Origin of the sequence: Oceanospirillum sanctuarii, assembly GCF_002150805.1 — a bacterium.
In the GTDB taxonomy this organism is placed as follows: Bacteria; Pseudomonadota; Gammaproteobacteria; order Pseudomonadales; family Halomonadaceae; genus Oceanospirillum; species Oceanospirillum sanctuarii.
In genome coordinates, this window is sequence record NZ_MTBA01000001.1 from 1 (window position 1) to 56,886 (window position 56,886).

Consider the following 56,886-nt stretch of genomic DNA (forward strand, 5'->3'; position numbering starts at 1 on the left):
TCCGGTGTGTAGAGCCTTGGCTTGGCGAGTTCCTTTTTCAGGTTATCCGGCAGTACCGCTTCGATCTTATCCAGTGCGTTTTCGGTGGAGCGGGCGAGCTTGGTGCCTGCCCAGGTTTTCGCCATGCGTGCGGCGATCACCAAGGCTTCAATCTCATCCTTGGTGAACATGATGGGCGGGATATCAAACCCCCGCCGCAACACGTAGCCGACTCCGGCTTCCCCTTCGATGGGTACGCCGGAGAGCATCAGATCCTGAATATCCCGATAGATGGTGCGCTCGGAGACTTCGAGCTTTTCCGCCAGCCATTTCGCCGTGGTCAGGCGGCGGTTACGCAGGTATTGGATGATCTGAAAAAGTCGGTCAGCCCGGCGCACGGGGATCTCCCTGATTGGATGCTGTTTTTTGGCTCATCATCAGCCGCAGTCTTTATCGGCCAAATTTATCGGCTAAATGTATCGGCTAAAGTGCTTAGCCCATTGAGTGGATGCCGATGCGATTGCCCTCGGTATCCATAAAGTGTGCGATGTTGCCAATCTCGTCACTAAGATGAATTTTAGGCCGCAGCACTTTACCACCGGCAGCTTCCACTTTCGACAGAACCACGGCCAGATCTTCACCGCCATTCAGATAGACCACGCAGCCATCGGGGGAGGGTTTAAAGCCTTCGCCGCACACCACAGCACCGGAGACATGGGCTTTGTTACCGTGGGGGAATAACGCCTGTCGCAGACCGTCCATCTCAAAGTCTTCAAGCTGTACATCCAGAATGGTCTGGTAAAAAGTGACGGCGCGCTCGTAGTGAGTTGCCGGGATTTCAAACCAAACCGCGATATTGATGTTGTTGTCCATGGTGACTCTCCTTGCCGTTGTAATTTGATTAGGTGGTTCGTGCCGACTGTGTTGTCAGCCACGGGAGAGAGTCTAAAGCAGGGCTACTGACAGCATTCTGTCAGTAGTGTTTGGCGGGTTTGCATTTTATTCATGCTGGGCGATGCCTTGAGCAGGCAGAAATTACTCCTGTGACGATTTATTTTCAGCCATCTATACCTGTTTACGCCAAGGGTTTGCAGGTAGCTTGTGACCGTCTGAGGCCAGAGTTCCAAAGTCAGAGCCTCCCTATATTTGAGAAAGGGCTGAATAACCATGTTTACCGAGTTTGCCTCGTGGTCAGGTTTGATTGCATCGTTATGGATTGTGCTGGGTGTTGCTATCGCGGGTAAGTTGTACGGCAGTTATAGCCATATCAACCAGCTGTGCAGTGAGTTAGGTGCAGCGGGGAGCCGAACCGAGAAGATCTCTCCGGTGATAAATAACTATCCGCTAGCGGTGCTGTTCTGCATTTTTGGCTGGTTTGTGCTTGAGAGCAGTAGCAACCTGATGGAATCCTCCATCGGCTGGCTGATCATCGCCCATGGTGTGGGTACTTTGATTGCGGGTTTCTTCCCGATGGATGCCGATCCTTATACCGAGACCCCGACCACAAGCTGTAATATTCACACCGCCGCAGGGGTTGTGATGCTGCTGTCACTGATTCTTGCCCCTGTGTTTTCTCTCTTTACTGAGGTGCCGGATGCTTTTAAATACTTCACCGGAGCCTGCCTGTTTTTCTTCTTTGTCTTTACGTTGTTTATGGCGAGTGAGTACAAAACACGGGGCAAGATCGGCCTCTATCAGCGCCTTAGCTATGGTGCGCAGCTGGTATGGCTGGCGGGGTATTCTGTTATCCTGAGCGGTTTTTAGGGTGAAGCGGCTTGTAGTGCGAGATGGCTTTTAGATGAAAGTGTCGTTTTGGGGATGAGTGATCATGCGTAAATCCGATAAGAAAACCGATAACCAGATCCGTCTTTTTCTGACGGACATCTGCGAAGACTTTATGAAGGCGTTCGACGGTTTTCTCTGGCTCACACATGAGGCAGATTACGATAACTTCCCGCAATCGCTGCGAATGACTTTTGTCTTTGCCAGTCAGGCAAGTCTGGATAGCTTTGTGGCCTCTGACGGTTATCCGCAGCTGATCGCAAAGCTCGAAAAACAGCTGAGCCAAATGAAGATCCGCTTTAAACGGATTCAGGATCAGATGGTGTTTACGGTTGAGCAGTAAAAAGCCATTTCTCTGAAATGGCTCGCAACTGAAAATCCATACAGTATTCTGCTGTGGTTTTTGCTACCATCCCTTCCTCATTCTTCACCTGATATTGCCCTTGCTATGACCACGCCTTTCACCCTGCGCCCATACCAGCAGGAAGCCGTTGATGCCACGATCAAACACTTCCGCAAGTCCAATGAGGCGGCGGTGATCGTGCTGCCTACCGGTGCCGGTAAAAGTCTGGTCATTGCGGAGTTGGCGCGGCTGGCGCGGCGTAAAATTCTGGTGCTGACCCACGTTAAAGAACTGGTGGAACAGAACCACGCCAAGTATCAGAGTTACGGTCTGACTGGCGGCATCTTTTCAGCGGGTTTAAAGCGGCGGGAGAGCGAGCATCAGGTGACCTTTGCCAGTGTGCAATCGGTGTCGGCCAATCTGGATCAGTTTCAGCATGAATACTCCCTGATCATTATCGACGAGTGCCATCGTGTCAGTGGTGAGGATACCAGTCAGTATCAGCGCATTATCGAACAGCTGCGGGAGAAGAATCCGGCGTTAAAGGTGCTGGGTTTGACCGCAACTCCATACCGGCTGGGCATGGGCTGGATCTACAAGTATCACTATCGCGGTTTTGTCCGTAGTGAGGACGATAAGCCCTTCCTGCACTGCATCTACGAGCTGCCGTTAAGCTATATGATCAGCCGGGGTTACTTAACCAAGCCGGATCTGGTGGATGCTGCCGTGGCGCAGTATGACTTCTCAGCGCTGGCCCAGAACAGCTTTGGTGAATACGCTGAGAAGGACGTCAACCAGCTGTTAAGCAAACATCAGCGCGTAACCCGATCCATTATTGAACAGGTGATGGCGCTGGCGGCCAAACGCAAAGCGGTGATGATTTTTGCCGCCACTGTGGATCACGCCAAAGAGATCACCGGTTATCTGCCTGCTTCCCAGACTGCACTGATTACCGGTGCCACCGACCTCAAAACCCGCGATGATCTGATTAGCCGCTTCAAACAACGTCAGCTGAAATATCTGGTCAATGTTTCCGTGCTGACCACAGGCTTTGATGCGCCCCATGTGGATTTTATCGCCATTCTGCGCCCCACTCAGTCGGTGAGCCTTTATCAGCAGATCGTTGGCCGTGGCCTGCGGCTGGATGAGGGTAAAGCCGATTGTCTGGTGATCGATTACGCTGGGAATAACGTCAATCTGCATCATCCGGAAGTGGGGGAGAAGAAGCCTAATTCCGACAGCGAACCGGTGCAGGTGTTCTGCCCCGGTTGCGGTTTTGCCAATATTTTCTGGGGCAAAAAGGATTCCCAGGGCCAGGTGATAGAGCACTACGGCCGTCGTTGTCAGGGGCTGCTTGGACTGAATGATGATGGTGAACCGTTGGATGCTGATCAGCCGCCGGTGCAGTGCGATTACCGTTTCCGCTTTAAAGAGTGCCAGCACTGTGGTGCGGAAAACGATATCGCTGCCCGTAAATGTCATCAGTGTCAGACCGCGATCATCGACCCGGACGACAAACTGAAAGACGCCCTAAAACTGAAAGATGCCATGGTGATCCGTTGCTCTGGTATCAGCCTGTCGGCCAATGCCGGAAAGCTGAAAATCATCTACCACGGTGAAGAGGGTGAAGAGCTGAGCGAATCTTTCGATTTTGCCAAGCTCGCACAACGGGCGGTGTTTAACCGCTTATTTGGTCGTCGACTGGCGAACAGTCAGGCTCCGGTGAGTTTTGAGAAGATCGACGAGGTGATGCAGATTCAGCATCTGATCAGCGCACCGGATTTTGTTATCGGCCGCAAACAGAAACACTGGTGGCAGGTGCAGGAACGCATCTTTGATTATCAGGGAGCCTATCGAAAGGCGAATGAGCTAAGATAATCGAGCCAAAGACAAACTAAAAAGCCCGTTGCAGTCTGACTCTGTAGGTCATGCTGCAACGGGCTTTATTCTTCAGGCAGTAGCCTAACGCTTAGATACCCAGATCCTTCATCAGATCATCGTGTTCGGTATTGGCGTGAGCTTCGCTGTTACGGCTCTTGCCGCTTTGCATTGGGGTATCCGCCAGAATATCATCCGGGCTTTCCAGCTCGTCCTCATCAAAGTCATGCAGTTTGATGAACTCGGTTTTATCCATGGACAGCTCCAGATAGAAGATATTGTTATCTTCCGTATTGAAGGTCACACGGCGGGACTGCGGCTGATCCAGTGCGGTATTTACTGAGATCTGAACCTGCTTGTTGATCGCCATCATCTTCGGCTGACTCTGGGTGATGGAGGTACGCAGCTGGTGGCGAACCTTGTTGGTGAAGTCGCCCACGATCTGGTTCATGATCTCACCCATCACGTTACCCACCTCATCAGAGGTGTGGAACTGCGCCAGTTCATTTTCCGGCATACCCATGCTCAGCAGGTATTTGCGGTAGATCTCCATGGCGGATTCTGCGGTGAAGTTGATGATCACCAGACCCGAGAAGCCACCGTCGAACAGTACAAAGCAACCGATATCCGGTCGCAGACAGGTTTTGCTGATTTTCTGCACCATAGGTGAGTAATCAACTTTTTCGTTCCCTGTATTGCCCAGCACTTCAGTCACCGAGTGGCAGAGGATCAGCAGAACTTCTTCTGTGGTGATGGCGCGGGAGCGTTTGGCAGTGGCAAGCTTATTCACGGTAAACCCCTTGTTTGATCCTGTCTTTTAAATCCTGTCCTCGGATCTTACTCATTTTTAGCCATAAATTACATGAATCTTTCGTGTGGCTTCCGCCTGCATTGAGAGATGTCAGGAGATGGCTTTCCGCTATGCTGTAATCAGTTGGATGATTGCGGACGGCAGTTATCCTGATGCTGTAAATAGCCTGCACTTAAAGGCGGGTTTGATTGTTTTTCCGCATTCTTTTTATCGGATGTTCCCTGATAAAATGTCGGTTTTGTTTAGCGTCATCATTTGGAGAGGTTAGCGTGCAGCGCACTCATATCACGTTGTTACTGTCGGTTCTGGCAGGTTTGGGGATTTTCTACGGTACAGATCTGGATCTGCAGCTGCGAATCGGTCTGGCTATTCTGGCATCGGTAGCTCTGCTCTGGATGACAGAGACATTCCATATAACGGTTACCGCACTTCTGGTGCCGATTCTGGCGGTGGTGACCGGTGTCTTCTCCGTTGCTGATGCGATGAAGAACTTCGCTAACCCTATTATCTTTCTTTTTCTGGGTGGTTTTGCGTTGGCCTCCGCGCTGCATAAACAGCGGCTGGATGAGCGTATCGCAGGTCTTGTGATACGTGCGGCTCAGGGCAAGATGCTGGTGGCGAGCATCCTGCTGTTTTTCACCGCAGCTTTTGTCTCCATGTGGATCTCGAACACGGCGACTACCGCCATGATGCTGCCACTGGCGCTGGGTATGCTCAGCCGTCTGCCTTATGAGCAGAACCGCAACACCTACTGGTTTGTACTGTTAGGGGTGGCTTACTCCGCCAATATCGGGGGTATCGGTACCTTAGTGGGCAGCCCGCCCAATGCGATTGCCGCTGCTGCTGTGGGCATCAGTTTCGCCCAGTGGATGAAGATAGGTATTCCGGCTGTGCTGGTGATGTTCCCGGCGATGTTACTGCTGCTGTGGGTGGTGTTTCGTCCGGATCTGTCCCGTAAGTTTGAGATGGATGACGACGCCAAGCCTATGGGGGCAGAGCAGTGGCTTACCCTGGGCGTTTTTGTGATTACGGTTGCCCTCTGGCTGTTCAGCAAGCCGGTTTCTCAGTTTATCGGCGTCAACAAAGGTTTTGATGCCATGGTGGCGCTGCTTGCTATTGTGCTGCTGTGTGCTCTGAAACTGGTGAACTGGAAGGATATTGAACAGTCGGCAGACTGGGGCGTATTGCTGCTGTTTGGTGGCGGTTTGACCTTGTCTGCAGTTCTGAAATCCACCGGCACCAGTGTCTTTCTGGCGGAGTCGATCAGCCATGTACTGGAAGGCGCGCCTCTGATCATCTTTATGTTGGTGATCACCGCCTTTGTGGTGATGCTGACGGAGATCGCCAGTAATACCGCCAGTAGTGCGCTGTTGGTGCCGATTTTTGTCTCTATCGCTCAGGCGATGGGGCTGTCGCCGGTTGTACTGGCAGCTGTGATCGCGGTATCGGCATCCTGTGCCTTTATGCTGCCGGTAGCGACACCTCCGAATGCGATTGTCTTTGGCTCAGGCTATGTACCTCAAGCTCAGATGATGCGCGCCGGTGCCTTACTCAACGTGACCATGATTCTGCTGATCGGCATTGCCAGCTGGGCAATGCTGTAACGAATTGATCAGCTCTGGTTCAAAAGCGACCAATAAAAAAACGGAGCGCCAACTAGCCATATCGGTTAAGTCGGCGCTCCGTTTTTATGTGGGGGCGTTTTAGCAAGTGGCTCTGGCTTTCACTAAAGCACGCTCACTAAAACTGGCCGGCAATCCAGACCGAAGGCTGCTTACAGCTCTTCAATCTGACGACGGATATCGGAAATCTTGCGCTGAACCACTTTTTCCAGATGCTCGATCTCTTCCAGCAGCAGCGCTTTTTTGTCTTCTGCTTTCTGTTCGGTCGATACCAGACGCTCCAGTTCATCAACAGCGTGCAGGTAGATCGGAGAAGGTTCAGTGGTCGGGCGATAGGTCACCAGACCTTCGTTCACGCGGCGGTCTTTATGAACGCGCGGGAACTTGAATTTTTTGCTTTTAGCAAACCAGTCGCCGTGGTGGCGCTGAAAATAGATCTTCAGAATGTCGTGGTCACCCTCAGTGCGTGAGGTGAATTTTTCGATATCACGGACATTCTCGATACCCATTTTTTTCAGGGTTTCAAAGCTGTCTTCCATACTCATGGCAACTTCCTTTAAGTCGGCAGGAAAAACAAAAGAAACACCTGATTAAGCATGGCCCCTATATGGTTGGTTGAAGGTCACAGCGTTAATCAGCAGTGTTTGGGAGGTAAACTTTAGTCTAGGGTGGGATTCTAGCTCAGGAAGGCGCAGCTTTCTAATGAATAGGCGACATTTTCTTTTAAGGAAATGACATTTGGTGTTTTTGACTGAAGCCCCCGTCATTATTGGTCTTAGAGGCTTGTTTGAGGCTGTCGAAATAGTGGATATTCTTATCGAAAATTACCTCCGTTACTTAGCTTCAACCTAAGGTAACGGAGGTTACATTTTTCAGTGCTTCAGGCGAGATTTTTTCTGATGGCTTCGGCAAGAGCCGGTGCCATATCGATATCATTACTCGGATGATGCACGGTATTGCAGGTGACGATCTTTTCCACGTGGGCTGACAACATTTGCTGGTAAGCCTCATCGGCAAACAAGCCATGAGTGCCGATACAGATCACCTTGTGCATACCGGCATTTTGCAGATGCTGAATGGTTTCTATCATGGTGCGTCCGCTGGAGATGATGTCATCCACCAGTACCGGCGTATGCTCGCCATAGCGTTCCACATGGGGCAGGGAAACCGTCACATCCCGGTCGCCGTGACGTTCTTTCAGCAGCACCTCAAAAGGAGCTTCTGCCAGTCGGGCCACTTCGGCTACCCACTGTTCACTTTCGATATCCGGGCCGATCAGAAGCGGCTGTTTCACATTCTGGCTGATCCAGTGAGCCACGGATTCTGCGGAAGCGACCACCTGACTGCTGATGCTGTAGATCTCATCCAGGGAATCGTAGCGGTGCAGGTGCGGGTCAACGGTGATCAGATGATCAAAGCTCTGGCTGAGCAGGCGGGCAAAGTAGATGGAGGTGACGCATTCGCCCTCGTGGAAGCGTTTATCCTGACGCATATAGGCCAGATAAGGGGCGATCAGCACCACCTTTTGCGCACCCATCTCTTTCAGGGTTTCTGCCAGATAGATCAGCGGCAGGAACTTCTCATCCGGTTGATAAAGCGTGCACAAAACCAGTGCTACCCGGTCTTTTACTGGCGTCTGTACCTGCAGATAGCTTTCTCCATCCGGAAAGCGGCGCTGGTTCAGCTGTCCCTCTTCAGCGTTCAGTTGCTGGATCAGCCCCTCTTTTAGGCTGCTGGCGTCGTTCAGGTCAAATAAAATCGGAGTCATAAATCAGCGCTTTTTGGTTGTTGCTGCCTGACTGGTGGGGACTGTCGGGCAGGTATTGCTCATTATTGGTTTTATTGGCATTACTGAATACGGATCATCTCTTTATGATCCTGCAGAAACTCAATGGCGTAGTTCAGCGCCCCGGGGCTTTCGGCATGAATCATCAGCAGGGTGTCGCCTGTGGCAACCTGATGGCCCAGTTTCACATCCAGTGTGACACCGGCTGCAAGATCTTCCGGAGCACCGGCCAGTTTTGCCAGTTTGGCCAGATCCCGGTTGTCGATCTCTGTCACGGTGCCGGTTCGTTCACTGCTCCAGTTGTACTGGTAGTGTGCAACGGCAGGCTGTTTAAATCCGCCCTGTACTTCACAGATTCGGAAGAATTTCTCCCAGGCGGCTCCCTGTTCCAGGGTTTCGGTAGCTTTGGTCAGCCCCTGACCGGTTTCGGCAAGGCCTGCCATCTCCAGAATACGACCCGCCAGCAGCAGAGCGCGGTCTTTCAGATCCTGTGGCGCATCAGCTTCATTTTTCAGCACCTTAATAATATCCAGCGCTTCCAGCGCCGGACCTATGCCGCGACCCACGGGCTGAGTGCCATCGGTACAGATCACCTCAACGATGAGTCCCAGTGCTTTACCGGTATTGATCAGGAGTTCTGCCAATTGCTGAGCGGCGTTGTCGGAGCGCACTTTAGCGGTAGGTCCCACAGGGATATCGATCAGTACATGACTGGAACCCGCTGCGATCTTTTTCGACAGTACCGAGGCCACCATCTGGCCTTCGCTGTCCAGATCCAGCTCACGCTCGGCGCGGATCAGAATGTCGTCTGCAGGGCTCAGGTGCACAGAGCCGCCCCAGGCAAGGCAGCCGCCTTCCTGATTGACCACCTGTCGCAGTACATCCAGATCCAGCTCCACATCGGTCATGGTGCTCATGGTGTCGGCGGTTCCGGCGGGGGAGGTGATCGCCCGGGAGGAGGTTTTGGGCATCACACCACCGCAGGCGGTGACAATGCTGACCACAATTGGTGTGGTGCGGTTACCGGGCAGCCCACCCACGCAGTGTTTGTCCACGACAAGGGATTGCTGCCAGTCGAGGCTATCACCAGCATCCAGCATGGCGCGGGTCAGGCTGATAATCTCATCCTGATTCAGGTTGTCTCCGGCACAGGCGGTGATAAAGGTGGCCAGATGTACATCGGCATAAAGACCGGCGACGATATCCCGAATGATGCCGCTCATCTGATCATCGTTGAGTCGGTGGCCGTAGACCTTGTGTCTCAGGTCGCTCAGTGAGCGGATCGGTTTGGGGTGACAAACATGCACAATGCTGCCATCCGGTGCGTTCAGAGCTTTTGCCGCAGAGTTCGATAAACCGATTTCACCAGCGGCCAGCAGCCTGTCGCTATCGACGATATGCAAGGTAGCGATAATGGTGGAGTGTTCGTTGTTGATCTGAACCCGGGAGGCGGTGGTAAAGCCTTCTGCCCGACAAACATGGCTGTTGCGGCGCAGATAAACCGTGGGTTCCTGATGGGTGTCGATGCCCAGCTGGCGGATCACCAGAGGAAAGGGTTGGTTTTCGGTATCGATTACAGCGGTCATAAGATCCCTTCTGGTTAGTCCCTTGTCGGTGCTGCTCAACGGGCAGGGTATCAGGGCATATTAGACTCTTGCGGTTTGGGAGACAATGGAGCAGAACAGGGAGGGATAGCCCGAACGCTTTGATTCAGCAGGAACTTTTTTATGTCTGCGTTTGGATCCGAAATACCCGGAGCCGGTTGGGGGCAGTGAGAGAAAACTTATGATCAGAGCGGTTGAGTAATCATCTGTCCCTGTTGCAGCAGATTACCGGCAGCATCGATATAGCGGGAGTCCACATCACAGCAGAGTACATAGAGCTTGTTATGGCGGTTAAAAGCCATGGCAAAGGTCACATCGATGCTGGCATCCGGCAGGGCCAGATAGGGTCGCGAGATATAAACCCGGTTGGGTGATTCAATTGCTCTTTGGAAATACTTACGACGGGCCCAGTTCGCGCCTTGTGCCTGTTTTAGCGGGTGGTAGTGGCTGTCGCTTTCAGTATGGGATGGGGCTATGGTTCGGGTGATCTGATAACCCTGCTCATCCAAAAGGAAGATGCGGCGGCAGCCCTCCTGTTCCAGCAGTACTTTACTGCTCTCTTCGAAGCTGTGATCCAGACGGATCAGATCTGCGCAGGCGGTTATCATGCTTTCAAAGGTCACCAGCTGGGACTGGAAGGTAAGGCGACCCTGTCGCTGATGATTGGCGTACTCTTTGTGCAGCTGGCCTATGTTTTCTGAGAGATTGTCGTGACTGCGTCCATCAGCGGTTGGTCGGGCGAAGTAATAACCCTGCACCATATCGGCATCGGTATCCATCGCCAGCAGAGCTTCATCCTGATTCTCGATCCCTTCGATCAGCACCAGAGATTCGGTTTCCCGCAACAGGCTGACCAGACGCGGGAAGATGCGACGGGCACGGGGCTGCTGGTGAGCATTACGGATCATGGAGCGATCCAGCTTGACGATATTGGGATTGATCTTCCAGATGCGGTCGAAGTTGGACTGACCGGTGCCGAAGTCATCAATCGCCACCAGAAAACCGGCATTACGGAACTCCTGAACGAACTCAGCGAGTAACAGTTCGTCGTGAACCGCGTCCTCCAGAATCTCTAGTACGATCTGTTCCGGCTGAAAGCCAAACTCTGCCAGGGTATGGCGGATACCGGCGGCATCCATATTGCTCTGGCGGATCTCTTCACCACGAATATTCAGGAATAGCCAGCCATCACGATGACCCAGCATACGGAAGTTCATCAGATGCAGGGCACGACTGACACGGTCAAGATGGCTGATCTGAAAAGGTGTGCGGCACTGAGCAAACAGCGCCAGAGGTGATTCTGCCTCTCCATCGAGATGAGGGCGCATCAGGGCTTCATAGCCCACCGTTCTCTGGTGAGTCAGGGAGATAATCGGCTGGTAATGGCTATGCAGCTCGTATCCGGCAAAGTGTCCGATAAAGCGATCCTGTTGCTTTTCGATGCGGTTGGGGTGAATGCCTAACCGGCGGATTCCATCGGGTGTCAGTTGACCCAAATCGGACAATTGCTGTTCTGTAACCATAATGCTCTATCTGATGATGTGGTTTTAGAACTAATGCACAAAACAGGCCAGAAATGGCTGAAGTAAACTCTGAAGAAAAGCCTTTAGATTCAGTGCTGTTATTGAAATTTGATCAATGCAGGGAAATTATCGTGAGCTAATATGGTGCAATATTTCTGAGGAAGATTTTAGATGCACACTTTGAGTGCGGCGTGGAGTGTTGGGTGCAGAAGTTGTGCACCATTAACAGGCGGCAGCAGATGGAGGGGGATGAAAAAGGAATTAAAGCGATTTCTTTCACCGTGCCTTCATCGGCGGCCGCCAACTAATGTGACGTTCAGATTAAATCTCGAAGCGTTGTACCAGACGCTGCAGCTGACCGGAGGTATGGTTCAGGGTTTGGCTGGCAGCGACCGTCTCCTGCACCGCTTTAACGCTCTCATCGGCAACCTGTCGAACCTTATCAACGCTGACTGCGATCTCTTCCGATACCCGGCTCTGTTCTTCCGTTGAACTTGCGATCTGCAGAGTGCTGTCGTTGATCTGGGCGGCGCTTTGGGTGATGTTGCTCAGCGCATCACGAACCCGACCGGTGAGTTCAACGCTGGTGTCCGTCATCGCTCTGCCCCGTTGCATCTCTTCCACAACTTCACCTGTGCTCTGTTGCAGTCGGTCAATCAGCTGGTGAATCTCGCCGGTGGACTCCTGGGTACGTTGCGCCAGAGAGCGCACCTCATCGGCGACAACCGCAAAGCCGCGACCCTGTTCGCCAGCTCGGGCGGCTTCAATAGCAGCATTCAGAGCCAGCAGGTTGGTCTGTTCGGCAATGGACTGAATCACTTCCAGAATGGTGCCGATATTTTGGGTTTCCTGTTGAACCTGTCCCAGACGATCTTCTGTCTCGGTCACGCTGTACTGCAGTTGCTGAATCTGTCGCAGGGCATCGGCCATCAGCTGATAGCTGTCATCGGCATCCTTGCGGGCAGATTCGGTAGCTGCTGCTGTGTTGTGAGTGTTTTCAGCAACTTCTACTGCGCTTGCGGTCAGCTCGGTGATTGCAGAGGAGAGCAGGTCGGTTTCTTGCAGTTGGTCTTTGGCTCCCCGTTCAGCCTGTTCGGTCATAGCGGCCAGTTGAACCGACGTTGCGCTCATCTCATGGCTGGCGCGGGCGATATTCTGCAGCATGGAGCGAAGGCTTTTACCGGTCTGATAGATGGCTTCTTCCAGTTGGCCGATCTCATCCTGATGTTCTTCCGGACGGCTCAGGCGCAGATCACCCTTGGCGATCAGATGCGCATTATGAACCGCAAGCTGCAGACGCTGGCTGATATTGCGGGAGATGCCAAAGGCAGAAAGACTACCCAGCAACATAGCGCCCAGAGCCAATGCCATAACCCAGAAGATGGCGCGGTGGTTTTTATCCTGCAGAATCGGGCCCAGAGAGCGTTGCTCATCTGCCAGTGACTGAATCAGCTGATCCAATGTGCGTGCGATATTAGGGCCGATCTGCTCCAGTCCATTGATCAGAAGTTCGCTGTCTCTGGCCTGAAGCTCTGCAATAGTGCTTGCTGCACCTGTGTAGCGAGATTTAGCCATCACCAATTGATTCAGGGTACCGGTTTCTTCTGAATTAAGAGGCAGGTTTTTCAGTTGAGAGATCAATTGGTCAGCCTGAGTTACCAGATAGCTATTGGCCTTCTCAAAGGCCCAGCTTTTCTGCTCGTTCTCAAACAGCAGCAGGAAGAAGCGACCTTCCATAATCACTTTATAAAGCTGTTGCGTCAGGCTGATTTTTTCACTGTTGGCAGTGTTGGATCGGCTGATGTCACTCAGTGTTACCTGTTGCAGGGTTTCGATGGCGGTCAGCATTTGGGGGCCGAACTGACTGAGTGTGTCGCTGGCGCTCTTTTCCTGACGGTGTCCCTGCATGATCTCTTTCAGGGTGGTATCCCGCTGATCAAGCATTTGTCTGATCTGGCTGATCAGATCCTGACGATCTGCCTGTGGCAGGGTGTTGTGAACCCGGGTGAGTTGATCCTGCAGCTGTTTGCTCAGTTGGCTATGGGCATCCAGCAGGCTTTCATTGCGGGTCAGCAGATAGCTTTGGAAGGTGGCTTCCATCTTCAGATGCAGTGACTGGGTTTCACCCACCATGGTGGTGTGACCGGAAAGGGTCTGGTAGTGGTCAAAACCCTGGTTGGACTTGGTGAGTGCTTCATAGCTGGCGATGGCCATAACCACCAGAAGCAGGATAAGAAAACCAAAACTCAGGATCAGCTTCTGGCTGATTTTAAGGCGGGAGAGGGATCCCATGTTGTGAACTCCTGAAGGCAAAAATATAGGGTGATAAGGCCGTTAGCATTGCTTGCTTGGGTGTTTCAGGAGGCGGATTTCACCACACTTCAGAAGGCTTGTGATTTCAAAGTCGCATAATTTTCATAACTTTACGTTTCTTAAGATAAAGTTTTGGTTTTTGCTGCCGGGGCAGGGTGTTTTCCCGATTTGTAAAGCGGTCGGGAGCCTTATTCAGGGTTGCTGAATTCAACCTTTAAGGTTGTCTTTGTTAACCTGTTGTCTTGTATAAGGGCTGTTGTTTTGTCTGAGGGTTGTTGTCTTGTCTAAGGGGCAGTTGTTGTTGGCAGGCAGACAGAAAAAAGCCCATGACGCGGTATTAAAGAACCGTTTCATGGGCTAAATGGACGTTACTGTTTAATAGGTAGGGTGTCCCTGGTTTTTGGTGGCTCGGGTTGGTCTAACCCGATCACTGAAGGGGTTACACCTCAAACCGTTCAACCAGACGTTGCAGCTGCGCGGAAGAATGATTCAGGGTTTGGCTTGCGGCCACGGTTTCCTGAACCGCTTTCACGCTTTCATCCGCAACCTGACGCACCTTATCTACGCTTACCGCGATCTCTTCGGATACACGACTCTGTTCTTCGGTAGAGCTTGCGATCTGCAGGGTGCTGTCATTGATCTGAGCTGCGCTGCTGGTGATGCTATTCAGGGCATCGCGCACATCTTCGGTCAGTTTTACGCTGGTATCTGTCATGGTTTTACCGCGCTGCATCTCTTCCACTACTTCGATAGTGCTTTGCTGCAGGCGGGCGATAAGCTGATGGATCTCGCCGGTGGATTCCTGAGTACGTTGTGCCAGAGAGCGAACTTCATCTGCAACAACCGCAAATCCCCGGCCCTGCTCGCCAGCTCGGGCAGCTTCAATTGCAGCATTCAGAGCCAGCAGGTTGGTCTGTTCCGCAATAGACTGAATCACTTCGATAATGGTGCCGATGTTCTGGGTTTCGTGCTGAACCTGATCCAGACGGCCTTCTGTTTCGGTCACGCTGACCTGCAGTTGGCGGATCTGATCCAGTGCGTCCGCCATCAGCTGATAGCTGTTGTCTGCATCTTTTCGGGCGGATTCTGTGGCGGCTGCGGTGTGGTGAGTGTTCTCAGCGACCTCAGTTGCACTCGCGGTCATCTCGGTGATTGCGGAGGACAGCAAGTCCGTTTCCTGCAGCTGATCTTTAGCCCCACGTTCTGCCTGCTCTGTCATGGCTGCCAGCTGAACAGAGGCACTGCTCATATCGCTGCTGGCGCTACCGATCGCCTGAACCATCTCTCTCAGGCTCTCTGATGTCTGATACAGGGTTTGTTGCAGCTGTCCGATCTCATCTTTAGCTTCAACCGGCTTACGGGCTTTCAGATTGCCAGCGGCGATCTGTTTTGCAGCAGCAACGACCTCCTCAAGGCGCTGGCTGATCATACGGGCAAACAGAACTGCAGATGTGGTGCCCAGCAGGATGGCAAACACTGCCAGAGCCGACATCCAGTTAACTGCTTTTTCATTGTTCTCCTGAAGCACCGGGCCAAGTTCGTCCTGATCCTTGATTACGGAAAGCTTAACCTGCTCGATCTTATCAGCGATCTCTGGTCCCACCTTTTCAAGCTTGGTGTTCATCAGTTCAAGCTCGCGCTCCATGGCGTTAAAAGTGCCTTCCATCGCATCAACGTACTCGGACTTGATACCCTCGAAGTAAGTCAGTGCCTGTTCCTGATCGGCGGTCAGGCTGAGATCGCGAACGGCTTTCAGATCTTTGCTGATCACCTGCACTAGTTGGTTGCGGGCTGCACGGTAATCTTCGGAATTTTTGCTGTCGATATACTTCAGCAGGAAGAAACGTCCCAGAATCAGGCTCTCCTGCAGGTTGCCGGTATAGTGGGACAGGCGAGGACGATTGGATTCGTAGGCTTCCTGGCGAAGCTGAGTGACGATTTTGCGCATCTCAGGGCCGCGAATCACCAAAATCTCATCGAACAATTTCTGGCGCTTCTGGATCTGAGCCTTCATCTGATCAACGGTGCTTTCGTATTCAGCGACTTCCGTGGTGATCTCTTTGATCAGCTGAGCGCGTTCAGGCTTCTGAATCTCAACCTTGGACTGATCCAGAAAACGATGCATCAGCGTCATGCGCTCATGATATTCGTCATAAGCTGCGTCTGACTGAGTCAGCAGGTAGCGATTGAAGCTGGATTGCAGCATCAGCAGGTTAGCCTGAAGTCGGCCAGCCAGGTTACTGTCCCGCGCCAGTTCCCTGTATTCGTGAAATCCCTTGTCGGAGCGTGACAGCCCCTGATATCCGGCAACGGAAATGGTTACCAGAAGCCCCAAAATCAAGCCAAAACTGATCATCAGTTTGTGACTGATCTTTATGTTGTTAAGGCGACCCATTTGGATGGTCCTCATGTGAAAGTTAATAGTCGTAGAGAAGAAGTTATGGGTCGCAATATGACCATAAAGTCAGAATATATTTCAATGAGAATTATTATCATTTAGGTGTCAAGTCCATGTTTTTTGTGTGTTTTTATATTGTGTGGTGCTAATGCTCCTTTATTTACAAAGGGTTACAGGGAGTTTGTGTGTAAACTAATCTTTACATTTTTCGGTGTCAGAATTCGTCATATTTAATATTTTTGTTACATTTGCTTAATTTTTATCGGTTTCAGATGTTTGATGGTTGCTTTGGTGTTTTTGTATAGGGTGGTTTTTAATGGGGCTTCAGTGGAGAGAAGGGCGGTTGAGTGGCTGTTCTCGCAGATGCAAACTGAGACTTTTGATGTAGAATACGTGCTCTTAAATTTTAACAAGCCCGCTTTTCAGCACGGTGCAGACTGCTAAGTAAGATGCAATAAAAGCCCCGTGTCAGATTTGAAGAGTAAAGAGCAGCAGTTGCCCCCTTGATCATGAAGTATTTTCAAACCAATCGGGCGCCTGAAACAGAATGAGTTGATTGGTAGATATGGAACGGACATACACTTTAGTAATCTCCTGCCCGGATCGGGTAGGTATCGTGGCAAAAGTCAGTAACTTTCTGGCGATGTATGGCGGCTGGATCACCGAAGCCAGTCACCACTCCGACCAGATGGCCAACTGGTTCTTTATGCGTCATGAGATTCGTGCTGACACCGTTCCTTTTGGTCTGGAAGAGTTTCGTACTGCGTTTGCGCCGATTGCCCGTGAGTTCGAAATGGACTGGTATATCTCGGACTCTGAAGAGAAAAAGCGCGTTGTTCTGATGGCGAGTAAAGAGTCTCACTGTCTGGTGGATCTGTTGCACCGTTGGCAGAGTGGCGAGCTGAAAATCGAGATTCCTTGCGTGATCTCCAATCACGAAGATTTCCGTGATCTGGTGGAGTGGCATGGTATTCCGTACCACTATGTTCCGGTGGATAAGAACAACAAGCAGGAATCCTTTGATAAGGTGGAACAGCTGGTTGAAGAAGCGAATGCAGACTGCATCGTGCTGGCGCGTTACATGCAAATCCTGCCGCCGAATCTGTGTGAAAAGTACGCTGGTCGTGTGATCAATATCCACCACAGCTTCCTGCCATCGTTTGCGGGTGCCAAGCCGTATCATCAGGCCTACGAGCGTGGTGTGAAGCTGATTGGCGCGACCTGTCATTATGTCACTGCAGAACTGGATGCAGGCCCTATTATCGATCAGGATATTCAGCGCGTAAGTCATCGCCATACTATCGAGGATATGGTGCGTTTAGGTAAAGATGTGGAAAAAGCAGTACTGGCTCGTGGCCTGCGCTGGCACATCGAAGACCGTGTACTGGTTCACGAGAACAAGACTGTCGTCTTTAACTAAGACCGTTCCCTGAATCAGATTTCCGGCTTGCGGAAACCTCATAAGCAGCGGCTTAATCTCAGTCTTTCTGACTGAAGGTTAAGCCGCTGTTTTTTTGCGCAAACCTCTGCCATGAACTTTAATAAAGTGTGAGCTTTGAAAAGAAGCGGTTCAGATGCTTTTTGCCGCATCGGAAGGGTTTACATGCAGAGGAGGCGCTCAGATGCCTAAGTCTGTCAGGGTCAGCGATTATATGGCTGATCAGTTGGTTTGTTTTACACCCGATATGAATATCTTCAATGCCGTGGACAAACTGCTGGAGCGAAATATTACCGGCGCTCCCGTTCTGGGCGAGAAGGGAGAACTGATCGGTATTCTTTCCCAAACGGACTGTTTGCAGAATGTCCTGAAGGGGAGCTTTTACGATGACTCCGCAGATACGGTTGCCCACTATATGCAGACTGAGGTAGATACGGTGCGCGTGGATGAGGATATCGTTTCAGTGGCCCAGAAACTGATTCGTAACCGAAGACGGCGTTTCCCTGTAGTAAACAGCGAAGGCAAACTGGTGGGGATGATTACCTCATCGGATGTATTAAGGGTGATCCGTGATTTTGCCGAGCACCGCTGATTATCGACATACGGAATACGCCTGATCGAAGGAAAGAGATCAGGAAATAGGTTTTATAACTATCTGAAATATAGGATTAAGTTGCTGTTTTGTAGGATATCTCTTACACGGTGAGAGGGGTATCGCGTCTATTGTCGCAACCTGAGCTGACCTAGAATGAAGTCTCTCGGGGAAATGTAGAAAAGCGCAATGGAAGCGAGTCCACGGATAGGACTGTTATCGTATATAGAGAGCCTCCAAGGATTGGAGGCTTTTTTTTGCCTGAAATTCGCTGATCACTCTTCTATATTTCTGTCTTCGCCTTTTTCTCTGCGTTTATATCGGGCTTTTAGTTTCCGTCTGATAATTTTTCGCCTTTCATCTGTTGTAGTGCACCAATACAATGGCTGCTTCGTAAACAGATTTCGCTAACCATCCTGTCTGTATCAACGAACACCTCTCACAAGGACATTCCCGTGATCGCCCAAAAAGACACTATTCGTCGTCTGGTCTTAACCTTTACCTTCTTCTTTGGTTTTCTGTCTCTGCTTATCAGTCAAACGGCCAGAGCAGAGCGTATTTTGATTCCTATCGCCTTCAGTACTCCGGATACCGGCTTTGCCGGTGGTGCAGCTGTGATCTGGGCGATTCCAAATCCTGAGGCGGGTGAGAATAAGAACGATACTTTACGGATGTTTGGCTTTTTGTCTCAGAAAGGTCAGATGATGCTGGCGGTGGGTTCCAGTCTTTATCGTGATCAGGGTTTTATGCTGCTTGAGCCATCACTTTCCTTTGGTAAAAGCGTTGAAACCAGTCACGGTTTAGGGGCCTTGAGTTCGGCTGATTCAGAAGAAAGTTATGAAACCGAGTTTGTGAACCTTAAGTTTAAGGCAGGCTGGAATCTGTTGCAGGACAGCTACTTCGGGCCAACAGTACAGCTGCAGAACCGTGAATATACGGATCTTACCGAAGCGGGCGACCTGAGAAATTATCTGGCGGCGAATAATGAAGAAGCGGAATCCACCCGGGTCGGTCTGGGTGTTCAGTTGAAGCGGGATACCCGGGACAACAGTTTCTACAGTCAGGATGGTGTCTTCAGTGAAGCGGAACTTCTGGTTTTTGATGATGCCTGGGGCAGCGATTACAACTTCAACCTCTTTGAGCTTGAGCATCGCCGCTTTATTCCGCTGGATTCCCGTTCCGTATTCGCGGTGCAGGCAAAAATTAAAGCTGCCAGTGGTCACGTACCTTACGATCAGATGCCTTCGATTGGTGGTGCACAGAGCTTGCGTGGCGTGCTGCAGGATCGTTACCGGGATGAATTTGCGCTTTCCAGTCAGGTGGAATGGCGTCGTATCCTGACCGATAAGTGGGGAATGGCAGTCTTCAGTGGCTTTGGCGATGTATTCCCATCAGCGGATGAAGTTAGTACCTCTGAACTAAAGTATGCCCTCGGGATTGGTGGTCGTTATGCGCTGGGTCAGCAGCAGCGGGTTAATTTGCGGTTAGACTTCGGCTACAGCGATGCCTTGGGAGATGCTGAGGCGGATGGTTTCAATGTCTATTTTCAGGTCGGCGAAGCTTTCTGATCGCTGTATAAGCCATTTATCCTGAATTAAGCACCGGATCTGTTCCCGGTTCGGTGCAGCTGTTGCGCGGAAAAACTGACCGATGAATTTCTCTTCCACCGAGATCGAAGGCCTCTGGGTTTGGGTTGCGAATATTGCGGCGGTAATTGCTGTCTTTCATGCCATTCGCTACGCCCAATGGAAAAAACTCTTTGCGGAAACTCAGTTTCAGCATCTCTATCTGGGGGCGACGGTTTTTGTCACCCTGCTCTGGCAGCTGAAGGCGGATATCACGCCGTTAGTCAGCCTGCACTTTCTGATGTCGATGACCCTGACAGTCATGTTCCGCTGGCAGTTTGCGCTATTGGCGAGTGTGCTGGCGCTTGCCGGACTAACCTGGAGCGGTAAGGCCCCCATTGAGCTTTTTGGCGTCAACGTCATCACCACAGGTGTTGTGCCTGTAGCGGCCAGTCACTTTATCTTCCGTTGGGTGGATGAGCATCTGCCGGATAACTTCTTTGTTCTGCTTTTTGGTGCCTGTTTTTTTGGCAGCGCCATGACGGCATTGGCTTCGGGCTTATCGTTGATGATAGGGCTGTGGCTGGGGTCGTCCGCTTATGACTTTGCCCGTATCTCCAGCGAATACTTTCTCTTCCTGCCTATTATTCTGCCACCGGAAGCCGTGGTGAATGGTATGTTGCTGAGTTCTATTATGGTGTTTAAGCCGGATTGGGTGCAGAGCTTCGATTATCACCGCTATTTTGATGATAAATAAGCTGTTTTGGCTCTGAGCGTTATAAGGTCAGTACGCTGGATTTAATTTCAGTTTCTGTTAATATCCCGCTCGTCCCGGGGGAGTAGTCGCTCTTCTTGTCTGAGGTTTTCATCCCTGAAAACACTCCGACCGAACCAGAGGTTTACATCAACATAGTTGGTCCTCAATGACCATGGTGTAAACAGCCGCATTGAACGCAATCCGGCCTGACGAGACCTGTGACACAACATGCTGAACCGGGGCCGGAGCAGCGTGGTGTGTCATAGTGTTTGTTCTCTGCCGGCCCCCAAAGTGAATTCCATGGAAGCATTTCTTTTCTCGACCTTGTCCGTAGCCCTTGCCGAAATTGGCGACAAGACACAGCTGCTGGCTTTTCTTCTTATTTCCCGATTCCGCAAACCTTGGCCGATTATCTGGGGCATTCTGGTGGCGACGCTGGCAAACCATGCGATTGCAGGTTGGTTAGGTGCTGTTGCAGCGGACTGGCTTCAGGGCGACTGGCTGAAATGGCTGGTGGGCGGTTCCTTTATCGCGGTAGGTCTCTGGATTCTGATTCCGGACAAGATGGAAGATGAAGAGGAAAACCCTTTTGAGAAATATGGTGCTTTCCTTGCCACTGTGATTCTTTTCTTTATCGCCGAAATTGGTGACAAAACGCAGGTCGCTACCGTGATTCTGGGTGCTCAGTTTGAAGCCCTGTTCTGGGTGGTGATGGGTACTACTGTCGGTATGATGCTGGCAAACGTGCCTGTAGTTGCCATCGGTCATCTGGCCGTTGATAAGCTACCGCTGAAGTGGATTCGTATTGTTGCCAGTTCCGCCTTCGTTATTCTGGGTATCTGGGTGCTGCTGTCTGAGCAGGCGATTATGTAGCTCCTCGTTGTCACTCCCTCTTTGTAGCTTCTCTGCACGATTAACATAGTTCCCGGCAGCTCAGGTGTTCCTTGTAATACTAGGATCTCCTTGAGCTGCCGGTATGATTTTCCAGACAGTAATATTTGAGTGCTCTGAGAAGGACTTGAATGACTCTGTAGGAAAAGCTGTTTTGGCACAGCGAAGCAGAAGGGTGAGTCATACCTCCTCCGCGAGGCTTTTTACGGAGGAGGTAGTTATATTGTCAGTAGCCCATGTAAGCGGCTGCAATCATCATGATCCAGCATACCGCGTACATAGGCACCATGACCGGCAGGATGACAGGCAGCCAGCGGGCGTAGGATACCCGCCCCAGTGCCAGCATGGCCAAAATGCCACCCGCAGTGGGGATAAACAGATTGGTCAGGCCGTCACCAATCTGAAATGCGGTAACCATGAGCTGCCTGCTCATGCCGATCAGATCAGCTACCGGAATCAGGATTGGCATGGTGATCAGAGCCTGGGCTGAGCCGCTGGGGATGAACAGGTTAATGACGCCCTGAATAACGCTGGTCACCAGTGCGGCTAGTGCTACTGGGGTATCCTCAAGAATTGAACTCAGAGACTTGACGATAGTATCAACGATATGGGCATCGTTCAGGACTACCTGTATCGAGGCAGCCAGTCCGATGATCAGAGCTCCCGAGGTCACCGATGCCGCGCCTTCCATTAGTTGACGAACCAGTTGATTGGCACTGAGGCCAGAAGCAAAGCCGATCACTATCGCCATCATCAGGAAAACCGCTGTGATTTCCTTGATATACCAACCGCGGGTGAATACCCCAGCCAGCATGGTCGCCAGCCCGGTCAGGAAAATCAGCAGGACGATCAGGTTGTTGCGTGACACTCTGTACTCATGCAGAGCCTTACTCATTTCCACCGGCTGATCATCATGGAGCTCTATCTTGACCACGCGTAGGCAGATATAAGCCGAGAGAATAGCCAGGCAGATCAGCACCATCATAGTGCGCAGTTCCCAACCTGAAAACAGGGGAAGTTCACCGATGCTCTGTGCGACACCTACGGTATAGGGACTGATAGGGGACAGCGCAAAACCAACACCAATGCCACCTACGGCCATGGTAACGCCGACCAGTCGGGAGCAGCCAATGGCTGAAGCGATTAGGACACCAACCGGCACCAGGGCGATATTGTTTTCCCCTCCGACAGCAACGCCAAAAAAGCCATAGATGAAAGTGCCCAGAATAATCACCATATTACGGTTTTTAATACTGCTGTTGGCGCCAAGCTTGTTAGCGGTTACTCCAATCAGATTTTCCAGGGCTCCCGTGCCCTTAAGCACATGGAATAAGCCGCCAGCGATAAACACGATAAACAGAAACTGGGACGCATTGATCATGCCTTGTGGGATAGCAAGAAACAGATGAAAGAAATGCAGCGGCTCCACATCCGTCAGGTACTGGAAAGAGTTCGGGATAACCCTGCTTCGACCACCCACGACCTCTCGTGCGAATTCACCTGCCGGAATCAGGAATGTCAGTAGGTAAACACTGACCAGCACCATAAAAATCAGCACCATAGGGTCGGGAAATTCACTAAACCATCGGCGTTTTTTTACGTCCCCTGTGGGACGGCTAGCGGGCGGTTGTTGGCTCATAAGGGCTTCCTCAGTGATTGCTTGTTATTAGTGTTCGGGTCACGCTTCAGGCTCTTCGTTCGGATTGAAGTAGCGGGACAGTAAGCTGACCAGAAAGGTTGAGGCCGCTTCCATGCAGGCATCGTTAAAATCATAGTGTGGGTTGTGTACACTGCAGGGCCCCACTCTGGTGCCTGCGTCATGGCCGTTGTCGCCATTACCGACCAGGAAATAGCAACCGGGAACCTGTTCCAGGAAATAGGCACAGTCCTCGCTGCCTGTCAGCGGGGGGATAGATGCATCGACTTGATCAACGCCAAACACTTCTTGGGCTGTGTTTATGGCCAGATGTGTCATCTCGGGATCATTTTTTAGCACGGGGTAGCCACGGCTATACACAATGTCACACTGACAGTCGAAAGCACTGGCCTGTGACTGAGCAAGGGTACGAATCCGGTGTTCAAGGGTGTCACGTACTTCCGGTGCCAGAGTACGAATACTGAGCTCCAGCTCGGCTGTGTTGGGAATCACATTGGCTGATGTTCCTGCCTGCATGCGCCCTACGCTGATTAGTGCCGTCTGATTCGGGTCTACGTTACGTCCGATAATGCTCTGTAGTGCTAGTAAGGTTGCGGAGGCGGGCAGAGTAGGATCTTGTGCAAGATGGGGTAGAGCCGCATGTCCGCCTTTGCCGGTAAAGGTAAGCTTAGCGGTGTCAGAGGAGGCCATAAACGCTCCTTCACGGAAGCAGAGTTTCCCCACAGGTATCCCAGGGAAATTGTGCAGAGCAAATAGTGCATCGCAGGGAAACCGCTCAAATAATCCTTCCTCTATCATGCGTTCGGCCCCGCCACGGAACCCCATCTCCTCCGCTGGCTGGAAGATTAGATTCAAGGTGCCGTTTCCGGGTAGCTGTTGTGTGCGATGCAGGCGGGAAATGGCCTCGGCAACACCCAGCAAGATGGCAGTATGGCCATCGTGACCACAGGCATGCATTTTGCCACTTATCTGGCTGGCCCAGGGCAATCCGGTGGCCTCCTGAATAGGCAGCGCATCCATATCCGCACGCAGACCAAGTCGAAGTCCGGGTTTATTGCCCCACTTCAGAACGGCTACGACCCCTGTAACAGCTATGTTGGTATGAACGTCATAGCCCCAGCTTTTAAGCAGCTCGGCCACTAGCCTGCTGGTAGCGAACTCTTCAAACCCCAGCTCCGGATGCTGATGGATTTGGCGTCGCCAGTCCTTCATCTGGTCTAAATCTGGAGAAATTGTTGAGTGAACTTTCATAAATAACCACCTGCTAACATGGACTTCCATCACGGGAGTCTCATAATATCGGGCTCAAGTTATAGCGAAAAGGCAGCTTTTTTTGCCTGGTGACAACTATTGGTGTTCACATAAAATGAAAAATCATCAGCTCAAAGCTCTGTTGAAAGTTGCAGAGGAAGGTTCGATTCGAGCTGCGGCAAAGGCACTTCATCTCAGTCAGAGTGCGTTGACTAAGGCGTTGCGTGAGCTGGAAACGGATCTGGGAGCGCAACTGCTGATCCGCAGCTATCGAGGTGTGGAGTTCACTCCATCGGGAAAAGCGTTATTGACTCGGGCTAGACTGGCGATGTCTACCTTAGACAAAGCCCGCGATGAGATACGCTGGTTGCAGGGTGGTGCAGGCATGCGGGTCAATGCAGCTGTGACCTCGTCCGTTGCGGCCACTGCATTAGCAACAGTGTTGAATGAGTTTGAAAGCGAGCTGCCTGACGTCAGTCTCAGGTTTGTCGAGGGCCTGTTGCCGACGGTTCTGCCAGGGCTGATTGAAGGCAGCCTCGACTTTGCCATCGCTGTGGCTGAACCTGAACAGTTGCCTTATGAAATTGTCTTTGAGCCTCTGGCTCAAATTCTATCCGAACCCGTGGCCCGGGAGGGGCATCCTTTGCTGAGTGTGAACAGCTGGTCTGAGATGCTGTCTGCCCGTTGGGTGCTTAGCCTGGCGCCCGGTAGCTCGGCACAGCAGTTGGTCAACTGGCTTGATTCACAAGGTGTGAACGTATCACAGCAAGTTGTCCACTGTGACTCGCCTTTCCTAATGGTTGAGCTCATTCGCCGGACCGATCTGGTGGGTTTTGGTCCACGAGTGTTCTGTGACGACCCGCTTTCAGGTTGTGGCTTGTCGTGTTTTGATACTTTACCCGCTTTTCCCGCACATTCCCTAGGTTTGCTTAAGCTCAGAGGGGTACCCCTGAGCCCTGCAGCAGAGAAACTCGCCAACCTGTTCCGGAGTCATATTAGCCAGTAAATATGATGATCCGTGGGCAAGGCTAGCTGAAGGGGGATAAAGAGTAGCAGGTGCATTTCTGCATCAGTCAGATAGGTGCTTTGGTAGCAAAACCTTCACTCACGCACCGGACGTTTCTGTAGCTTTCGTTGCAGCGTTCTTCTATGCATGCCCAGCTGGCGGGCTGTGGCGGAGATATTACCGTCGTTTTCCGTCAGTACCTTCTGGATATGTTCCCAGGTCAGGCGGTTTACGCTCATCGGCTTCTCGGCGATCTCCTGCTCCGGATTAGCGTCTGTCTGTTTCAGTGCCGCCAGAATCTCATCGGTATCCGCAGGTTTTGGCAGGTAGTTCACAGCACCCAACTTAATCGCTTCTACGGCGGTGGCGATGCTGGAATAACCGGTCAGAATCACCACTTTGCAATCCGGCACCAGCTCCAGCAGGCGAGGCAGCAGGTTAAGGCCGGTATCACCTTCCATCTTAAGATCCAGTGAGGCAAGACTGGGCTGATGCTCTTCGATCAGAGGTAGCGCAGCTTCAGCGGATTCTGCAACGACTGTGGTGTAGCCACGGCGGGTCAGGGAGCGGGACATCACCTGAGTAAAAACAGGGTCGTCGTCCACAATCAGGAACACATTATTTCTCAGTAATGAGTCTGAATTTAGAGAGTTATTCAGGCTTTGCGGGCTCATGGTCAGAGTCCTCCTGTTGAATCGCGGAGCAGTTGTCCTGATGGTTAGTAGCAGGGATTACTGGCAGGGTGACTTCTGTCAGCGTACCGCTTTCGGTTTGTTTATTGCCCGATGCTTGATTGGTTCCCGATACCCGACTATTGCCCGGACCGTAGTTTGCTTTGCCGTTTACGGCTGTATCACTATTCAGGCTGTAAAGGCGCACGGTTCCCTGAAAACGGTTGATGGTGGCGTGGGTTAGGAACAGACCGATCCCCATGCCTTCCTCTTTGGTGGAGACAAAAGCTTCACCCAGTCGGGCAGCAACATCAGGGTCGATACCCGGACCATAATCTCTGATCCGGATCACACATTCGTAGTCGTCCCAGCGAACACTGATATCCACCCGCTCAGGGCTGACATCTGCCGCATTGTTGAGCAGATTAAGCAGTGCCTGCTCCAGCGTTTTATCCCGCTCCAGCAGTGGCATCGGCAGATCGTTATCGCAACTGAGGCTGAAATGCACATCCGGGCGCAGCACCTGCCAGTCCTCGATGATGGGGGCGATAAAATCACAAACCGGAGTTCGGGTCACACGATTGATCTCTGCCTGCTGAGTCAGTAATTGGAGTTTGTCTTTGCAGCGATCCACCTGTTCCCGCATCAGGGCAAGATCTTCCTGTAGCAGCTGATCATCGGGGTAATCCCTGCTGATATCTTTCAGCATGACCGCAAGGGTGGAAAGCGGCGTGCCCAGCTCATGAGCCGTACCGGCAGCCTGAGTGGCAACCGCTAAAATCTGTTCATCCCTCAGTACCTGTTCCCGCACTTCCCCCAGCATCTTCTCTCTGTGCCTTAAAGTGTGAGCCATCTTAAAGACAAAGGTGGTGATCAGGCCGGTCGAAAGCAGGAAGTTCAGCCACATACCAAGCAGGTGCAGATTGATGCCAACACCGGTATGGCTTAGCTCAGGCACGGCGATATAAAACTGCATCAGGAAGGTATAAGAGCTGAGTACTGCCGCGGCGATAATCCAGGTAAAGATCCAGGGCAGGGTAGCGGCACTGATGGTCAGAGGCACCAGAAAATAGGAGATAAAGGGGTTATTTGCACCGCCTGAGTAATAGAAAAAGAGGCTCAGACCGATCACATCCGCCAGCAGGTGAAACAGGTATTCCGAGTCCGTAACCCGATAAGGTAAGCCAAGACGCCACCAGGTGAGCATATTCAGCGCAGCCATCACGATGATGATCATGATCAGGGGGACTGCCAGAAGATGAATCTTGAGTATCTCAGTGCCTATGATGATCGACAGCAGAAAACCGGTCCAGGCGATACCCCGGATCAGAGTCAGGCGGATCAGATTTCGCCCCGGTGTCGATAATGGCAGTGGCTGGTTCATGCAAATAACCGCAGTAAATGAACAGAAATAACATTGAATATCAAAACATTATGCCCTGTTGCTGCCCTAAACGGGAGCGCTATTGCCGTAGCAAAATGTCGCAGGTGCCGAGTCGCAATTCCCCGAAATCCAAATGATCTGCCCTGAGTTTCCCTTCGTAGAAGCGGGCATAACACGCCTTATTTCCAACAAAGGAGAGTAAAGGATATGCGATATATCCTGCTGTTATGGTCATTGTTTGTGCTGACTGGGTGTAGCTCTATGAATATCGAAGACTTTTCAGACAAAGAGCCCAAACTGGTACTGGAAGATTACTTTCAGGGCAAAACCTACGCCTGGGGAATGTTTGAGGACAGGTTCGGCACCGTTCGTCGCCAGTTTCAGGTAGAGATCGACGGTCGATGGGACGGCCGTACTCTTACCCTTGATGAGTACTTTCTTTACGACGATGGCGAAAAAGATAAGCGTACCTGGGTGATTACCAAGCACTCCGATGGGCGATACACAGGTACTTTTGGCGAGATCGTTGGTGAGGCGGAAGGTCAGGTTCGTGGCAACGCTCTGAACTGGGTTTACGTCATGGATCTGGCCGTAGGTGATGATACCTGGCGAGTGAAGTTTGACGACTGGATGTTCCTGCAGCCCGGTAACGCCATGATTAACCGGGCTGTGGTGAAGAAATGGGGCTTCGAGTTGGGCACAGTGACCCTCTTCTTTACCCCGGAGAAGATGCTGAACGGCGCGCCTTTTGAACTCTCACTCACTAAAAACAGTCAGTAGTTGCCGGAATAATATTCAGCCTGACTCAGGTTCGATTTCACACCTGAGTCAGGCTCGTTATAGGCAGCTGTCACGCTCCGTTATCAGGCTTCTTCCGGCACCTTTTGACTTGCCGCCGAGCTGGATGCAGTTTGCCCGCAGGTCTGCGCCAAATAGGCTTCCTGATAAAGTACGCAACGGTTTCTGCCATGGCGTTTGGCCTGATAAAGCGCCTGATCCGCCTGTTTTAAAACCTGCTTAGGTGTGTGCGAGTTCTGATGAAAACTTGCCACGCCAACTGAGATACGGATCGTTCCGATCTGCTCAAGCATCATTTCAGCCACGCTGCTTCTCAGGCGTTCAGCCATCGCCAAAGCATGTTCTTTCGGTGTATTGGGCAGAACCAATACAAATTCCTCTCCGCCGGTACGAGCGACAATATCCTGTTCACGGGACAGTTCAGACATCTTCTGACACAGGCTGACCAGCGCCTTATCGCCGGCTTCGTGGCCAAACCTGTCATTCACCTGTTTAAAGTGATCGATATCCACGGCTAAAACCGAGAAGAATTTCCCTTCCTGTTCAAAGCGGGAAAGGCAAAGATCCAAACTGCGGCGGTTGTAGGCTCCGGTTAGAGGGTCGGTTGATGCCGCATGTCGAAGTTGTCCGATCTGTTGTTGCAGCAGGCTGAAGCCTTTGAGCATGGCGCGTTTGAGTTCGCTGCTTTCAAAGTACCAGGAACGAATCTGAGTCAGACGGTTATAGGTGTTGGGCTGATCCATGGTTCTGGCAGTTTCCGCCAATTGTTTTAACGGTCGGGCGATCAGTCGTGACAGCAGCCAGATGGTCAGAAAGGTCACCGCTGCCATCGGCAGTGAGCGATAAAAAACCTCCGCCATCAGACTGTTCAGGGAGGCGAGAGTCGCCTCAACCGGACGCTGTGCTATCACTCCCCAATGCGCGATGCCGATGGGCGCGAAGCCCGCCAGCATCTCAATATTCTTACTGTTGGTGATCCTTAGCGCACCATCATTGCCTTCCAGTACACGACTGATCACCTGATTGCCTTCAACCACTTCACCAACCCGACTCTGATCCGGGTGATAGATCAGGCGATGATTCGCATCCACCACATAAATGTAAGATCCGTCCTTGTAGTAGTGGGTCGCCAGCAGATCATTGAGAATGCTGCGCTCTTTAAGGTAGAGGCTGCCACCGATATAGCCCAGATAATTGCCCTGAGCATCAAACAGCGGATGAGAGATAAACACCAGCAAGCGGCCTGTGGCGGAAATATAGGGTGCGCTGATCAGCGCTTTTTTCTGCAGCAGGGCTTCCCGTGCGCCATCTGATTTCAGCCGTTCGCCAATAATTTCCAGTGTGTTGGGGGAGGTCGCCAGCACTTGCCCGGTGTGGTCGGCAATCACCACAGAATTAAAACTGTCAGTTTGCAGTCGCAGTCGATCAGCATGGTGCAATAGCAGAGCGCTGTCGTGGATCTGTCCCTGTATTTCACCAGCCGCAAACGCCAGCTGCTGCTGAGCTGCTTTCAGGAAGTTGTTAGTGGTGGATGCCAGTTTGGTAGCGTAGGCAAAATTGCTGTTCAGTTCATGCTGAATCAATTGCTTCTTCTGTACCTGATAGCTGGCGTAAAAGCTGTTCAGCAGGGTCAGCATGGCCGCAGAAAAGGCTAACAGCAGGATCAGGCGATTCAGAGTCAGGTAATCGTGACCTGCTGGCTCTGCACCGGCGGACTCTGGCTCTGCATCGGCGGACTCTGTCCGGGCATTACGGGTCTCCGTCCCTGAAGTACCGGTATCAGACAGTGGTAGCAGATGTTCTGTTTGCGATGGTTCCATGCGCTGACATTCCCTGTGGGCTGGAAGAAAGGCAGATGAAATACCTACATTTAACGTGGTATTTCATATCTTTGTAATGGCGGGATGCATAATAGCGGCTGCTAAAATAAAAGCGAGCCTTTCATGCTCGCTTTTGGTGCATTGAGATAGAGTTTAGACTCAGGTCAATTCTGTCGGGTTCATCAGCTGTTCCAGCGTTTGCCGGTTGATGCCTGTCATCTCCTGTGCAACGTCTATCACAGGGCGTTTTTCCTTGTAGGCTTTCTTGGCGATCTCGGCGGCTTTCATATAGCCAATGACCGGATTCAAGGCTGTAATCAGAATCGGATTACGTGCAAGGCTCTCTTCGATCACGTCGTGATTGATGGTGAAGTCAGCAACGGCCTTATCGTTCAGGTGTCTGGCGCTTTCGGTCAGCAGCTCCAGACTTTCGATCAGGTTGCAGGCGATTAGCGGCAGCATCACATTCAGCTCAAAGTTGCCGGATTGTCCTGCGATAGTGATGGTGCTGTCGTTGCCGATCACCTGAGCTGCAGCCATAGCCACGGCTTCCGGAATCACAGGGTTAACCTTGCCTGGCATAATGGATGATCCGGGCTGTAGTGCTGTGAGTGATATTTCTCCTAAGCCCGCTAAAGGCCCTGAGTTCATCCAGCGCAGATCATTGGCGATCTTCATCAGAGCAACAGCGCAGGTCTTTAAACTACCGGACAGAGCAACCGCCACGTCCTGACTGCCGATACGGGCAAAGGCGTTTTCTGCCGGGGAAAAGTGAATACCTGTATTGAGGCTCAGATGGCGACAGAACAGCCCTTTAAAATCCGGATGAGCGTTAATGCCTGTGCCTACCGCAGTACCACCCTGAGCCAGCTGGTGTAACTGAGGCTGCAGGCTCTTCAGCTGCTGTACGGATTCATCCAGCTGATGTGCCCAGGTATTGAGGGTCTGGCCGAAGGTCACCGGCATGGCATCCATCAGATGGGTACGGCCGGTTTTGGTGACATTTTTCAGTGCCAGTGCGCGTTCTTTAAGGGTCTTGCTCAGCTGGTTTAATGCCGGTATCAGCTGATCGCTAAGTAAAATGGCGGCACTGATATGCAGGGCGCTGGGAATCGTATCGTTGCTGCTTTGCCCGAGATTGATCTGATCATTCGCGCTGACCTCCTGATGTAGTTGTCCGCCTGCCAGATGCGCCAGTACCTCATTCGCATTCATATTGCTGCTGGTGCCGGAGCCGGTCTGAAATCGGTCGATGGGGAAGTGACGCATCATGTCATCTGATGTGAGCAGGCGATCAACCTGTTCGGATACCGCATTGGCAACAGGCTGATCCAGTAGTTCCAGATCGGCATTAGCAGAGGCTGCAGCCTGTTTCACCCTTAATAACGCACGGATAAAGGGTTCAGGCATAGGCTGCTTGCTGATGGCAAAGTTATTGATAGCGCGCTGGGTTTGCGCGCCATACAGGGCATCAAATGGGATCTCCACGGCGCCCATGCTGTCGTGTTCGGTTCTTGATTTCATGCGTTTTCCTTACCCGGAAGTGCTAATGCAAACTTCCGGCTGATGTGGGAGCATCGGTGTCACGCTAAAGCATAGGATAAAAATTTATTTTCTGATTGATTTCAGTTAGGGAAATGCTGAATAACCAGTGCTTTAAACGGAAAATAATAAAAAAGACAGGGGATAAAACGTGATAAAACAGATGCGACAACTGATATTTGCCGCCAGTGCCGGTCTGATGCTGCTGACCAGTACCGAGACTTTTGCCCATGCAGCCCACTGCAAAGACACTGAGCTGGGCGAGCTGATGAAAAATATGAAGCAGGAGCTGAAAAGCTACGTTCAGAGCTTCAAACAATCCGACCAGGCTGCAATGCAGCAGCACCTGAATGAGCTGATTAAGGACTCCGAAGCTGCAAAAGAACTGATCCCCATGAAATATGAGAAGCAGTCGGCAGGTTCGGTGGATATCCAGCGCTACCAGAATGGTATGGACGAACTGTTGGATCTTTTCCAGCGGCTGAATCAGGCTGCGGGTGATAAAGCGGCAATTAAGCCCTTACTGGCGGAAATCAAACAGCACAGTAAAGACAGTCACGAGGACTTTCGTAAGGATTGCGATTAACCTCTCGAAGACTTACCTGCGAGTCTTCAGGTATTCCTTAAACTATTCTTCAACTTCAGGCAGGGCGTAGGCCATCACTGCGCCCAGTATCCCAAGCACCGAGAGTGCCAGAATCAGATTCAGCGCCCCGAAGCCGCTTAATGCGCTGCCAAAGCCGATCAAGAGTAAAACGATACCGATACAGGTATTGCTCACCGAGACATAATCCGTGCGCTGGTTACCCGTTGCCATATTCACCAGATAGGTTTTCCGTCCGATCCGTACGCCTTCATGGGCGATTGTCAGCAGAAAATAACCCAATGGCAGCAACCAGATGCTGGCCAGCAGTTCCGGCAGCCAGAGGGCGATTGCGTTAATGCATAAACCCAGTGTTGCCGCGATAAGGGCAGAAACGATCATCACCTGCCGACTGGAATGATCGGCAAACATGCCCCAGAAAGGCCCTGAAAGCAGCCCCGCCAGCCCACTGGTAATCACAAAGATGCCCAGCGCCAGTGTTACTGACTGATATTCACCGGAAAGAATCACGTAATAGGGAGCCGACAAGGCTGTGCAGAGCAGCAGGGAGCGCGTCAGTACAAAGTGTCGGAAGGGCTTATCGGTTTTTAGCAAGCTGAGCTTTTTCAGAGCATGGAGAAAACCGTTCTTACCGCCATCGGTTTCGCCGGGTTCTTCTATCACACGAGAGAACAACAAGGCTGCCAGCAACCACAGCGCGCCGCCAATGCCGATAAAGGCAGCGTAGAACAGCAGATCATTTTCCGCGCCGTCGGACTGGCCTTTAAAGTACAGGAGTCCCCCAGCAACCAGTGTGATACCGCCCGCCATACTTGAGGCTAATCCGCTTAAACGACCGCGTTTGGGTTTAGGGATGGTCTTTCCGGTGACATCTTTGGAGGCAACCGAGCACAAGCCACGGGCGAGACTGAAAACCACCAGAAGGGCGATCACCGTCCAGCCTGCGGCATCACCGGTCAGGTAGAAAAGGCTCAATGCGATAGCGAACATACAGAGTGCCTGAATCGCAGAGCCGAGTACCCAGGCGGTTTTTCGGATCGCCATTTTGCGGACATAGCTTGCAATCAGCAGCTGCGGAATCAGAGAGCCGGATTCCCGAATCGGCACCAGAAAACCGATCAGGTAGAAGGGCGCACCCGCCAGATTCATCAATGCAGGCAGCACAACCTTAGGGTTGGCGAAGGCATCACCCAGCTTGGTGAGGAACTGACTGAACAGAGTCTTGGTGAAATTGCCGGGAACTTCCCTGCAGGCCTCCGGGCTGATGTCCTTACAGGCGCGGGCATCCTCCTCGTTAGCGAGTTTGTCGTAGAGATTATCAACCAGCTTTTCCATCTCAATCCCTCCGGTTTGGCTGTCAATTCACCATAAATCAGTTAGTTAACAATCTAACATGCGGTTGTGACGAATTATAGGAAGGCCATGCTTCAGATTGCTATCAAGCGAAGAAAATTAGGTATCTCAACTTGCGTAATAAAAGTGGAACTGAGATACCAGTGTCAGACCATGTTCGTATTATTGTGTGTCGGGTTTGGGGCTACTTAATAGGTAACAAGAATGAGTAAATTTTTTGTAGATCAATGTGAAAGCTTTATTAAAAGGGATATGGCCTACAATATCGAAAACTCCATCTGGGCAAGCGATGTTGAAGTGGCAGATAGGCTTCTTAGAAATAGTGGTGAAATGGAAACTGTTTACGTGGAGTTGGCTACAAATTTTGGTCAGTCTGAGATCGATAGGTTTTTGGAAATAGTTTTATCTACAGCAGCGCACTGGAATCCTGAGTCTGCAAGAGAATATCGAACCCAAAAGTCTAAGTATGAGGGTTTGAATCACGAAATAGGAGTGTTAGCGGCTAAGTTGGCAGACTTATTAGAAGAACGTAGGGCGTTATCCAATGAGTCTGGTTTTTCCAGTAACCACCATTACAGTATTACGACTGTCATAGATAATGCAGCGGCTGGTAACGGACATTATCGCGGTTTTTTAAGAGAAAAACTGCTTAATCTGAGTGGTCAGTTCGACTTAAAGTACTGGCCTAGATTAAGTCAGTTTGTATCGGAAATTAGTGACGATGCCTTTCAAGCAGAAGTACTGGCTGGCGATGAATTAACTGCTGCCGCTATATCATCTCAGCGCTCTTCTGTAGCGGACTTTCTAAGAGCATTATTTGCAGCTGTTGAGGAGAGTGGTATTAGACTTGGAGGAAGGCTAAAGCCTGATTTTAGGTTAAGTGATAATGCGTTCTCAATAATCGCAAACTGTGCTTTAGGCCTTAAACCTGAAGAACTAATCGACGGTCCCTATGTTAAAAGTTTGAGACAACGTATGAGAAAGGCAAAAACAAGGGAGAGATCCGATAACTCGCTCCCACGCTCCGCGTGGTAGTGTATGGGCTTAGTTATTCCCACGCAGAGCGTGGGAACTAGGCTTTTGATTTACATCTCTTCCTATAAGATCCAACACTTATGACCCAAAACTATAAAGGCTCTTGCCTGTGCGGCGGTGTGACCTTCTCCGTGACCGTCTTTAGCGAAAAAGCCGCGAACTGTTACTGTTCCATGTGCCGCAAGTTTCATGGTGCAGCCTTCGGAACTCTGGTTGAGGTTGAAGGCCTGACGTGGCTTTCTGGCCGATCCCTCCTGAACGATTATGTTGCCCCTAACGGTACTACCCGAACCTTCTGTGGTGAGTGTGGCTCCAGCATCGGTTTTCGTGTGAAAGGTGCGGGCTTTGATGAGATGGAACTGGCCATCGCCTGTTTTGACGAGGCGATTCCCGTAAAGATCGATGCTCAGATCTATACCCGTTACAAAAACAACTGGTGTGAGCTGCAAAAGGATCTCCCGGCTTTTCAGGAAGGTCGGGATTCAGATCAGCAGCAGAGCTGAAAAAACTAAGCGAGAGATCAAATGCTGAAAAACTGTGTGATCTGGGATGATATGTCTGCCCGTGATCCTGATGAGCAAACCATGATGGTTGAGATCTGTGAAGCTTGTATCGAGTCAGAAGATAACGGCCTGATTCTGCATGTGGGAGATAAGGCTACTGATCCGGAAGCGATCTGTTTTCTCTGTGGTAAGGCCGCCGAGCAGTTGGAAGAAATGGTCACTGAGACTAAGGCGGAAACTCAATAGAACAGGTATCGGAGCTATAAGCCCCGATACCTGATCTGACGGGATTACCAGCTACCGGATGAACCGCCGCCGCCGAAAGATCCACCGCCGCCCCGACTGCTGGAGCGGGAGCTGTTGCCTCTGTCTCGGGAGGAACTCTTCATACCGCCATTGGCTGTGATCATAGGGATCACAAAGGCCATTACGGCGCAGGCCAGCGCATAAATAACACTGCCAAAGATCACGAAATAAGCACCGAATCCGATCACCGCCGCAGTACCGCTAACCGCATAATTCGGAATATCCACCAAGCGCACTGCTTTTTCCAGTACTGCCGAGATTGCCAGAGCCATCAGGAAAGCATAGAGCAGGCTGCGCTGCCATTCCGGCAGGTCATCTAACGGGTTAGCCGGTTCCGGCAGAGGTTCACCCTGTATCACATTAATGATCTGGGTGATGCCGGTATCGATGCCTTCCGCGTAGTTGCCCTTTTTGAATTCAGGTGTAATGAAGTCACGGATGATACGGCTGGCGATCACATCCGACAGGGCACCTTCAAGGCCGTAGCCGACCTCAATACGCAGTTCCCGGCTCTCTTTTGCAATTAGCAGAAGTACGCCGTCATCGACATCTTTACGGCCCAGTTTCCACTTTTCCACCACCTGCAACGATAGGGCTTCGATGGTGTCATCGCCGGTGTCCGCAATGACAAGCACGGCGACCTGAGCGCCTTTCTCTTTTTCCAGAGCACCCAGTTTAGCGGTTAACCCCTGAATCTGTGCCTTGGTGAGGGTGCCGGTCTGATCGATAACCGGCTGCGTGTAGTCGGGAATCTTAACCGCTTCCGCTGAAGCCAGAAGGCTCCAGCTGAAAAGCAGTAAGCCAATCAGATATCTCACTTATCACCCCCGAAGCTCACCTCAACCGGCTTGGAGATTTCTGCGGCATTATCAACGCTGAAGTTTGGTTTCACGGTGAAGTCGAAGTATTTAGCCGTCAGGTTAGAGGGGAAAGAGCGAACCGTGATGTTGTATTCCTGAACCGCTTTAATGTAACGATTACGAGCTACCGCGATACGGTTTTCGGTGCCTTCCAGCTGAGCCTGCAGGTCGCGGAATGCACCGTCGGATTTCAGCTGCGGATAGTTTTCAGAAACCATCAGCAGACGTGACAGCGCACCGGACAGCTCAGACTGAGCCGCCTGAAAGTTACCCAGCTGTTCGCTGTTCTGAATGGTCTCGGCGGACAGATTCAGAGAGCCCACTTTGGCTCGGGCCTGGGTTACCTGAGTAAAGACTTCCTTCTCATGGGCAGCAAAGGCCTGAACGGTGCGTACCAGATTCGGCACCAGATCTGCCCGACGCTGATATTGGTTAAGCACTTCTGACCAGTTAGCTTTAATCTGCTCATCACGGCGTTGCAGGTCGTTGTAGCCGCAGCCAGCCAGGGTCAGTGCAAGCAGGATAATAAAAAGGTTTTTCATTCGGATCATGGGTTGTTCTCTTTCCGTGAGCGGTTAACTCGGTATGGGTCTTAATGAAATGTCAAAACCCGACAGTGGGGAGTGCCGGCTTAAGGCAGATTTCGCTGTTTGAAAGGTTGTCAGCCCGTTGTTTTTTTAATATGAGGCTTCGCTACTTAAGCGGGTAAATGTTCTCATAAAAGGTATCTTTGATGAACGGCACTAAAGACGTAAACACACAGAATTTATGGTGTTAAATCAATGAAAACTACTTTGGGGTAGAGGATCAGGGTTAGAATAAAATATCTAATGATATTTGATAGTTAATAACTCAATTAAGGAGCGATATGGATATCCAGATTTCCCTCAACGATGCCATTGAAGAAGCAGAAGTGATTGCCCTTTATCGTGCCAACGGCTGGTCATCTGCCGAGAAACCGGAGCAGCTTATTCCGGCACTTCAGAATTCACACACTTTAGTGACCGCCCGCATCGATGGCGAGTTGGTGGGTATTGGTAATGCGATCTCCGATGGGCATCTGGTGGTGTATTACCCGCACATGCTGGTGCATCCGGATCATCAGGGCGCTGGCATTGGGCGCAAGATGATGCAGGCGATGCAATCTGTTTACTCAGGCTTTCATCAGCAGATGCTGACGGCGGATGGCGATGCTGTGGCTTTTTATAAGGCGCTGGGATTTGAGCGCGCCGGTAAAACCGAGCCTATGTGGGTTTATGCCGGAGATGAGCATTAACCCTACAAAATGCCACGTTTTAAATCGGATCTACTCTGGGTATGTTACGGGCTTTGGAATTATCTTCTGTTCAGGAAATGATCTTCAGAAGAGCGCCTTCGGAAACGCACCTTCAGAAAAGGAACAACCATGGAAGAGTTATTCGTAAGATACCTGCACTTTGTCGGCTTTATCCTGCTGGCGTCTATGCTGGTAGCGGAAAATCTGCTGCTGGCCAGATCCTTAGATAACCGCACTGTTAAAAAACTGGCCGTGATTGATGGTATCTATGGTTTTAGCGCTGTTGTCACCTTAGGGGCTGGTTTGTCCCTTTGGCTGGGTGTTGGCAAGCCTGCCGAGTTTTATAGCGCAAACCCCATTTTTCATATCAAGGTGACACTCTTTGTTGTGATCGCTTTGCTCTCTATCTACCCAACGATTTTTCTGCTGAAACACCGTAAAACTACCGCTACTGCGCTCAGTGTGCCTGCACCTGTGATTCTGATTAAGCGACTGGAAGTGGTGTTGCTATTGGTGATTCCGTTACTGGCAGTGCTCATGGCCAGAGGTGTTGGGTTGGGCTAGTACTTTTTATTCTCAATTTTTTCTATCTGTCATTCAGGAACCAAAAATGGAACGTCTGTTTTCGTACGGTACGCTGCAGTTTGATCAGGTTCAGCAGGAGACGTTCGGTCGGCTGCTGAAAGGGGAAAAAGATACGCTAACAGGCTATGCCCTGTCTGAGGTACGCATTCGTGATGAAGCGGTTGTCGCCACCAGTGGTAAGGCGTTTCACCCGATTCTGAAATACACCGGTAATCCTGACGATAAGGTTGAAGGAACGGTTTTCGAAATTACAGCGGAAGAACTGGCTCAGGCGGATCGTTACGAGGTGGAAGAGTACGTTCGTGTTGCTGCTGTGTTTGAATCCGGTAAAACCGCATGGGCTTACGTTTGTGCTGAGACAGAAAAGAAACGGGCACTCGCTTCTTAGCCCTGCTGCACGGTAAAGGTTTAAAAGCTTATAAGGTAATAAAGGAACGCTGATGTCATTGATGACACTACTGATTTTTATCCCCGCGTGTTTTGCCCTCAATATGACGCCGGGGCCAAACAATCTCATGGCGATGGCCAACGCCAAGCATTACAGCTTCAGAACCGCCTGTTACGCAGGGTTGGGGCGTTTGCTGGCCTTTGTCGGCATGATTACCCTGACAGCAATGGGGTTGGCTACGGTACTGCACACCTCCGCTTTACTGTTTCTGGTGATCAAGGTTGTGGGCGGGTTTTATCTGCTTTGGTTAGCCTACCAACTCTGGCATGCCGAAGTGTCTGCTGATGAGAGTGAAGCGATAAACGAAACCTCTCTGTTCAGACTGGCGCGACGGGAGTTTCTGATGGCTGCGGGGAATCCCAAGGCTATTCTGGTTTTTACCGCATTCCTGCCTCAGTTTATTGATCCGAGCGCCAGTGTCGGTGCTCAGTTTTTTGTTCTTGGCAGTCTCTTTTTACTGTTGGAGTGGCTGGCAATCGCCTGTTATGCCTACTTCGGTGTTGCTCTTCGGGACTGGTTTGCGCGACCTGCCATGCGAACCTTGTTTAACCGTCTGTGTGCTGGTTTTCTGAGTAGTGCCGGAATCGGCCTGTTGTTGGCCCGAAAAGAGGTTTAGCCTTGCATCTCCTATCTCACACAACCGGCTTCAGGTGATGAAGCCGGTCACATTTTTGCTCTTACATTGTCTATTTCCCTTGTTGTAACTCCTTTAATTTCATAAGGTTGCGGCTCTTTTGGAATTAGAGTTTTTAGTCTGCTTGTAGGCATGTATCGGCTGCTATGGCAATGCCGATAATCGATTGATTAGGGAAGCCCCATTGATGTCTGGAGAAAGAAACCTGAACCAGCTGGCAGAGGCCGAAGACTGGGCCGCTCTGAAAGCGCGCGGTAATGAGGATAGGGAGCTATCCCGGCTATTGCGTCGGCTGTGGGATAAGCGGGATCTGCCCCGTATGGAATCGATGCGTCAGTATGAGATGATCCGTGACCGGGATCTGCTCGATATTCTGCTGGGGGAATTCACTCAAACCTACTGCCCTGGCATGGTGGCGGATTTCTATTTCCCGCTGCAGCTGATTGAAAAGTACGGCCCGGATGATAGTGCCCGTATTAACAATGATCTGGAGATTATGCACTTAAGCCATCCGGATTTTATGCCGGTGCTGACCCGGCTATATGATGCGGGGGTTGAGTTGAATCTGCCGAACTTTATGACGGTAGCAACGGAAGATGATCGTTCCTGCATCGAGGTGTTTGAGTTTGCCCAGCAACAGCTGATTGAAAAGGGCAAGGGTGCGTCTGATTTCCATAATGATGAACTGGAATCTGCTATCTGTCAGATCGCTTCCCTGCTTTATCACCGTAATTATGATGAAGAAGAAAAAGCCCGCTGGAGAGCAGCTGTAGCTGATCTGTTTAAGCTGGGGCTGGAAGCCGATGCCGATCTTGACGGTTATGACTGCGAAACCCTGCTGGAGCATATTCTGGGTGTTGCGCCTGAGCTGGTTGAGACCCTGGCAGCCCATGGCCTGAGTCAGGCCCGTATCGACAGCATCGACTGGAGTGAATTTGTCAGTATTTATGGCTACGAAGAAGAGCTGAGTGAGGCGCTGAGTGGATTAGTGGCAAAAGGCTACTCCTACGACTGGTCAAAACTGAAACAGGCTTTTGCAGAGCAGGGACTGGGCAGTTCTTCAGATCAGTTTTCCGGTTAGTTGAAATGTGGGCAACAGGGATAGGGTAATGACAAATACGCAGAACACGGATATTGATACTCAGAGAGACAATCAGGCCAATACGGCGCTTAAGCCACCTGTTGGATTGGTGACTCAGGCGATCAATAAGCAGCTGCGACGTTTTATGGGCATGCTGTTTATTTGGCCTTATTTCGTGATCTGCTTGCTTTGCGCGGTGATCGGCGGCTGGATTCTGTATCAGGGTGAGCATGATTTTATGCTCGGAATCAGCATTCTTCTCGCTCCTTATGCGCTGATGCTGGGTGGCATCCTTATCTGGATGGTGCTCGCCAGCTATCTGATTATGTTGTTTGGCGAAGACCCTGAATCTCGCATCGGAAGTGTCTGGTTTTTCTCCATCAGCTTTATGCCGGTCTCTCTCCTTGTCGCCTTTGGCGATACTTACTATATGTCTGCTCTGCCGGATCAGGCTTATATGCTGTTCTTTATGGCCTTGCTGATCGTAGGTCTCTATGTCTTCTTTCAGCATGGTGATGAGCTGTTTGAGTGGGGCATTAAGTATGTGAATCCGGTCACTCATGGCTACAACCTGATACTGATTCTGGCGCTTACAGAGAGCTTTGTGCCCTATCCGGAAAGCCGGATCGAAGCGACGACAGTTTCCGATTGCTATATCGCCGAGAGCACCAGTACCACAGGGAGCCGAAGCGCAAGTTTGCGTTGTCTGGCAGAGTTTGAGTATCAGGGGGAACAGAAACAGGTTTGGTTTACCCATTCTGGCGATAACATCATCGTGATCCGTCACGGCCTGTTTGATCACTATCGCTGACAGAGAGGAAAATGGTCGCTGCATAGGCTATAAACTAGAGACGTTTATCAGCTGAGGATTTTTCCCCTGATGGATCTCAACATTAAAACGACAGGAGGTCGTGATGTTTGAAGGGATGATGGTTATCACACTGGCGTTAGCCTATATGACGTTAACGCCAAACAGTCAGATCGGCGCGCAGCAGATTCTGGCGATTCTTCTGATGCTCATCTATCAGGTGCTCTATCAGATGGTGCCGCCAGCAGTGGGTGAGGGCAGTTCCTATGCTGGTCGTCTGTTTGGCTTTCTGCCCTTGTTGGCTCTGGCGATGATTCTGTTCCCTGTGATCGGTGTGCAGCTCTCTGAGGCGGTGACCCGTTTCTTCGGCTGGCTGGCGCTGGCAACCACAACCTTCCTGCTGCTGATGTTTAAGTTTGTGATGGCATAAACCTTATCGCTCCATCTTTCGTATCACCTGCTCCACTTGTTTGAGAAGGTGATACGGATGACTTTTACCCCGGATGAACACTCCCGCATTATTGAGATGGCCTGGGAAGACAGGACCCCTTTTGAAGCCATCGAACACCAGTTTGGCTTACCGGAAAAAGCGGTTGTCAGCCTGATGCAATCCAGCCTTAAACCCTCAAGTTTCAGACTCTGGCGCAAGCGTGTCAGCGGCCGCCAGACCAAACATCTAAGACTAAGACCTTCCTCTGTTTCCAGAGGTTATTGCCCGACGCAATATAAGCATCGCTGAGAAAATCGTCGGTCGCTTTTTACCGTCAGAACGGTGCGCGCACTGGCATTTTATCGCCTTTTCTATATCCTTAGCGGCTTCGATTGTCACCGTTTTAAGATGAGTTTTTATGCTGCCTAACACCACCACCCGTCTCAATAAATACATCAGTGAAAGCGGTATCTGTTCCCGTCGGGATGCGGATCGTTTTATCGAGCAGGGTAACGTGTATATCAACGGCAAGCGTGCTCAGGTGGGTGATCGTGTCAGCCACGGCGATATAGTGAAGGTGAACGGCCAGCTGATTGAGCCGCCGGAGCACGATGATTTCATCTTTATCGCGCTGAACAAGCCGGTGGGCATTGTCAGTACTACCGAAGGTTCTGAGAAGGACAATATCGTTGATTATGTCGGCCACAGTCACCGCATCTTCCCAATTGGCCGTCTGGATAAAGACTCTCAGGGTCTGATCTTCCTGACCAATAATGGCGATCTGGTAAACAAGGTGCTGCGCGCCGGTAACAATCACGAGAAAGAGTATCTGGTTACCGTTAACCGCCCGATCAGTGATGAGGCGGTGGAAGGTCTGGCTAATGGTGTGCCGATTCTGGGCACCATGACCAAGAAATGCCCTGTAGTGAAAGAAGGGCCAAACCAGATCCGCATGACGCTGGTACAGGGCCTGAACCGTCAGATCCGCCGTATGTGCGAATACTTCGGTTATGAAGTGGTGAAGCTGGAGCGGGTGCGCATTATGAATGTCAGCCTGAAAGGTCTTGCGCTGGGCGACTGGCGTGATCTGACTGAACAGGAACTGACCGAGCTGCTGAAAGCGGTGGAAGATTCCAGTTCAGAAGCACCGGAAGGTCGTCGCAGCCAGGGCGCGAAAAATTCCCGCAACAGTAATGCTGGCGGCAAAGGCAATAACCGTGGTGGAAAGTCATCATCCGGCGGTCAGAATGCAGGTGGCGCAGGCAATAACAAACGACCTGTACGCGGTCAGCAGTCCGGTGTTCGCAGTGATAACCGCGCGGAAGGTGCTGGCAGAAACAAAGCCGGAGCAGCGGGTAAACCCCATCGCGCATCGGTAAAACCGACCACCGGTAAAGGCGCGGTTAAAGGCGGTAAGTTATCCGGAAAGGTCGCCGCCCGTGCTGCAGCGGCTGCTGCAAAAGGCAAGGGTAAGGGCGCAGTTAAAGCTTCAGGGAAGAGCGCGGGTAAAACCGGTGCCGGTAAAGGTGCTGCCCCTAAAGGCAGAAAGCCCGCCCGTCGCGGTTAAGCCAAACAAAACAAAATAAAAGCAGAACAAACAAAGCCCCGGAGCCTTTATACTCATATAAAAGCTTCGGGGCTTTTTCGTTAGTGGCAGCGCTAATGTCCCCAGTTAAACATCAGCAGCTGAGTCTCAGCAACTGACAAACCATTTGCCTTCACCCTGATAAAACTCGATACCCATCGGCGTAAAGCGCGCCAGATAGAGCCAGCGGTTATCTGCCAACTGGCGCAGGGTATCGTGTTTGCTCAGGATCGTCTCAATCGTTACCCGATCACTGTCGATCACCACCGTCAGGCGCAGCGGTTCATGTTGCCAGTCTTCGCCGTTATGCACGGATTGCAGCGCCAGACCGGTTCTCAGATCACCGCCGTTACCCTCGAACACGCCAAGGCGACCGCCAACCACATTGTGCAGGGTTTTATTGCCGCTGCCGTAACGGGTGTTGTCTACGGTCGAGGCGAAATACTGCATATTGATCCAATGGGTCACCACCATAGGGGCGGTCATAATCTGTTCCAGCAAAGCGCCTTCCGGATCTTTCTGAGGTGAGTATTCATGCAGAAAACTACGGCCATCCAGCTTGATGCCCCGTGTGCGGGAGCGTGGCGCGATAATAAAGCTGGCGTTGTTGGTCAGCCCCCACTCAGGGCGGGTTTGTGCCCAGTCGTTCGCCCGCTGTTTGATGGTTTTAGTCAGTTTCTCCGGTTGATCCTGAAGGTCAGCAAGTCCCAGTGACGGTACCCGTTCCTGACGGGCTTGTTTACCGGCAGCGGCCAGCTGTTGCAGCAGTTTATTTACAGCCAACTGATGAGATTCAGGAATCTGCTGCTGATCAAACAGGCTGATCTCTTCTGTGGTGGTGTTGTGCAGGGCGGCGACAAAGTGTGTGGTCGCAGGAATCGTCATGCCCTGATCTGCCAGTTGCGTTCTCACTTCGGTATCGTTCAGTAGTTTGGCCAGCGCACGGGAGTTCACCTCGCCGGTCTGACCACAGCAGGCACCACAATCCAGTCCCGCCCGTTGCGGGTTGTTATGGCTTTGGCTGCCATGACCGACCAAAAGTACCAGAGGCGCTAAACCCTGAGTCAGGTTCATTCCGGTGAGTACTTTTTTCGCCAGTTCTGTTTGCAGGGCAAGATCCGCACCGGAACTTGCCAGTGACGGTTGAAGATCACAGCCTTTATCCAGCCCCAAGCGGTTGCCGGTAGCCAGATCATTTTGAGCGGGCAGGCTGCGACGGATCAGTTTACCGGCATAGCTCAGTCCCAGTGTTTCCACCAGCGTAAAGGCGGAGGCGGGGACGGATTTAAACGGCTGCCAGCTCATTAGCTTATTCAGGTTTGAACGGCGCTTGTGCACGATCTTATGATCCTTAACCGCATTGCCGCAGCTGTCGGTAATGTGCAGTGCCGGAGCCAGCAGCCCCGGCAACTGAGGTCGTGTTGCCTCTGTGCCAAGCGGCGTGTAGCTCACCGGCATGCCGAAGAATCCGGCAAAGCCCAGTGTCTGAATCTCATCGGATTGGGCTTCCAGATGGCGGCGGAAAACCTCAGAGCGCACATCGATACAGAACACCGCCTGCACGCTTGGGCGGGCAGATAATGGCTGAGGTTTCTCCTGCAGACGTTTGCTCAGTTGCTGCTGATAGCTGATCTCATGGGCGCGTTGCCAGATGCGGTTCAGCGGATTCAGCGAGCCATGTTGCTTCAGATGCTCCTGCCACTGCAGCTGCCAGCGTTGCCAGACAGAACCTTGCTGGCGCTGACCGTCATCGATCAGTTGCTGCCAGCTAAGGCGCACGGCCAAAAGATCGGTCAGGGTGTTGTCCTCTTTGCCTTCCAGACGAGCCTGCCAGCGCAGGTACGCAGCCCAGGATGCCCAGCCGCTGATACGCATCAGCACCGCCTGCAGATACTCCGGCCAAAGCTCTTCCGGGATCTGAAGGTTATGCAGGGTATCGGCAATCTGCTGAACGGGATCTTCTGAAAGAGTTTTTGCTTTGGCAGCAATGCCCGGAGCCTTCATCAGCAGGGCAACGCTGTGATCCCGGGTCAGAGTCTTACGCCAGCTTTTGTAGAGAGAGCCGTGACCTGTGGCCTCGTTTTGACCCGGATGCCAGTCAGCCTGATCCTCATCGAACCAGGCGGCACAGAACTGAGAAACCTGAAAGGTGATGGTGTCGCACCAGGCGGGTTCATGCTGCAGATCCCGCATCTGATCCAGCGTATCTCCCAATAGTGGCGGCGGCACCGGAGCCTTGTCGCTTTGGGCGAGTCCGGCAATCGCCTGTTCTGTGGTCAGGGCTTCAAAGGGCTTTTTTGCTGCAGCCTGTTCAGAGCTGAATTCTGCCAGTGCCTGCTCCAGATGAACCGGCTTGATGGTGCCGTCGATCCAGCGCTTCTGATAGTAAGACAGCGGCAGGGTCATGGCAGAACCCGCCAGTTTGGCCTGCTTTTCCGCTACCTGATTAAAGTGCTCGCTGATCTGTTCCCAGTAAGGATTTACCGCAATCATACGATCCAGCGGCCAGGTTGGCGCGATACTGTCTGTTGCTGCCTGAATAGCCTGCAGCAATGCAGCGTTTTGTTGCCGGGAGTCGGTTTTTAACGGCGCGTTCATGACTGTTCTCCGGTAATTGCACTGTCTGTTGTAATTGAACCTTTTCGTGAACCACTATTGCGGCGGTTAAAACGGGTTTCAGCCTGCAGCGGGCTCAGGCGAGCCGGCCAGTACTTAAAGGTCAGGCGGGTAAAGGTTTCATCCAGATAGAAGCCGTTGAACGCCCATGGGAAGAGTCGACGGGAAACACGACCTTCCGGCCAGAGGCGAATCCAGGTCTGTAGTCCGTAGAGGGTGATAAAACTGATCGCAACCCAGACCATCAGAGTCTGAGAAGCGATGCCTGCTGCTGGCGCAAGCTGGGCGAACAGCAGGTGCCAGATCAGATAGAGCTGAGTCAGCAGGGCGACACGTACCGCACCTGTGATAAATGCGGATAGGCTTAGGCCTTTTTCCTGCCAGAAGAGCGGTGTCAGCCCCAGTACCAGAATCAGCGTTACCACCGGAGACAGATGCAGTCCGGGGGCAAACTGCTGCCAGAGCATCACGGAGGCACTCACCACGGCCAGTGTCAGCAGCGGGCTGAACAGGGTGCTCAGCAGCACATGGCGTTTTTTATCCTTACTGAAGAAGTCACCGATACGGCTTTGGGCAACGGTCTCACCGGAGCTCAGGAAGGCGTAGGCTTTATACAGCGAGTGAGCCAACAGATGCAGCAGCGCCAGTTCGTACAGGCCTAAACCTATCTCCATCAGCATAAAGCCCATCTGCGCACAGGTAGACCAGGCCAGACGTACTTTGATGCTGATGCGGGTCATCATCACAAGACCTGCCAGCACGGCGGTTAAGCTACCCACGATCACCAGCATCGCCTGCGCCACCGGAGCCAGCGAGATTAGCTCCGCCAGACGGATCAGTACAAAGCCGCCCATATTCACCACGCCAGCGTGCAGCAGCGCGGAAACCGGCGTTGGCGCTTCCATCACCTGAATCAGCCAGCCATGCAGCGGCAGCTGAGCGGTTTTAAGAATCGCCGCCAAAGCAAACAGAGCCGCAGCCCAGTGCAATGCCACTGGCAGAGCAGGTTGGTCAGCGATAAAGGCGTTCAGCTGTGGCAGAGACAGCGTGCCTGCGGTCTGGTAGATCAGCACCAGTGCGATCACCATGGCGATCTCAGCCAGCCGGCTGACGATAAATTTCTTGTGAGCAACAATCTGCGCGGCTTTGCGCTCTTTGTAATGGGTCAGCAGGTGATGCAGGCCAAAGCTGGTGCCAGCCCAGGCCAGCGCGATCAGCAGCAGGTGCTGGCTGGTGATCAACAAGCCAACACTGGTCAGAGTAAACAGCATGCCCTGAACAAATCGGGCGTGCTGTTGAGGGCTTTCCCCCTGCAGGTAGCGACGGGCAAATCCTGTGATCACCCAGCCGAGCAGAGCCACCAGCTGCATCAGCGTTACACTGAGCAGGTCAGCTGTCAGGTTGAATACTAACAGCCCGGTCAAGGTTGCTGTCAGGGTGACGGCAGCGGCAATCAGGCCAGTCCGGGCGCTGATTTTAGCGATGCACCAGGCTCTTTCCGGGCGATAAAGACTTAACAGGAAAGCGGTGAAAAAGATAACCGGCAGTAGCCAGCCACTCAGTAGCGATGACAAAAATGTAGATGACATAACCAAACCTGCTCTGGGTAATGAATCGGTTAGGGATACTGTGCTGAGGCTTTAACGGCCTCAGGTGTTTCAATGGCTGCATTTTTGGCTGGCGGGCTACTTTTGTAAAATATATAGTTCTTTACTAAATGTTCTTAAAAAAAGAACGATTCTTGTACCACGGTTGTTGTGCCGCCGAAATTAAAAGCCAGAGGGCAGAGTGTTATGCGTGATCTGAATTTTCGTCATCTGTATTACTTCTGGACCGTGGCCAAAGAGGGCAATTTGACCCGGGCGGCTCAGCAGATGCACGTCTCCCAATCGGCTCTGTCATCCCAGATTAAGCAGCTGGAAGAACAGCTGGGGCAGAAGCTGTTTGACCGTCAGGGGCGCACTCTTCAGCTGACAGAAACCGGCCATCTGGTTTTAGAGTATGCCGAGAGTATTTTCAGTCTGGGTTCTGAGATGCTCTCCATGATGGAGAGCGGTGGTCTTAAGCGATTGCAGCGTCTTAGAGTGGGAGCAGTGGCGACCCTGTCGAGAAACTTTCAGGAGAACTTTCTTAAGCCTGTGATCGGGCAGGAGGGGGTTCAGCTGGTGCTGCATTCGTCTGCGCTGGAAGATCTTCTGGAACAGCTGGAAGTGCACAAACTGGATCTGATTCTCTCCAACCGAGCGGTGGCGTCAGACTCGACGTTGCCCTGGCGCTGTCAGCTGCTGGCGCGGCAGAGTGTTTGTCTGGTGGGGCCGGATACAGCTGCCTTTAAGCAGCTGAGCTTTCCGCAGGATCTGCCCAAAGTGAAGGTGCTGGTGCCGGGGCCAAGCAGTGATATTCGGGTGCAGTTTGATATGTATTGTCAGCAGCACGGACTGGACTTTTCGCCCTATGCCGAAGTGGATGATATGGCGATGCTGCGTTTGATGGCGCGGGATTCCGGTGGTGTCACTGTGGTGCCGGAGGTTGTGGTACAGGATGAGATCGAAAGCGGTCTGCTGAAAAAATATTGCACTTTAGAAGGCGTGATCGAAAACTTCTACGCCATCACCGCCAAGCGGCATTTTGAATTGCCGATTCTGAAAGTGTTGCTGGAACAGGGGGCCTCAGGCAAGTCGGCAGAGAAGGTATCAGCTTCAGATTAGTCTGAAGCTGATGAGGTATCGCCAGTAGTGATAAAGCCTTACAGCTGAGTCACAAAGGTACCTTCCGGTACGACCGGCAGATATTTCTGATAAAAGTCTTTGTATGCTGCTTCTGGGTTCAGATCACCGAACAATTCCGGATACATCGCTTTGGCGTAAAACTGCAGCATGGCACCGTCCATAATTGTTCGGCAGGCACCGTGGTAAGCCCCGAAAAGACGATTATTCTGCACAGCTTTAAGGCTTGACCAGCCGAGACGGTTTTTAAATCCTTCAAGACGGACTTTGGCTTCCGCCTCATCGACACCCTGACCCATAATCATGCCGTCTTTGCTACCGGCACTTTCGTAACCTGTCATTACGATAATGTCCGGATTCGCCGCCAGAATCTGCTCCGGATTCAGCTTGCCCCACCATTCCACATAAGGTGCGGAGATGTTGTCGCCACCGGCCATTTTGGAGATAGCGCCCCACATGTTTTTGCCAAAGGTATAACCGATCTCATTGACACCGGCACTGCCGTATTCGGTGTAAATTTTCGGTGTGGGCAGTCCTGCCTCTTCGATGCGCTGAGTGATGGTTTCGAGGTTTTTACGGTACTCATCTGCGATTTTAGCCGCACGTTCTTCCTGTCCGGTAATAACACCGATCAGCTCAGTACTCTTCACGTGACGCTCCAGAGTCTGGGCATTGTAGTCCACCACGATCACCTTGATACCTGCATGCTCAAGGCGTGCGATATCGCTGCCCAGTCCTTTGTACTGCCAGTCAGCCAGCATCAGCACGTCGGGGTTCAGGCTGATGACTTTCTCCACGGAGAAGGTTTTGGTATCCACACGGCCAATGCCCGGAATCTGATCCAGAGACGGGCGATGTTTGACATACATTTCCCAGTTGGCAGGACGCGCTTGCCAGATATATTTCGACATCCCTACGACCTTGTCATAAGCCGCTTCTGTGCCGATTGCCATGTAATCTTCCGGATAAAATCCCACCACAACCCTTTGGGCTGGGGCATTAAAACTAACTTCCCGGTCCAGCACATCCTTAACTGTCACCGCATCAGCAAAACTGGCGGTAGATAATATCAGCGTGGTAAGTGCGAGCAGTTTTTGCAGCATCTGTTTTCCTAGTGTTCTGTTTTATATGGGGAAATTGATTAATTTTTGCGAAGACCTCTAGGGTTAAAGGCCTGAAATTGCTTGTCTGGATTCTATATTTAAATAAAATGCTTATGCAAATTATTATCAATTGGATTTTCTTCTAATGAGCAGCTCCACCCTTTCCGAAACTCTTCACCAGCAGCGACAGCAGGAAAGCCGTCGAGGCCTGATTCTCATCGGGCTGAGCGCTATTCTGCTCAGTTCTTTTGTGATGGATATTGCCACCGGCCCTTCCCTGTTGGGCATTTCCGATGTGGTTAATGTGTTGCTCAAGTTGCTGGGCTTGCCGGTTGAGGTCTCGGGCACGGCAGAGGTGATCGTCACCAATTTGCGTTTGCCGATTGCTTTGATGGCCCTGATTGTGGGTGGTGTATTGGGGGTTGGCGGTGCCGAAATGCAGACGCTGCTGAATAACCCTATGGCCAGCCCTTACACTTTAGGTATGGCAGCCGCTGCGGGCTTCGGTGCGGCGCTTATGCTCTATGTTGGCTCTCTTGGTTTTAATGCTGAATTTGCGGTGCCGATTGGCGCTTTTGTCTGCTGTATGTTGTCGGCGGGCTTGTTGTTCGGGCTGGCGATGATGCGTCATATCACCTCGGGTCAGTTGATTCTGGCCGGTATTGCTTTGTTGTTTCTGTTTCAGTCGCTGCTGTCACTGGTACAGTTTGTTTCTTCGCCAGAGCTTAGCCAGCAGATCCTGTTCTGGCTGTTTGGCAGTCTGACCAAGGCAACCTGGCTGAATGTCGGCATTACTGCGGGTGTGACGCTGGTATGCATGCTGCTTCTGATGCGGGATGCCTGGAAACTGACCGCCCTGCGACTGGGTGAAGAACGTGCTAAAAGTTTGGGTGTGAATGTGGCGCAGCTTCGGCTGAAAACTCTGATCCTTGTAGCCGTGATGACAGCAACCGTCACCAGTTTTGTTGGCATTATCGGTTTTATCGGCATTGTTGCTCCGAATATTGCCCGCATGCTGGTGGGGGAGGATCAGCGCTATTTTCTGCCGCTCTCTTTTCTGGTTGGTGCATTTCTGCTTTCCAGTGCCTCTGTGCTGTCCAAATCCTTGGTGCCGGGTGCGCTTTTTCCGATTGGTATTGTCACCGCCATTATTGGTGTGCCGTTTTTCTTCTGGATGATTATTGGTAAGAGGGCGCACTGATGCTGAAAGTCCGAAATCTGTCTCTGGCGTTTGGTGATCTGGTGCTGGCGGATCAGCTGAGTTTTACACTGGAAGCGGGTAAAACCCACGTGATCATTGGCCCAAACGGCACGGGTAAAAGCAGTCTGCTGAAAGTGCTGTTCGGTGATATTAAACCCCAATCCGGCGAGGTGCTGTTTGATTCTGAACATCTTGATTACCGTAATCTGAACCCTTGGCGGCAGCGTTTTGGCTATATGCCGCAGGATATCCGTCTGGATATCGGGCTTACGGTGCTGGAGGTGGTTCTACTGGGGCAGTTGAATGCTTTGTCTCTGAAGCTGGCAGACTCTCTGATTGAAAAGGCGCTTAAAGCTCTGGATCAGATCGGCCTTCTGCATCTGGCACAACGTGATGTGCGCACCTTGAGTGGCGGACAGTGCCAGATGATTCTCTTTGCACAGGCACTGATGCGAAACCCTAAAATCCTGATGCTTGATGAGCCGGTCAGTGCCCTTGATCTGCATTTTCAGCAGGTGATGCTGGATCATCTGGACCAGCAAACCCATCAGCAGCATTGGGTTTCTGTGATGATACTGCACGACCTGAATCTGGCTGCGCAATATGCTGACAATCTGCTGGTTCTGAAGGGTGGCAAGCTGTTGGCAGAGGGCGCTCCTGCCGAAGTGCTGAGCGCGGATCTGGTGGAAGAGGTCTACGGCGTTAAGGCAGAACTGGCTTATGATCAGCAGGGTATTCCCTTTGTCCGTACCCCGAGACGTCGTCTGATGCAGCAGTCGGTTTCGCTGGCATCATGAATCCGGCCTATCTCTACCGTGAGTTGAAACAGGTTTCTGCCGCAGGCCGTGTGCTCATACTGAATGGCTTTAGCTTCAACCTCGGTTTCTACATGCTACTGCCGTTTCTGGCGGATCACCTGCAGCGTAATCTTGGGCTTAGCCCCTGGCATGTTGGTCTTGTTATCGGCCTTCGGGTGCTGAGTCAGCAGGGGCTGTTTCTGGTAGGCGGCACCCTTGGGGATTACCTCGGCTACAAGCGACTGATCCTGCTGGGCTGTCTGGTGCGGATTGCTGGTTTCCTGCTGCTGGCGGTAGCCGGACAGTTTGTATTTCTGCTGTTAGGAGCCTTCCTGACAGGGTTTGCCGGTGCCTTGTTTACCCCATCGAGTAACGCTTATCTGGCCCATGAAGCACCGGATGCGGAGCGGCGTGACCGCATCTTTGCCCTGCAAAACTGGAGCAGTGAGGCGGGTATGTTTATGGGGCCTTTGGTGGGCGTGGCTCTGTTGAGCTTGGATTTTTTCTGGGTGGGGCTTGCTGCTGCTGGTTTGTTTGCACTCTTGTTGCTGATCCAGTGGGCTTACCTGCCCGAGCTGACGTCACAGCAGAAACGTCAGGCGGGCGAGCCGTTCTGGCGACAGTGGCTGCGTATGCTGCAGAATCGCTCTTTCATCGGTTTTGTGACCTTTGCCTGTGGCTTTCATCTCTTCTTTCATCAGCTCTATCTCTCATTGCCCCATGAGGTTGAGGCCAGAGGATTGGGTGCTGAGGTGATCACGCTGGTCTTTATGATCTCCTCGGTGCTGGGGATTTTCCTTCAGATGCCGGTGAATCGTTTTGTGCCTTCCTGGATCGGTCGCAGCCGGACTATGGGGCTGGGACTGCTGCTGATGGGAAGTTCTTTTCTCTGGTTTACTCAGGTTTTCAGCTTTGATCCGCGACTCAGTTTTATCGGTTTTGCGGTCACCTTCAGTCTGGGTTCTATGCTGGTGATGCCGCTATTGGCATCCAGTGTGCCGAGGTTTTGCGATAAGTCAGAGTTAGGCAGTTACTACGGCTTTTATTCCTGCATCGGTGGTGTCGCAGCGTTTCTCGGGCATCTGCTGATTGGTGGTTTGTTGTCGGTCCCTGAGCTGAATACCGATCTGATCTGGCTGGGGCTGGCGATCACAGGTTTTGTAGCGGCCACCGGCTTGTATTACCGGATACGATGGGCAGATCAGATGGCTCCCGTCTCATGATGGCGGCCTGATCTTGTCCGTGTTTCTGAATCCCCCTTATTAAAGGCCAATAGAATTTGCCCGAAAAAACGGTCAGCATAAGCTGGCCGTTTTTTGTCTGCAGGTAGCCTGGAAGGAGAATTGTGTGATTGTTGTATATGGCATTAAAGAGCAGCTTAACCCTATTAAAGCCCGGCTGTCGGATGTGATTCATGGCTGCATGCAGTCTGTTCTGGGAATGCCGGAAGGCAAACGTGCTCAGCGTTTTGTCCCTCTTGAAGCGGATGATTTCTACTATCCCTCTGATCGGTCACCGGCTTATACCGTTATCGAAATTAATATGATGAAAGGCCGCAAGCCGGAAACTCAGAAGGCGCTGATCAAAGCGCTTTTTCAGGAGATCGAGGCCAAACTGGGTATTTCACCGGTTGATATCGAAATAACCATTAAGGAACAGGAGACCTATCAGTGGGGATTTCGTGGAATGACCGGCGATGAAGTGCGTGATCTAAACTACAAGGTCAATGTATAGCTTTTTCAGGAGTCCCCGATGAAAACCATGAGTTGCAAAGAGCTGGGTGGTGCTTGTGATCAGCTCTTCCATGCCGAAACCTTTGAGCAGATTGCAGAGATGAGTAAGCAGCACGGAATCGAAATGTATCAACAGCAGGATTCAGCGCATCTTGAAGCGATGCAGAAGATGCAGCAGTTGATGTCTGATCCCGCTGCCATGCAGGTGTGGTTTGAGTCTAAGCGGGAAGCTTTTAATCAGCTACCGGAGGATTGAGCTTGCACAAGGTTTTTTTAGCAGGCTTTAAGCCAAGACCTTGCGCTGGGGTAGGGTTTGGGCAATGCTGTGCGCTGTTTTTTTAGCCAGCGTGAACCGGCTTAACCTTTTGGACAGAGTTTTAAGGATAGTGCTATGCAGATCAGCGGAAAATTTAACGTCGCCCTTAACCGTCTTGATAACTATGCCGAAGGTGCTGATGGCATGGCGCTGGGTCGTATGTCGATTGATAAAGAGTTCTTTGGCGAACTGGCAGCAATCAGTAAAGGCGAGATGCTGAGTGCGCTGACACCCACTAAGGGTTCTGCTGGCTATGTTGCCATTGAGCAGGTAACCGGTTCGTTATGCGGCAAAAGCGGTAGCTTTGTCCTGCAGCACTTCGGCCTGATGGATCGGGGTTATGACCAGCTGATTCTCGAAGTTGTACCGGACTCCGCCACCGGCGAACTGGAAGGGCTGAAAGGCTGCATGAAGATCCGTATCGAAGAGGCTGAACAGCACTTCTATGACTTTGATTTTCATCTGCCGGGGCTGACTAACCTTTCTGAGCAGGATGAAGCTGAAGCCGATCAGGAGGCTAAAGCCTAAGGATTTTGTTCTGTGCTTCTGGTCCTGTGCACCTAGGCCTATGCTCCTAAGTGCCAGGCATAAAAAAACCGAACTCATTGAGTTCGGTTTTTTGTTTAACGCCGTGGCGGATCCGGTTTAGCGGCTTAGCCTTCCGGATAAACCTTCGCCAGTGTAGCGTTAATCTGAGCATCCAGATCTTCGTAGCTGTCAGCGACCAGATTGATATGACCCATCTTGCGGCCCGGACGCAGGCTCTTACCGTAGCCGTGCAGCTGCTGGTCGCTGTTGACCAGAACACTGTTGTCCATCTCAACGCCCAGCAGGTTCACCATGCCGGTGATCTTCATCGCCTGAGTGTTACCCAGTGGCAGACCCGTGATAGCACGCACATGGTTGTTGAACTGGCTGCTGATGCAGCCCAGCTGTGTCCAGTGACCCGAGTTGTGCACGCGAGGAGCCATCTCGTTAACGACTAGGTGCTCTTTGCCATCAAGGTCGGTGACAAAGAATTCAATCGCCAGAATGCCCACGTAGTTGGATGCCGCCAGCAGTTTGTTAGCGATCTCTTCCGCCTGTTGCTGCAGTTCTGCAGTCAGGTTAGGAGCCGGAGCCTTAGAGGTCAGCAGCGTGCCGTCGCGGTGCAGGTTTTCAGTCAGCGGGTAGAAGCGGCTTTCGCCTTCGGCATTGCGTACCGCGATCATGGAGACTTCGCGTTTGAAGGTAACAAAACCTTCCAGTACGCAGTCCAGATTGCACACGTCTTCTTCCAGAGCTGCAGCATCGTCTGCGCTCTTGATGCGCCACTGGCCGTAACCGTCGTAGCCGCCGGTGCAGGTTTTCAGAATCGCCGGATAACCGATCTCTTCCAGTGCCGCCAGAATCTCCTGACGGTTACCGGTACGACGGTAAGGAGCAACATCAACACCTTGCTCGTTCACCCAGCTTTTTTCCAGGCCACGGTGACGGCAGGTTTCCAGCATTTTCGGATCAGGATAAACCGGGCAGAACGCCTGCAGTGCTTTCAGACGATCTGTATCTACCGCTTCTTTTTCAACGGTGATCACATCAGGTTCGCCCAGTGCTTTGTACAGAGCTTCCGCTTCCGGGTAATCCTCGTCGTAGATCACGTCGCCAAGGCTTGTGATCGGGTCAAGGGAATCACCCTGTTGCACCAGATAGCTGAACTGAATGCCCATAGGCCAAGCAGACAATGCCATCATGCGGGCCAACTGGCCGCTACCGACAACGGCAACTTTCATACGTCAATCCTCAAACTTGCATGAGTTCTCATGCTTTGCATTCTAAAACCTTTATCACGGCGGTCTCAGGCTGAGCGCGGTGGCGTTCTGAAGCCTTTAACGACAAGCGGGCGCCAAAGCGCCCGCTGCAGAAGATCAGTCAGTGACCAGTTCGAAGGCCACGCCGTCTGTCTGCTTCTTACGGAATTCGATCAGGCGCTCACGCAGGGCTTCGTCTTTCATCGCCAGCATCTGAGCGGCCATCAGGCCAGCGTTATAAGCACCGGCTTCACCAATCGCCTGAGTACATACTGCAACGCCACGAGGCATCTGAACGATAGACAGCAGGCTGTCCATACCTTTCAGGTGACGGCTGGCAACAGGTACAGCAACAACCGGCAGGTGGGTTTCTGCTGCGATCATGCCCGGCAGGTGAGCTGCGCCACCGGCACCAGCGATAATCACTTCGGTACCTTCTTCGTGGGCGCGGGTTGCAAACTCAACCAGTCGTTGTGGGGTGCGGTGGGCAGAAACAACACCAGCAACATATTCAACACCCAGCGCTTCTAAAGGCTTGGTGGCTTCCTGCATGGTGGCCCAGTCAGACTGAGAACCCATTACGATGGTGACTTTAGCAAATTTCATTACGGTAGCTCTCCGTTTTATATAGCAGCCCGACTGACAACCCGTTCTTAGATGTTCTTAATTCGGGAATGTTTTGTCCGAATCAAGAAACTTTAAAAACAATAGCAGCAAGACCCGATCCATCTTGGATAAGGTCGCTGACAAAAAGTACGGGCTGAAAATAAAGCTGTTTGTCATAACCAACCTGCCCCTTGTGGGCGGTCTGTTGTCTGGCAGGTTTAAGGTGTACCTGACAGCGGGGTTGGTTCAGCGAAAAAGAGGCGCACTATTATGCCTTAATTTCTGAAGAGATAAAAATTATTCTGCTTAAGATGGAGAAAGGAACAGGGTAAGCCCCTGTTCCTGAAGGATTTTGCTAAGCGCAGGATCAGTCTTTAACCCGATCAATCACTTCCGCGTACTGCTGTTCAAAGGACTGAAATTCAGTGTCGTTGTGGCCGCAGCAGCGAACGCCACCGGTCTTGATATTGTAGATCCAGCCGTGGATATCCACCTTGCCGGTTGCCAGTTTCGCCGCTACCGCAGGATGGGTGCGGATATGCTGAACCTGCTGGAGAACATTCTGCTCAATCGCTTCGTCCAGGTGTTCTGCGCCGATGCACTCGCTGTGACCGATATCGTGGCGCTCGCGAACGATCTCCATGGCAGAACGACAGTGACCCAGCCACTCTTTAACGTGCGGCAGACCATCCAGCGCGTTCATATCCAGTGCGCCCTTGATAGCGCCACAGTCGGTGTGGCCGCAGATGATGATGTGGCGAACGCCTAAAACAGCAACGGCATATTCAACGGAAGCGGTCATGCCACCGGTTTCATTACTGTGCGGCGGGATAATGTTGCCGGCGTTACGACAGATAAACAGATCGCCGGGAACGGTACCAGTCAGCAGATTCGGATCGATACGGGAATCAGAACAGGTAATAAAGAGAACATCAGGGCTTTGACCCGAGGCCAGGGTTCCAAACAGATCCTTGTGTTCGGGATATACGTGCTGACGAAAATTCAGAACGCCCTTAACAATTTTGTCCACGCTGAGCCATCTCCAATGGTTGTTTCTTATGGTCGGTGCAGTCCGGCGGGAA

Annotated in this window: 55 protein-coding genes and 1 riboswitch; of the genes, 31 read left to right on the forward strand and 24 right to left on the reverse strand. The window is 51.8% G+C overall.

The features are described from left to right. A partial coding sequence (locus tag BV405_RS00005) for a helix-turn-helix transcriptional regulator (RefSeq protein ID WP_140054401.1) occupies positions 1-377 on the reverse strand: 377 nt, incomplete at its 3' end. 94 nt (positions 378-471) lie between these two features. Beyond that, positions 472-852 (reverse strand): VOC family protein, encoded by a 381-nt coding sequence (locus BV405_RS00010; RefSeq protein ID WP_086478810.1) that lies wholly within the window; start codon positions 850-852, stop codon positions 472-474. Positions 853-1,146: 294 nt separating this feature from the next. Here BV405_RS00010 and BV405_RS00015 point away from each other — a divergent pair, with 294 nt between their 5' ends. From BV405_RS00015 to radD, 3 genes are all read left to right on the forward strand, one after another. Next, positions 1,147-1,743 carry a DUF998 domain-containing protein gene (locus BV405_RS00015; protein WP_086478811.1) on the forward strand — a complete coding sequence of 199 codons (597 nt, stop codon included), beginning with the start codon at positions 1,147-1,149 and terminating at the stop codon, positions 1,741-1,743. Between the two features lie 64 nt (positions 1,744-1,807). Continuing rightward, entirely contained in the window at positions 1,808-2,104 is a 297-nt protein-coding gene (locus tag BV405_RS00020) for a hypothetical protein (RefSeq protein ID WP_086478812.1), read from the forward strand. A gap of 105 nt (positions 2,105-2,209) precedes the next feature. Continuing rightward, a complete protein-coding gene (gene radD, locus BV405_RS00025) occupies positions 2,210-3,982 on the forward strand; it encodes a DNA repair helicase RadD (protein WP_086478813.1) in 1,773 nt (590 codons plus the stop codon). A 91-nt stretch (positions 3,983-4,073) separates the two neighbouring features. Here radD and BV405_RS00030 read toward each other — a convergent pair whose 3' ends face one another. Beyond that, entirely contained in the window at positions 4,074-4,772 is a 699-nt protein-coding gene (locus tag BV405_RS00030; RefSeq protein WP_086478814.1) for a DUF3334 family protein, read from the reverse strand. A gap of 290 nt (positions 4,773-5,062) precedes the next feature. On the opposite strand from BV405_RS00030, the gene BV405_RS00035 reads away from it, so the two are divergent. Further along, positions 5,063-6,397 (forward strand): DASS family sodium-coupled anion symporter, encoded by a 1,335-nt coding sequence (locus BV405_RS00035; RefSeq protein ID WP_086478815.1) that lies wholly within the window; start codon positions 5,063-5,065, stop codon positions 6,395-6,397. A 170-nt stretch (positions 6,398-6,567) separates the two neighbouring features. On the opposite strand, the gene BV405_RS00040 is transcribed toward BV405_RS00035, so the two are convergent. The 6 genes from BV405_RS00040 to BV405_RS00065 form a co-directional block, all read right to left on the reverse strand. Then, complete coding sequence (locus BV405_RS00040; protein WP_086478816.1) at positions 6,568-6,960, reverse strand: DUF3461 family protein; 393 nt, start codon at positions 6,958-6,960, stop codon at positions 6,568-6,570. A 335-nt stretch (positions 6,961-7,295) separates the two neighbouring features. After that, positions 7,296-8,183 (reverse strand): ribose-phosphate pyrophosphokinase, encoded by an 888-nt coding sequence (locus tag BV405_RS00045; protein WP_086478817.1) that lies wholly within the window; start codon positions 8,181-8,183, stop codon positions 7,296-7,298. Positions 8,184-8,263: 80 nt separating this feature from the next. Beyond that, positions 8,264-9,787, reverse strand: coding sequence for a thymidine phosphorylase family protein (locus BV405_RS00050; RefSeq protein WP_086478818.1), 1,524 nt, complete (start codon positions 9,785-9,787; stop codon positions 8,264-8,266). Positions 9,788-9,990: 203 nt separating this feature from the next. Then, positions 9,991-11,328: a sensor domain-containing phosphodiesterase gene (locus BV405_RS00055; protein WP_086478819.1), complete on the reverse strand. Its 1,338-nt coding sequence runs from the start codon at positions 11,326-11,328 to the stop codon at positions 9,991-9,993. 321 nt (positions 11,329-11,649) lie between these two features. After that, positions 11,650-13,620 carry a HAMP domain-containing methyl-accepting chemotaxis protein gene (locus tag BV405_RS00060; protein ID WP_086478820.1) on the reverse strand — a complete coding sequence of 657 codons (1,971 nt, stop codon included), beginning with the start codon at positions 13,618-13,620 and terminating at the stop codon, positions 11,650-11,652. Between the two features lie 460 nt (positions 13,621-14,080). Next, positions 14,081-16,036, reverse strand: coding sequence for a methyl-accepting chemotaxis protein (locus tag BV405_RS00065; RefSeq protein ID WP_176329987.1), 1,956 nt, complete (start codon positions 16,034-16,036; stop codon positions 14,081-14,083). Positions 16,037-16,604: 568 nt separating this feature from the next. On the opposite strand from BV405_RS00065, the gene purU reads away from it, so the two are divergent. From purU to BV405_RS00090, 5 genes are all read left to right on the forward strand, one after another. Continuing rightward, positions 16,605-17,459, forward strand: coding sequence for a formyltetrahydrofolate deformylase (purU, locus tag BV405_RS00070; protein ID WP_086478822.1), 855 nt, complete (start codon positions 16,605-16,607; stop codon positions 17,457-17,459). Between the two features lie 202 nt (positions 17,460-17,661). Next, on the forward strand, positions 17,662-18,069 hold the full coding sequence (locus BV405_RS00075; protein ID WP_086478823.1) for a CBS domain-containing protein: 408 nt from the start codon (positions 17,662-17,664) through the stop codon (positions 18,067-18,069). Positions 18,070-18,524: 455 nt separating this feature from the next. Next, complete coding sequence (locus BV405_RS00080; RefSeq protein WP_086478824.1) at positions 18,525-19,637, forward strand: BamA/TamA family outer membrane protein; 1,113 nt, start codon at positions 18,525-18,527, stop codon at positions 19,635-19,637. 82 nt (positions 19,638-19,719) lie between these two features. Then, positions 19,720-20,391 (forward strand): energy-coupling factor ABC transporter permease, encoded by a 672-nt coding sequence (locus BV405_RS00085; protein ID WP_086478825.1) that lies wholly within the window; start codon positions 19,720-19,722, stop codon positions 20,389-20,391. Positions 20,392-20,456: 65 nt separating this feature from the next. Beyond that, positions 20,457-20,677, forward strand: a riboswitch (yybP-ykoY riboswitch). Positions 20,678-20,691: 14 nt separating this feature from the next. Continuing rightward, positions 20,692-21,264 (forward strand): TMEM165/GDT1 family protein, encoded by a 573-nt coding sequence (locus BV405_RS00090; RefSeq protein ID WP_086479462.1) that lies wholly within the window; start codon positions 20,692-20,694, stop codon positions 21,262-21,264. A gap of 244 nt (positions 21,265-21,508) precedes the next feature. Here BV405_RS00090 and BV405_RS00095 read toward each other — a convergent pair whose 3' ends face one another. Next, entirely contained in the window at positions 21,509-22,921 is a 1,413-nt protein-coding gene (locus BV405_RS00095) for a YfcC family protein (protein ID WP_086478826.1), read from the reverse strand. Positions 22,922-22,960: 39 nt separating this feature from the next. After that, positions 22,961-24,151 (reverse strand): M20 aminoacylase family protein, encoded by a 1,191-nt coding sequence (locus tag BV405_RS00100; protein WP_245832171.1) that lies wholly within the window; start codon positions 24,149-24,151, stop codon positions 22,961-22,963. A 154-nt stretch (positions 24,152-24,305) separates the two neighbouring features. On the opposite strand from BV405_RS00100, the gene BV405_RS00105 reads away from it, so the two are divergent. Next, positions 24,306-25,196 (forward strand): LysR substrate-binding domain-containing protein, encoded by an 891-nt coding sequence (locus BV405_RS00105; protein WP_086479463.1) that lies wholly within the window; start codon positions 24,306-24,308, stop codon positions 25,194-25,196. Positions 25,197-25,291: 95 nt separating this feature from the next. Here the strand turns inward: BV405_RS00105 and BV405_RS00110 are convergent, their stop codons facing one another. Further along, entirely contained in the window at positions 25,292-25,870 is a 579-nt protein-coding gene (locus BV405_RS00110; RefSeq protein ID WP_086478828.1) for a response regulator transcription factor, read from the reverse strand. Then, complete coding sequence (locus BV405_RS00115; protein ID WP_086478829.1) at positions 25,848-27,251, reverse strand: ATP-binding protein; 1,404 nt, start codon at positions 27,249-27,251, stop codon at positions 25,848-25,850. The genes BV405_RS00110 and BV405_RS00115 overlap by 23 nt, the downstream gene beginning before the upstream one ends. A gap of 207 nt (positions 27,252-27,458) precedes the next feature. Between BV405_RS00115 and BV405_RS00120 the strand changes: the two genes are divergently transcribed. Beyond that, positions 27,459-28,031: a DUF3833 domain-containing protein gene (locus BV405_RS00120; RefSeq protein ID WP_086478830.1), complete on the forward strand. Its 573-nt coding sequence runs from the start codon at positions 27,459-27,461 to the stop codon at positions 28,029-28,031. An 83-nt stretch (positions 28,032-28,114) separates the two neighbouring features. Here the strand turns inward: BV405_RS00120 and BV405_RS00125 are convergent, their stop codons facing one another. Both BV405_RS00125 and BV405_RS00130 read right to left on the reverse strand, forming a co-directional pair. Continuing rightward, positions 28,115-29,869, reverse strand: a complete 1,755-nt coding sequence (locus tag BV405_RS00125; RefSeq protein WP_217895537.1) for a sensor domain-containing diguanylate cyclase — start codon at positions 29,867-29,869, stop codon at positions 28,115-28,117. A gap of 159 nt (positions 29,870-30,028) precedes the next feature. Further along, the gene (locus tag BV405_RS00130) at positions 30,029-31,393 is read right to left on the reverse strand and encodes a class II fumarate hydratase (protein ID WP_086478831.1); all 1,365 of its coding nucleotides are present in this window, start codon (positions 31,391-31,393) and stop codon (positions 30,029-30,031) included. A gap of 181 nt (positions 31,394-31,574) precedes the next feature. Between BV405_RS00130 and BV405_RS00135 the strand changes: the two genes are divergently transcribed. Further along, positions 31,575-31,997, forward strand: coding sequence for a cytochrome b562 (locus BV405_RS00135; RefSeq protein WP_086478832.1), 423 nt, complete (start codon positions 31,575-31,577; stop codon positions 31,995-31,997). A gap of 42 nt (positions 31,998-32,039) precedes the next feature. On the opposite strand, the gene BV405_RS00140 is transcribed toward BV405_RS00135, so the two are convergent. Continuing rightward, positions 32,040-33,350: an MFS transporter gene (locus BV405_RS00140; protein WP_086478833.1), complete on the reverse strand. Its 1,311-nt coding sequence runs from the start codon at positions 33,348-33,350 to the stop codon at positions 32,040-32,042. Between the two features lie 222 nt (positions 33,351-33,572). Between BV405_RS00140 and BV405_RS00145 the strand changes: the two genes are divergently transcribed. From BV405_RS00145 to BV405_RS00155, 3 genes are all read left to right on the forward strand, one after another. Further along, positions 33,573-34,403, forward strand: a complete 831-nt coding sequence (locus BV405_RS00145; protein WP_086478834.1) for a hypothetical protein — start codon at positions 33,573-33,575, stop codon at positions 34,401-34,403. Positions 34,404-34,483: 80 nt separating this feature from the next. Beyond that, positions 34,484-34,906: a GFA family protein gene (locus tag BV405_RS00150; protein WP_086478835.1), complete on the forward strand. Its 423-nt coding sequence runs from the start codon at positions 34,484-34,486 to the stop codon at positions 34,904-34,906. Positions 34,907-34,927: 21 nt separating this feature from the next. Continuing rightward, positions 34,928-35,152, forward strand: coding sequence for a hypothetical protein (locus BV405_RS00155; RefSeq protein ID WP_086478836.1), 225 nt, complete (start codon positions 34,928-34,930; stop codon positions 35,150-35,152). 44 nt (positions 35,153-35,196) lie between these two features. Here BV405_RS00155 and BV405_RS00160 read toward each other — a convergent pair whose 3' ends face one another. Then, positions 35,197-36,030, reverse strand: coding sequence for a TPM domain-containing protein (locus tag BV405_RS00160; RefSeq protein WP_086478837.1), 834 nt, complete (start codon positions 36,028-36,030; stop codon positions 35,197-35,199). Further along, complete coding sequence (locus BV405_RS00165; protein WP_245832179.1) at positions 36,027-36,623, reverse strand: LemA family protein; 597 nt, start codon at positions 36,621-36,623, stop codon at positions 36,027-36,029. The genes BV405_RS00160 and BV405_RS00165 overlap by 4 nt, the downstream gene beginning before the upstream one ends. Positions 36,624-36,940: 317 nt before the next feature. Here BV405_RS00165 and BV405_RS00170 point away from each other — a divergent pair, with 317 nt between their 5' ends. The 9 genes from BV405_RS00170 (at position 36,941) to rluF (ending at position 42,901) form a co-directional block, all read left to right on the forward strand. Beyond that, positions 36,941-37,348, forward strand: a complete 408-nt coding sequence (locus BV405_RS00170) for a GNAT family N-acetyltransferase (protein WP_086478838.1) — start codon at positions 36,941-36,943, stop codon at positions 37,346-37,348. Between the two features lie 129 nt (positions 37,349-37,477). Further along, positions 37,478-37,912 (forward strand): DUF2214 family protein, encoded by a 435-nt coding sequence (locus BV405_RS00175; RefSeq protein ID WP_086478839.1) that lies wholly within the window; start codon positions 37,478-37,480, stop codon positions 37,910-37,912. A gap of 46 nt (positions 37,913-37,958) precedes the next feature. Beyond that, a complete protein-coding gene (locus BV405_RS00180; protein WP_086478840.1) occupies positions 37,959-38,321 on the forward strand; it encodes a gamma-glutamylcyclotransferase family protein in 363 nt (120 codons plus the stop codon). Positions 38,322-38,373: 52 nt separating this feature from the next. After that, the gene (locus tag BV405_RS00185; protein ID WP_086478841.1) at positions 38,374-38,997 is read left to right on the forward strand and encodes a LysE family translocator; all 624 of its coding nucleotides are present in this window, start codon (positions 38,374-38,376) and stop codon (positions 38,995-38,997) included. A 205-nt stretch (positions 38,998-39,202) separates the two neighbouring features. Beyond that, positions 39,203-40,096: a hypothetical protein gene (locus BV405_RS00190; protein WP_086478842.1), complete on the forward strand. Its 894-nt coding sequence runs from the start codon at positions 39,203-39,205 to the stop codon at positions 40,094-40,096. A 28-nt stretch (positions 40,097-40,124) separates the two neighbouring features. Continuing rightward, positions 40,125-40,907 (forward strand): hypothetical protein, encoded by a 783-nt coding sequence (locus BV405_RS00195; RefSeq protein WP_086478843.1) that lies wholly within the window; start codon positions 40,125-40,127, stop codon positions 40,905-40,907. 103 nt (positions 40,908-41,010) lie between these two features. Beyond that, positions 41,011-41,334, forward strand: coding sequence for a hypothetical protein (locus tag BV405_RS00200; RefSeq protein WP_086478844.1), 324 nt, complete (start codon positions 41,011-41,013; stop codon positions 41,332-41,334). Between the two features lie 57 nt (positions 41,335-41,391). Further along, positions 41,392-41,643, forward strand: coding sequence for a TIGR03643 family protein (locus tag BV405_RS00205; RefSeq protein WP_086478845.1), 252 nt, complete (start codon positions 41,392-41,394; stop codon positions 41,641-41,643). Between the two features lie 109 nt (positions 41,644-41,752). Further along, a complete protein-coding gene (gene rluF / locus BV405_RS00210; protein WP_086478846.1) occupies positions 41,753-42,901 on the forward strand; it encodes a 23S rRNA pseudouridine(2604) synthase RluF in 1,149 nt (382 codons plus the stop codon). A 126-nt stretch (positions 42,902-43,027) separates the two neighbouring features. Here the strand turns inward: rluF and BV405_RS00215 are convergent, their stop codons facing one another. After that, positions 43,028-45,517 carry a YbcC family protein gene (locus BV405_RS00215; RefSeq protein ID WP_086478847.1) on the reverse strand — a complete coding sequence of 830 codons (2,490 nt, stop codon included), beginning with the start codon at positions 45,515-45,517 and terminating at the stop codon, positions 43,028-43,030. Then, positions 45,514-47,124 carry an NADH-quinone oxidoreductase subunit L gene (locus BV405_RS00220; protein WP_086478848.1) on the reverse strand — a complete coding sequence of 537 codons (1,611 nt, stop codon included), beginning with the start codon at positions 47,122-47,124 and terminating at the stop codon, positions 45,514-45,516. The genes BV405_RS00215 and BV405_RS00220 overlap by 4 nt, the downstream gene beginning before the upstream one ends. A 204-nt stretch (positions 47,125-47,328) precedes the next feature. Between BV405_RS00220 and BV405_RS00225 the strand changes: the two genes are divergently transcribed. Continuing rightward, a complete protein-coding gene (locus BV405_RS00225) occupies positions 47,329-48,243 on the forward strand; it encodes a LysR family transcriptional regulator (protein ID WP_086478849.1) in 915 nt (304 codons plus the stop codon). Positions 48,244-48,281: 38 nt separating this feature from the next. On the opposite strand, the gene BV405_RS00230 is transcribed toward BV405_RS00225, so the two are convergent. After that, entirely contained in the window at positions 48,282-49,364 is a 1,083-nt protein-coding gene (locus tag BV405_RS00230; RefSeq protein WP_086478850.1) for an ABC transporter substrate-binding protein, read from the reverse strand. A gap of 145 nt (positions 49,365-49,509) precedes the next feature. Here BV405_RS00230 and BV405_RS00235 point away from each other — a divergent pair, with 145 nt between their 5' ends. The 6 genes from BV405_RS00235 to BV405_RS00260 all read left to right on the forward strand — a co-directional run bounded on the left by BV405_RS00235 (position 49,510) and on the right by BV405_RS00260 (position 53,939). After that, the gene (locus BV405_RS00235; protein ID WP_086478851.1) at positions 49,510-50,565 is read left to right on the forward strand and encodes a FecCD family ABC transporter permease; all 1,056 of its coding nucleotides are present in this window, start codon (positions 49,510-49,512) and stop codon (positions 50,563-50,565) included. Continuing rightward, a complete protein-coding gene (locus tag BV405_RS00240) occupies positions 50,565-51,362 on the forward strand; it encodes an ABC transporter ATP-binding protein (RefSeq protein ID WP_086478852.1) in 798 nt (265 codons plus the stop codon). The genes BV405_RS00235 and BV405_RS00240 overlap by 1 nt, the downstream gene beginning before the upstream one ends. Further along, entirely contained in the window at positions 51,359-52,585 is a 1,227-nt protein-coding gene (locus tag BV405_RS00245; protein WP_086478853.1) for an MFS transporter, read from the forward strand. Before BV405_RS00240 ends, BV405_RS00245 begins: the two co-directional genes overlap by 4 nt. A 124-nt stretch (positions 52,586-52,709) precedes the next feature. Next, positions 52,710-53,096, forward strand: coding sequence for a tautomerase family protein (locus tag BV405_RS00250; RefSeq protein WP_086478854.1), 387 nt, complete (start codon positions 52,710-52,712; stop codon positions 53,094-53,096). Positions 53,097-53,114: 18 nt separating this feature from the next. Further along, entirely contained in the window at positions 53,115-53,351 is a 237-nt protein-coding gene (locus BV405_RS00255; protein WP_086478855.1) for a DUF1059 domain-containing protein, read from the forward strand. A 135-nt stretch (positions 53,352-53,486) separates the two neighbouring features. After that, positions 53,487-53,939 (forward strand): DUF3224 domain-containing protein, encoded by a 453-nt coding sequence (locus tag BV405_RS00260; protein ID WP_086478856.1) that lies wholly within the window; start codon positions 53,487-53,489, stop codon positions 53,937-53,939. A gap of 125 nt (positions 53,940-54,064) precedes the next feature. Here BV405_RS00260 and BV405_RS00265 read toward each other — a convergent pair whose 3' ends face one another. The 3 genes from BV405_RS00265 to BV405_RS00275 form a co-directional block, all read right to left on the reverse strand. After that, positions 54,065-55,180 carry a 5-(carboxyamino)imidazole ribonucleotide synthase gene (locus tag BV405_RS00265; RefSeq protein ID WP_086478857.1) on the reverse strand — a complete coding sequence of 372 codons (1,116 nt, stop codon included), beginning with the start codon at positions 55,178-55,180 and terminating at the stop codon, positions 54,065-54,067. Positions 55,181-55,315: 135 nt separating this feature from the next. Further along, complete coding sequence (gene purE, locus BV405_RS00270) at positions 55,316-55,804, reverse strand: 5-(carboxyamino)imidazole ribonucleotide mutase (protein WP_086478858.1); 489 nt, start codon at positions 55,802-55,804, stop codon at positions 55,316-55,318. A 367-nt stretch (positions 55,805-56,171) separates the two neighbouring features. Beyond that, entirely contained in the window at positions 56,172-56,834 is a 663-nt protein-coding gene (locus tag BV405_RS00275) for a carbonic anhydrase (RefSeq protein WP_086478859.1), read from the reverse strand. Positions 56,835-56,886 lie beyond the last annotated feature (52 nt).

What these genes read in the sequence shown, in the direction of transcription:
- BV405_RS00215 (WP_086478847.1), bottom strand. Translation starts at nt 45,517, where the DNA reads ATGAACGCGCCGTTAAAAACCGACTCCCGGCAACAAAACGCTGCATTG.
- BV405_RS00175 (WP_086478839.1), top strand. Translation starts at nt 37,478, where the DNA reads ATGGAAGAGTTATTCGTAAGATACCTGCACTTTGTCGGCTTTATCCTG.
- BV405_RS00170 (WP_086478838.1), top strand. Translation starts at nt 36,941, where the DNA reads ATGGATATCCAGATTTCCCTCAACGATGCCATTGAAGAAGCAGAAGTG.
- BV405_RS00235 (WP_086478851.1), top strand. Translation starts at nt 49,510, where the DNA reads ATGAGCAGCTCCACCCTTTCCGAAACTCTTCACCAGCAGCGACAGCAG.
- BV405_RS00155 (WP_086478836.1), top strand. Translation starts at nt 34,928, where the DNA reads ATGCTGAAAAACTGTGTGATCTGGGATGATATGTCTGCCCGTGATCCT.
- BV405_RS00060 (WP_086478820.1), bottom strand. Translation starts at nt 13,620, where the DNA reads ATGGGATCCCTCTCCCGCCTTAAAATCAGCCAGAAGCTGATCCTGAGT.
- BV405_RS00075 (WP_086478823.1), top strand. Translation starts at nt 17,662, where the DNA reads ATGCCTAAGTCTGTCAGGGTCAGCGATTATATGGCTGATCAGTTGGTT.
- BV405_RS00065 (WP_176329987.1), bottom strand. Translation starts at nt 16,036, where the DNA reads ATGGGTCGCCTTAACAACATAAAGATCAGTCACAAACTGATGATCAGT.
- BV405_RS00010 (WP_086478810.1), bottom strand. Translation starts at nt 852, where the DNA reads ATGGACAACAACATCAATATCGCGGTTTGGTTTGAAATCCCGGCAACT.
- BV405_RS00110 (WP_086478828.1), bottom strand. Translation starts at nt 25,870, where the DNA reads ATGAGCCCGCAAAGCCTGAATAACTCTCTAAATTCAGACTCATTACTG.
- BV405_RS00190 (WP_086478842.1), top strand. Translation starts at nt 39,203, where the DNA reads ATGTCTGGAGAAAGAAACCTGAACCAGCTGGCAGAGGCCGAAGACTGG.
- BV405_RS00180 (WP_086478840.1), top strand. Translation starts at nt 37,959, where the DNA reads ATGGAACGTCTGTTTTCGTACGGTACGCTGCAGTTTGATCAGGTTCAG.
- BV405_RS00105 (WP_086479463.1), top strand. Translation starts at nt 24,306, where the DNA reads ATGAAAAATCATCAGCTCAAAGCTCTGTTGAAAGTTGCAGAGGAAGGT.
- BV405_RS00195 (WP_086478843.1), top strand. Translation starts at nt 40,125, where the DNA reads ATGACAAATACGCAGAACACGGATATTGATACTCAGAGAGACAATCAG.
- rluF (WP_086478846.1), top strand. Translation starts at nt 41,753, where the DNA reads ATGCTGCCTAACACCACCACCCGTCTCAATAAATACATCAGTGAAAGC.
- BV405_RS00085 (WP_086478825.1), top strand. Translation starts at nt 19,720, where the DNA reads ATGAATTTCTCTTCCACCGAGATCGAAGGCCTCTGGGTTTGGGTTGCG.
- BV405_RS00165 (WP_245832179.1), bottom strand. Translation starts at nt 36,623, where the DNA reads ATGATCCGAATGAAAAACCTTTTTATTATCCTGCTTGCACTGACCCTG.
- BV405_RS00185 (WP_086478841.1), top strand. Translation starts at nt 38,374, where the DNA reads ATGTCATTGATGACACTACTGATTTTTATCCCCGCGTGTTTTGCCCTC.
- BV405_RS00220 (WP_086478848.1), bottom strand. Translation starts at nt 47,124, where the DNA reads ATGTCATCTACATTTTTGTCATCGCTACTGAGTGGCTGGCTACTGCCG.
- BV405_RS00130 (WP_086478831.1), bottom strand. Translation starts at nt 31,393, where the DNA reads ATGAAATCAAGAACCGAACACGACAGCATGGGCGCCGTGGAGATCCCA.
- BV405_RS00125 (WP_217895537.1), bottom strand. Translation starts at nt 29,869, where the DNA reads ATGGAACCATCGCAAACAGAACATCTGCTACCACTGTCTGATACCGGT.
- BV405_RS00095 (WP_086478826.1), bottom strand. Translation starts at nt 22,921, where the DNA reads ATGAGCCAACAACCGCCCGCTAGCCGTCCCACAGGGGACGTAAAAAAA.
- BV405_RS00240 (WP_086478852.1), top strand. Translation starts at nt 50,565, where the DNA reads ATGCTGAAAGTCCGAAATCTGTCTCTGGCGTTTGGTGATCTGGTGCTG.
- BV405_RS00055 (WP_086478819.1), bottom strand. Translation starts at nt 11,328, where the DNA reads ATGGTTACAGAACAGCAATTGTCCGATTTGGGTCAACTGACACCCGAT.
- BV405_RS00205 (WP_086478845.1), top strand. Translation starts at nt 41,392, where the DNA reads ATGACTTTTACCCCGGATGAACACTCCCGCATTATTGAGATGGCCTGG.
- BV405_RS00135 (WP_086478832.1), top strand. Translation starts at nt 31,575, where the DNA reads ATGCGACAACTGATATTTGCCGCCAGTGCCGGTCTGATGCTGCTGACC.
- purU (WP_086478822.1), top strand. Translation starts at nt 16,605, where the DNA reads ATGGAACGGACATACACTTTAGTAATCTCCTGCCCGGATCGGGTAGGT.
- BV405_RS00260 (WP_086478856.1), top strand. Translation starts at nt 53,487, where the DNA reads ATGCAGATCAGCGGAAAATTTAACGTCGCCCTTAACCGTCTTGATAAC.
- BV405_RS00230 (WP_086478850.1), bottom strand. Translation starts at nt 49,364, where the DNA reads ATGCTGCAAAAACTGCTCGCACTTACCACGCTGATATTATCTACCGCC.
- BV405_RS00225 (WP_086478849.1), top strand. Translation starts at nt 47,329, where the DNA reads ATGCGTGATCTGAATTTTCGTCATCTGTATTACTTCTGGACCGTGGCC.
- BV405_RS00015 (WP_086478811.1), top strand. Translation starts at nt 1,147, where the DNA reads ATGTTTACCGAGTTTGCCTCGTGGTCAGGTTTGATTGCATCGTTATGG.
- BV405_RS00265 (WP_086478857.1), bottom strand. Translation starts at nt 55,180, where the DNA reads ATGAAAGTTGCCGTTGTCGGTAGCGGCCAGTTGGCCCGCATGATGGCA.
- BV405_RS00050 (WP_086478818.1), bottom strand. Translation starts at nt 9,787, where the DNA reads ATGACCGCTGTAATCGATACCGAAAACCAACCCTTTCCTCTGGTGATC.
- BV405_RS00020 (WP_086478812.1), top strand. Translation starts at nt 1,808, where the DNA reads ATGCGTAAATCCGATAAGAAAACCGATAACCAGATCCGTCTTTTTCTG.
- purE (WP_086478858.1), bottom strand. Translation starts at nt 55,804, where the DNA reads ATGAAATTTGCTAAAGTCACCATCGTAATGGGTTCTCAGTCTGACTGG.
- BV405_RS00140 (WP_086478833.1), bottom strand. Translation starts at nt 33,350, where the DNA reads ATGGAAAAGCTGGTTGATAATCTCTACGACAAACTCGCTAACGAGGAG.
- BV405_RS00100 (WP_245832171.1), bottom strand. Translation starts at nt 24,151, where the DNA reads ATGAAGGACTGGCGACGCCAAATCCATCAGCATCCGGAGCTGGGGTTT.
- BV405_RS00120 (WP_086478830.1), top strand. Translation starts at nt 27,459, where the DNA reads ATGCGATATATCCTGCTGTTATGGTCATTGTTTGTGCTGACTGGGTGT.
- radD (WP_086478813.1), top strand. Translation starts at nt 2,210, where the DNA reads ATGACCACGCCTTTCACCCTGCGCCCATACCAGCAGGAAGCCGTTGAT.
- BV405_RS00200 (WP_086478844.1), top strand. Translation starts at nt 41,011, where the DNA reads ATGTTTGAAGGGATGATGGTTATCACACTGGCGTTAGCCTATATGACG.
- BV405_RS00040 (WP_086478816.1), bottom strand. Translation starts at nt 6,960, where the DNA reads ATGAGTATGGAAGACAGCTTTGAAACCCTGAAAAAAATGGGTATCGAG.
- BV405_RS00115 (WP_086478829.1), bottom strand. Translation starts at nt 27,251, where the DNA reads ATGAACCAGCCACTGCCATTATCGACACCGGGGCGAAATCTGATCCGC.
- BV405_RS00045 (WP_086478817.1), bottom strand. Translation starts at nt 8,183, where the DNA reads ATGACTCCGATTTTATTTGACCTGAACGACGCCAGCAGCCTAAAAGAG.
- BV405_RS00090 (WP_086479462.1), top strand. Translation starts at nt 20,692, where the DNA reads ATGGAAGCATTTCTTTTCTCGACCTTGTCCGTAGCCCTTGCCGAAATT.
- BV405_RS00145 (WP_086478834.1), top strand. Translation starts at nt 33,573, where the DNA reads ATGAGTAAATTTTTTGTAGATCAATGTGAAAGCTTTATTAAAAGGGAT.
- BV405_RS00150 (WP_086478835.1), top strand. Translation starts at nt 34,484, where the DNA reads ATGACCCAAAACTATAAAGGCTCTTGCCTGTGCGGCGGTGTGACCTTC.
- BV405_RS00255 (WP_086478855.1), top strand. Translation starts at nt 53,115, where the DNA reads ATGAAAACCATGAGTTGCAAAGAGCTGGGTGGTGCTTGTGATCAGCTC.
- BV405_RS00245 (WP_086478853.1), top strand. Translation starts at nt 51,359, where the DNA reads ATGAATCCGGCCTATCTCTACCGTGAGTTGAAACAGGTTTCTGCCGCA.